General features: G+C 71.7%; 45 protein-coding genes and 1 riboswitch. Of the genes, 11 read left to right on the top strand and 34 right to left on the bottom strand.

Features of this window, described 5'->3' with window-relative positions; genetic code table 11:
* Positions 1–74: 74 nt before the first annotated feature.
* From ACFCV8_RS10380 to ACFCV8_RS10370, 3 genes are read right to left on the bottom strand one after another with little or no spacing between them, the layout of a single operon-like run.
* Positions 75–842 carry a DUF3710 domain-containing protein gene (locus tag ACFCV8_RS10380; protein ID WP_376684880.1) on the bottom strand — a complete coding sequence of 256 codons (768 nt, stop codon included), beginning with the start codon at positions 840–842 and terminating at the stop codon, positions 75–77.
* A 1-nt stretch (position 843) separates the two neighbouring features.
* Positions 844–1,377 carry a dUTP diphosphatase gene (gene dut / locus ACFCV8_RS10375; protein WP_376684879.1) on the bottom strand — a complete coding sequence of 178 codons (534 nt, stop codon included), beginning with the start codon at positions 1,375–1,377 and terminating at the stop codon, positions 844–846.
* Positions 1,377–1,961, bottom strand: coding sequence for a PaaI family thioesterase (locus tag ACFCV8_RS10370; RefSeq protein ID WP_376684878.1), 585 nt, complete (start codon positions 1,959–1,961; stop codon positions 1,377–1,379). Before ACFCV8_RS10370 ends, dut begins: the two co-directional genes overlap by 1 nt.
* Positions 1,962–2,018: 57 nt before the next feature.
* Here ACFCV8_RS10370 and ACFCV8_RS10365 point away from each other — a divergent pair, with 57 nt between their 5' ends.
* On the top strand, positions 2,019–2,474 hold the full coding sequence (locus ACFCV8_RS10365) for a DUF3093 domain-containing protein (RefSeq protein WP_376684877.1): 456 nt from the start codon (positions 2,019–2,021) through the stop codon (positions 2,472–2,474).
* Positions 2,475–2,493: 19 nt separating this feature from the next.
* Here the strand turns inward: ACFCV8_RS10365 and ACFCV8_RS10360 are convergent, their stop codons facing one another.
* From ACFCV8_RS10360 to ACFCV8_RS10345, 4 genes are all read right to left on the bottom strand, one after another.
* Entirely contained in the window at positions 2,494–3,513 is a 1,020-nt protein-coding gene (locus tag ACFCV8_RS10360) for a hypothetical protein (RefSeq protein ID WP_376684876.1), read from the bottom strand.
* Between the two features lie 12 nt (positions 3,514–3,525).
* Positions 3,526–3,822, bottom strand: coding sequence for a DUF4193 domain-containing protein (locus tag ACFCV8_RS10355; RefSeq protein WP_003965732.1), 297 nt, complete (start codon positions 3,820–3,822; stop codon positions 3,526–3,528).
* A gap of 406 nt (positions 3,823–4,228) precedes the next feature.
* Positions 4,229–5,458, bottom strand: coding sequence for a sensor histidine kinase (locus ACFCV8_RS10350; RefSeq protein WP_376684875.1), 1,230 nt, complete (start codon positions 5,456–5,458; stop codon positions 4,229–4,231).
* A 6-nt stretch (positions 5,459–5,464) separates the two neighbouring features.
* A complete protein-coding gene (locus tag ACFCV8_RS10345; RefSeq protein ID WP_376684874.1) occupies positions 5,465–6,118 on the bottom strand; it encodes a response regulator transcription factor in 654 nt (217 codons plus the stop codon).
* Positions 6,119–6,478: 360 nt separating this feature from the next.
* Here ACFCV8_RS10345 and ACFCV8_RS10340 point away from each other — a divergent pair, with 360 nt between their 5' ends.
* Positions 6,479–6,652, top strand: coding sequence for a hypothetical protein (locus tag ACFCV8_RS10340; protein WP_376684873.1), 174 nt, complete (start codon positions 6,479–6,481; stop codon positions 6,650–6,652).
* Positions 6,653–6,758: 106 nt separating this feature from the next.
* Here the strand turns inward: ACFCV8_RS10340 and ACFCV8_RS10335 are convergent, their stop codons facing one another.
* Together ACFCV8_RS10335 and ACFCV8_RS10330 are read right to left on the bottom strand one after the other, a co-directional pair.
* Positions 6,759–7,577 carry an inositol monophosphatase family protein gene (locus tag ACFCV8_RS10335; protein ID WP_376684872.1) on the bottom strand — a complete coding sequence of 273 codons (819 nt, stop codon included), beginning with the start codon at positions 7,575–7,577 and terminating at the stop codon, positions 6,759–6,761.
* Between the two features lie 35 nt (positions 7,578–7,612).
* Positions 7,613–8,740 carry a ferrochelatase gene (locus tag ACFCV8_RS10330; RefSeq protein WP_376684871.1) on the bottom strand — a complete coding sequence of 376 codons (1,128 nt, stop codon included), beginning with the start codon at positions 8,738–8,740 and terminating at the stop codon, positions 7,613–7,615.
* Positions 8,741–8,892: 152 nt separating this feature from the next.
* Between ACFCV8_RS10330 and ACFCV8_RS10325 the strand changes: the two genes are divergently transcribed.
* Together ACFCV8_RS10325 and ACFCV8_RS10320 are read left to right on the top strand one after the other, a co-directional pair.
* Positions 8,893–10,134 (top strand): MFS transporter, encoded by a 1,242-nt coding sequence (locus ACFCV8_RS10325; protein ID WP_376684870.1) that lies wholly within the window; start codon positions 8,893–8,895, stop codon positions 10,132–10,134.
* Positions 10,097–11,413, top strand: a complete 1,317-nt coding sequence (locus ACFCV8_RS10320) for a D-arabinono-1,4-lactone oxidase (protein ID WP_376684869.1) — start codon at positions 10,097–10,099, stop codon at positions 11,411–11,413. The genes ACFCV8_RS10325 and ACFCV8_RS10320 overlap by 38 nt, the downstream gene beginning before the upstream one ends.
* A 6-nt stretch (positions 11,414–11,419) precedes the next feature.
* On the opposite strand, the gene ACFCV8_RS10315 is transcribed toward ACFCV8_RS10320, so the two are convergent.
* Complete coding sequence (locus ACFCV8_RS10315) at positions 11,420–12,274, bottom strand: hypothetical protein (RefSeq protein WP_376684868.1); 855 nt, start codon at positions 12,272–12,274, stop codon at positions 11,420–11,422.
* Between the two features lie 497 nt (positions 12,275–12,771).
* On the opposite strand from ACFCV8_RS10315, the gene sepH reads away from it, so the two are divergent.
* Positions 12,772–13,836: a septation protein SepH gene (gene sepH / locus ACFCV8_RS10310; protein WP_376684867.1), complete on the top strand. Its 1,065-nt coding sequence runs from the start codon at positions 12,772–12,774 to the stop codon at positions 13,834–13,836.
* A 68-nt stretch (positions 13,837–13,904) separates the two neighbouring features.
* On the opposite strand, the gene ACFCV8_RS10305 is transcribed toward sepH, so the two are convergent.
* Positions 13,905–14,732, bottom strand: a complete 828-nt coding sequence (locus ACFCV8_RS10305; protein WP_376684866.1) for a sulfurtransferase — start codon at positions 14,730–14,732, stop codon at positions 13,905–13,907.
* Between the two features lie 232 nt (positions 14,733–14,964).
* On the opposite strand from ACFCV8_RS10305, the gene ACFCV8_RS10300 reads away from it, so the two are divergent.
* Entirely contained in the window at positions 14,965–15,750 is a 786-nt protein-coding gene (locus ACFCV8_RS10300; RefSeq protein WP_376684865.1) for a VOC family protein, read from the top strand.
* 187 nt (positions 15,751–15,937) lie between these two features.
* Here the strand turns inward: ACFCV8_RS10300 and ACFCV8_RS10295 are convergent, their stop codons facing one another.
* The 5 genes from ACFCV8_RS10295 to ACFCV8_RS10275 form a co-directional block, all read right to left on the bottom strand.
* Positions 15,938–16,804 (bottom strand): PaaX family transcriptional regulator C-terminal domain-containing protein, encoded by an 867-nt coding sequence (locus tag ACFCV8_RS10295; protein ID WP_376684884.1) that lies wholly within the window; start codon positions 16,802–16,804, stop codon positions 15,938–15,940.
* A 73-nt stretch (positions 16,805–16,877) separates the two neighbouring features.
* Positions 16,878–17,528 carry a thymidine kinase gene (locus tag ACFCV8_RS10290; RefSeq protein ID WP_376684864.1) on the bottom strand — a complete coding sequence of 217 codons (651 nt, stop codon included), beginning with the start codon at positions 17,526–17,528 and terminating at the stop codon, positions 16,878–16,880.
* Between the two features lie 50 nt (positions 17,529–17,578).
* Positions 17,579–18,766 (bottom strand): alkaline phosphatase family protein, encoded by a 1,188-nt coding sequence (locus ACFCV8_RS10285; protein WP_376684863.1) that lies wholly within the window; start codon positions 18,764–18,766, stop codon positions 17,579–17,581.
* Positions 18,766–19,362: a DUF5998 family protein gene (locus tag ACFCV8_RS10280; RefSeq protein WP_352273245.1), complete on the bottom strand. Its 597-nt coding sequence runs from the start codon at positions 19,360–19,362 to the stop codon at positions 18,766–18,768. Before ACFCV8_RS10280 ends, ACFCV8_RS10285 begins: the two co-directional genes overlap by 1 nt.
* Positions 19,363–19,435: 73 nt before the next feature.
* Positions 19,436–22,303, bottom strand: a complete 2,868-nt coding sequence (locus ACFCV8_RS10275) for a GNAT family N-acetyltransferase (RefSeq protein ID WP_376684862.1) — start codon at positions 22,301–22,303, stop codon at positions 19,436–19,438.
* Between the two features lie 173 nt (positions 22,304–22,476).
* Here ACFCV8_RS10275 and ACFCV8_RS10270 point away from each other — a divergent pair, with 173 nt between their 5' ends.
* Positions 22,477–22,758, top strand: a complete 282-nt coding sequence (locus ACFCV8_RS10270; protein WP_376684861.1) for an HPr family phosphocarrier protein — start codon at positions 22,477–22,479, stop codon at positions 22,756–22,758.
* A 170-nt stretch (positions 22,759–22,928) separates the two neighbouring features.
* Here ACFCV8_RS10270 and ACFCV8_RS10265 read toward each other — a convergent pair whose 3' ends face one another.
* From ACFCV8_RS10265 to ACFCV8_RS10250, 4 genes are all read right to left on the bottom strand, one after another.
* Complete coding sequence (locus ACFCV8_RS10265; protein WP_376684860.1) at positions 22,929–23,627, bottom strand: GntR family transcriptional regulator; 699 nt, start codon at positions 23,625–23,627, stop codon at positions 22,929–22,931.
* Between the two features lie 246 nt (positions 23,628–23,873).
* Positions 23,874–24,677: a M23 family metallopeptidase gene (locus ACFCV8_RS10260; protein WP_376684859.1), complete on the bottom strand. Its 804-nt coding sequence runs from the start codon at positions 24,675–24,677 to the stop codon at positions 23,874–23,876.
* A 13-nt stretch (positions 24,678–24,690) separates the two neighbouring features.
* Positions 24,691–24,856, bottom strand: a riboswitch (cyclic di-AMP (ydaO/yuaA leader).
* A gap of 259 nt (positions 24,857–25,115) precedes the next feature.
* Positions 25,116–26,498, bottom strand: coding sequence for a M16 family metallopeptidase (locus ACFCV8_RS10255; RefSeq protein ID WP_376684883.1), 1,383 nt, complete (start codon positions 26,496–26,498; stop codon positions 25,116–25,118).
* A 23-nt stretch (positions 26,499–26,521) separates the two neighbouring features.
* Positions 26,522–27,895: a M16 family metallopeptidase gene (locus ACFCV8_RS10250; protein WP_376684858.1), complete on the bottom strand. Its 1,374-nt coding sequence runs from the start codon at positions 27,893–27,895 to the stop codon at positions 26,522–26,524.
* 271 nt (positions 27,896–28,166) lie between these two features.
* Between ACFCV8_RS10250 and ACFCV8_RS10245 the strand changes: the two genes are divergently transcribed.
* Entirely contained in the window at positions 28,167–30,617 is a 2,451-nt protein-coding gene (locus ACFCV8_RS10245) for a DNA topoisomerase (ATP-hydrolyzing) subunit A (protein ID WP_376684857.1), read from the top strand.
* Between the two features lie 29 nt (positions 30,618–30,646).
* Here ACFCV8_RS10245 and ACFCV8_RS10240 read toward each other — a convergent pair whose 3' ends face one another.
* A complete protein-coding gene (locus ACFCV8_RS10240; RefSeq protein WP_376684856.1) occupies positions 30,647–31,762 on the bottom strand; it encodes a CobW family GTP-binding protein in 1,116 nt (371 codons plus the stop codon).
* Positions 31,763–31,783: 21 nt separating this feature from the next.
* Positions 31,784–32,944 (bottom strand): citrate synthase, encoded by a 1,161-nt coding sequence (locus ACFCV8_RS10235; protein WP_376684855.1) that lies wholly within the window; start codon positions 32,942–32,944, stop codon positions 31,784–31,786.
* A gap of 110 nt (positions 32,945–33,054) precedes the next feature.
* On the opposite strand from ACFCV8_RS10235, the gene ACFCV8_RS10230 reads away from it, so the two are divergent.
* Positions 33,055–34,374 (top strand): citrate/2-methylcitrate synthase, encoded by a 1,320-nt coding sequence (locus ACFCV8_RS10230; protein ID WP_376684854.1) that lies wholly within the window; start codon positions 33,055–33,057, stop codon positions 34,372–34,374.
* A gap of 56 nt (positions 34,375–34,430) precedes the next feature.
* Here ACFCV8_RS10230 and ACFCV8_RS10225 read toward each other — a convergent pair whose 3' ends face one another.
* The 5 genes from ACFCV8_RS10225 to ACFCV8_RS10205 form a co-directional block, all read right to left on the bottom strand.
* Entirely contained in the window at positions 34,431–36,023 is a 1,593-nt protein-coding gene (locus tag ACFCV8_RS10225) for a cation acetate symporter (protein WP_376684853.1), read from the bottom strand.
* On the bottom strand, positions 36,020–36,463 hold the full coding sequence (locus ACFCV8_RS10220) for a DUF485 domain-containing protein (protein WP_376684882.1): 444 nt from the start codon (positions 36,461–36,463) through the stop codon (positions 36,020–36,022). Before ACFCV8_RS10220 ends, ACFCV8_RS10225 begins: the two co-directional genes overlap by 4 nt.
* Positions 36,464–36,594: 131 nt before the next feature.
* Complete coding sequence (locus tag ACFCV8_RS10215; protein ID WP_376684852.1) at positions 36,595–37,272, bottom strand: response regulator; 678 nt, start codon at positions 37,270–37,272, stop codon at positions 36,595–36,597.
* Positions 37,269–38,462: a sensor histidine kinase gene (locus tag ACFCV8_RS10210; protein WP_376684881.1), complete on the bottom strand. Its 1,194-nt coding sequence runs from the start codon at positions 38,460–38,462 to the stop codon at positions 37,269–37,271. Before ACFCV8_RS10210 ends, ACFCV8_RS10215 begins: the two co-directional genes overlap by 4 nt.
* A gap of 207 nt (positions 38,463–38,669) precedes the next feature.
* Complete coding sequence (locus tag ACFCV8_RS10205) at positions 38,670–40,790, bottom strand: type IIA DNA topoisomerase subunit B (protein ID WP_376684851.1); 2,121 nt, start codon at positions 40,788–40,790, stop codon at positions 38,670–38,672.
* Positions 40,791–41,225: 435 nt separating this feature from the next.
* Between ACFCV8_RS10205 and ACFCV8_RS10200 the strand changes: the two genes are divergently transcribed.
* Positions 41,226–41,459 carry a hypothetical protein gene (locus tag ACFCV8_RS10200; protein WP_366296780.1) on the top strand — a complete coding sequence of 78 codons (234 nt, stop codon included), beginning with the start codon at positions 41,226–41,228 and terminating at the stop codon, positions 41,457–41,459.
* Between the two features lie 103 nt (positions 41,460–41,562).
* On the opposite strand, the gene ACFCV8_RS10195 is transcribed toward ACFCV8_RS10200, so the two are convergent.
* From ACFCV8_RS10195 to ACFCV8_RS10165, 7 genes are all read right to left on the bottom strand, one after another.
* Complete coding sequence (locus ACFCV8_RS10195; RefSeq protein WP_376684850.1) at positions 41,563–42,393, bottom strand: trypsin-like serine protease; 831 nt, start codon at positions 42,391–42,393, stop codon at positions 41,563–41,565.
* A gap of 132 nt (positions 42,394–42,525) precedes the next feature.
* Positions 42,526–44,073, bottom strand: a complete 1,548-nt coding sequence (locus ACFCV8_RS10190) for an RNA polymerase sigma factor (protein WP_376684849.1) — start codon at positions 44,071–44,073, stop codon at positions 42,526–42,528.
* 323 nt (positions 44,074–44,396) lie between these two features.
* A complete protein-coding gene (locus tag ACFCV8_RS10185) occupies positions 44,397–45,284 on the bottom strand; it encodes a FadR/GntR family transcriptional regulator (protein ID WP_376684848.1) in 888 nt (295 codons plus the stop codon).
* 125 nt (positions 45,285–45,409) lie between these two features.
* Positions 45,410–47,248: an ATP-binding cassette domain-containing protein gene (locus tag ACFCV8_RS10180; RefSeq protein ID WP_376684847.1), complete on the bottom strand. Its 1,839-nt coding sequence runs from the start codon at positions 47,246–47,248 to the stop codon at positions 45,410–45,412.
* A gap of 110 nt (positions 47,249–47,358) precedes the next feature.
* Complete coding sequence (locus tag ACFCV8_RS10175; protein ID WP_376684846.1) at positions 47,359–48,123, bottom strand: NUDIX domain-containing protein; 765 nt, start codon at positions 48,121–48,123, stop codon at positions 47,359–47,361.
* Positions 48,124–48,226: 103 nt separating this feature from the next.
* Positions 48,227–49,525, bottom strand: coding sequence for a DUF4192 domain-containing protein (locus ACFCV8_RS10170; protein WP_376684845.1), 1,299 nt, complete (start codon positions 49,523–49,525; stop codon positions 48,227–48,229).
* Positions 49,526–49,703: 178 nt separating this feature from the next.
* Positions 49,704–51,863 carry a RecQ family ATP-dependent DNA helicase gene (locus ACFCV8_RS10165; protein ID WP_376684844.1) on the bottom strand — a complete coding sequence of 720 codons (2,160 nt, stop codon included), beginning with the start codon at positions 51,861–51,863 and terminating at the stop codon, positions 49,704–49,706.
* A 367-nt stretch (positions 51,864–52,230) separates the two neighbouring features.
* Between ACFCV8_RS10165 and ACFCV8_RS10160 the strand changes: the two genes are divergently transcribed.
* The coding region (locus ACFCV8_RS10160; RefSeq protein ID WP_376684843.1) for a hypothetical protein at positions 52,231–52,904 on the top strand (674 nt) is incomplete at its 3' end.

The raw sequence follows: 52,904 nt of genomic DNA, 5'->3' as shown, positions 1-52,904 counted from the left end.
GGGGCCGCCCCCCTCGGAGAGGAGTGCGGCCCACCGGCCTTCGAAACCCGTGCCGGGCGCCCGCCCGTACCGGCTCAGCGCACCTCGGTGATCTCGGGTCCGCGCTGGAGCTGGCCCATGCCGCCGGAGAACCGCGAGTTCTCCTGGCTCTCCTGCTGGACGCCCTCGGGCACCATCTGCGCGTCGTCGGGCAGCTTCAGGACGATCGGGTCGCGGGGAGCCATCGGGCCCTCGCCGCGCACGACCACGGTGTCCCGGAAGATCGTCTCCAGCAGCCCGGCGGCCTCCGGCTGCACGGCGCCCTGGCCGGAGATCACCCCGCGCAGGAACCAGCGGGGCCCGTCGACCCCGACGAAGCGCACCAGCTGCACGCCGTTCGTCCCGTCCGGGAGCTGTACGGGGACCTGGGCGCGCAGCTCCCAGCCCAGCGGGCCCTCGACCTCGTCGATGATCCCGCCCTGCTGGGTGATGCCCGTGGCGATCTCCTCACGGACCTCGCCCCAGATGCCTTCCTTCTTCGGCGCCGCGAACGCCTGCAGCTGGATGGCGCTGTCGTGCAGCACGACCGTGGCGGCGACGATCGCGTCACCGGCCACCTCGACCCGCAGTTCCATGCCCTCGACACCGGGCACGAAGACGCCGCCCAGGTCGACCCGGCCCTCGCCGGGCTGGGAGACCTCGGAGATGTCCCACGGTCCGTCGGGCCTGGGCGCCGGCGGAAGATTCACCCGGCGTGCGCCGGCACCGTCGGCGTCATCGAGCTCGTCGACGACCTGCTCGGCCTCGCGCGCTTCGTCCGCCACGTCCTCGGCGGAACCACTCTTCTTGCGACGTCCGAACACGTCACTGTCCTTCCCGGTCGGGTACGACCGAAGCGTAGCTGTTCCCGCCCTGGGTAATCCCGCCCCTGACGCCATCGACATCAACGGATCCGTGTCCCCCGGTGGATCCGAAGCCCCCCTCGCCACGGGCCGAACCGGGCAGCTCCGCCACTTCGTGGAACCGCACCTTCTCGACCTGCTGGACGACCAGCTGGGCAATCCGGTCGAACCGGTCGAACCGCACGGGCTCGCGCGGGTCGAGGTTGATGACGATGACCTTGATCTCTCCACGGTACCCGGCATCGACCGTCCCGGGGGCATTCACCAGGGCGACTCCGCACCGCGCGGCGAGTCCGGAGCGCGGGTGCACGAACGCGGCGTACCCGTCGGGCAGCGCGATCGACACCCCGGTGGGCAGCACCGCCCGCTCGCCGGGGGCCAGCTCGACGGCCTCGGTGGTGACCAGGTCGGCCCCGGCGTCGCCCGGGTGCCCGTAGGCCGGGATCGGCACGTCCGGGTCGACCCGGCGGATCAGTACGTCGACGGGCCGGCGCATCAGGGGTTCACCTCGAAGGCGCGGGCCCGGCGGACCTGGTCCGGATCGGCCATCGCGGCCCGGATCTCGGCGGGGCGGCCGTTCTCGATGAAGTGGTCGACCTTGACCTCGATGAAGAGCGCCTCGGCCCGGACCGCCACGGGCCCGTCCGGGCCGCCGATCCGGCCGGTGGCGCGGGAGTAGATCTTCCGGCCGTGCACCGCGGTGATCTCGGCGTCCAGGTGCAGCACGGTGTCCACCGGCACCGGGCGGACGAAGTCGGTCTCCAGCCGCCCGGTCACCGCGATCACCCGCAGCAGCCAGTTCAGCGAGCCGAGGGTCTCGTCCAGCGCGGTGGTCAGGATGCCGCCGTGCGCCAGCCCCGGGGCACCCTGGTGGGCGGCCTGCACGGTGAACTCGGCGGTGACACCGACGCCCTCGCCGGCCCGCGCCTGGAGGTGCAGCCCGTGCCGCTGTCCGTCGCCGCAGCCGAAGCAGTGCTCGTAATGCGCGCCGAGGAGTTCCCCGGGGGCCGGGGCGTCGGGGTGCCGGACCGGTTTCACCGCGTCGGCCGGGGGCGTCAGGGCCTCAGATGTTCCACTCACAGGCGCAGACCTTACCCGCGCGGCCGTCCGCGGGCCGCACCGTGCCAAGCTTGGGGCATGCAGCCTTCCACCCCGCCTTTCGACGAACGACTGACCGCCCCGCGTTCCTGGTGGCTCATCGCCCTTCTGATCGGGATCGCCTGCGCGCTGATGCTGCTGCCGCTGGGCGGCCTGCCCCTGCTGGCCGGTCTGGTGGGCGGTACGGCCCTGTCGGCGGTCGCCGTCAGCTCCTACGGCTCCGCCAGGATCCGGGTCGTGTCGGGCGCGCTGGTGGCCGGGGACGCCCGCATTCCGGTGACGGCGCTCGGCGAGGCCGAGGTGCTGGAGGGCGAGGAGGCGCGCGCCTGGCGTACGTACAAGGCGGACACCCGCGCGTTCATGCTGCTGCGGAGCTACATCCCGACGGCGGTCCGGGTGCCGGTGACCGACCCGCAGGACCCGACGCCGTACGTCTATCTGTCGACGCGCGAGCCGCGGGCCCTGGCGGCAGCCCTCGAGGCCGGCCGCCCGTAGGACCGCGCAGGGCGCGGCGCTATGCCTCCCGTTCGCCCGGGGGGCTCTCCAGCCTGCGCAGCAGGCCCTTGTGCAGGCCGGGCTGCCGCTCCAGCGGGGGCAGCTCGGGAAGCCGGTCCCAGGGCACCTGGCGCCCGCGCAGGTCCTTCCTGATGCGCTCGGCGAGCTTCTTGGTGTCGCGCCGGTTCATCAGCGCGCCGACGGCGGCGCCGACCAGGAACGGGGCCAGGCTCGGCAGATCGCGCGCCATGCGCTTCATGATCTGCTGGCGCAGCTCGCGCTTCATCTGGCCGCCCAGCGCGGCGTTGACCGTCGTGGGCTGGGAGACGTCGATACCGCGCTCCTCCGTCCAGGACGTGAGGTAGGCGGTGGAGCGCCGGCCGAGGCCGCCCGGCGGGCGCAGCCCGTAGACCTCGTGCAGCTCGGCGACGAGCTTCATCTCGATCGCGGCGACGCCGGTGACCTCCGCCGCCAGCTCGGCGAGCATGGCGGGCGGTACGGGCATCATGGCCGCCGCGCCGATTCCGGCGCCGACGGTGGCGCTGGCCCTGCTCGCCCCCGCGACGAGCCGGTCGGCGAGCTCCTCCGGACCGAGTCCGGGGAACTGCCTGCGCAAGGTGGCGAGATCACGCACAGGGATGCGGGGAGCGTTGTCGATGATCAGGTCAGCGATCTGACCTATCGCCGCCTTGGCACTCTCCCCGCCCTTGCGTACGCCCCGTTTCACTGAACTCAGACGGCCTGCCCCGGTCACGGGCTCCGTCCTGTCGACCTGTCCGGCCCTGTCGGCCGTGTCGACCTCCGCGGCTGTCGCCGCTTCCTGCTCGGCCGCTGCCGCCGCTTCGACGGCTGCCGCGACCACCGCTTCGAGCGAGGCCGACCGGCCCCGCTCGCCGTCCCGCCCGCCCGGGGAGGGCGACAGGGCGGACCGCTCGACGGACGCTGCCGCGCCCTGTGCCGAGCCTGTGCCGCCCTGATACGCCTCCGACGACCGCTTGCGCCGGAAGCGCCGCTTCCGGGACGGTGTGTCGCCTGTCACGGTCTGCCGGACCTAGTCGCAGTCGCGGCAGATCGGCTGGCCGTTCTTCTCCCGTGCCAGCTGGCTCCTGTGGTGCACGAGGAAGCAGCTCATGCACGTGAACTCATCGGCCTGCTTGGGCAGGACCCGTACGGCCAGCTCCTCGTTGGACAGGTCCGCGCCGGGCAGCTCCAGTCCTTCGGCCGCGTCGAATTCGTCGACGTCGACGGCGGAGGCCGTCTTGTCGCTCCGACGAGCCTTGAGTTCTTCCAGGCTGTCCTGATCGACGTCGTCGTCGGTCTTGCGTGGGGTGTCGTAATCCGTTGCCATGTCGCTCTCCCCCTCTGGGTGTCTGCGGGTGTCTCAGCGCACGTAACGCGTGAGAGGTCGGACTTTGTGCCCGACCTGAGGCGGAGATTTTGCCTCACATCAAGGTCTGTTACTCAATCGACACCCAAGAGGACCGCTCGAGAGCGGCCGGCTTGGGTGGCGAAGGGGACCGTACACGGTCCCGGCGTCACGCTCCACGGGCGCCACCCCGTGTACTTCCCGTGATACTCGGCCCCGAAAACCCCGACTTTTACGGGCTTTCCCCTGGGGTCGGCGATCACGGAGCGTTGCTGGCGAGAAATTCGTTCTTGTGATCGATCACACACGGATCACCCGGGCCCAGGTCCCGAAAATTCCGCTCAAAGCGAACAATCCCGTCCGCCTTCGAATCGCTTCGCGCGACCTCTCACACCGGGAGTGAGACACGCATCACAAGGCCACCGCCCTCGCGGGGCTCCGCGATGATACGGCCGCCGTGGGCGCGCGCCACGGACCGCGCGATCGACAGGCCGAGCCCGACCCCCTTGTCGCTGCCCGTCCGCTCCGTACGCAGCCGCCTGAAGGGCTCGAAGAGGTTGTCGATCTCGTAGGCCGGCACCACGGGGCCGGTGTTCGAGACCACCAGCAGCGCCTGGCCGCCCGCGAGCTCGGTGGTGACCTCCACCCAGCCGTCCTCGGGGACGTTGTACCGCACGGCGTTCTGCACCAGGTTCAGCGCGATCCGCTCCAGCAGGACGCCGTTGCCCTGGACGACGGCGGGGGCCCGCTCGCCGCGGATCTCCACCCCGCGCTCCTCCGCCTCGCCGCGCGTCTGGTCGATCGCCCGGGAGGCGACCTCCGCGAGGTCGACCGGTTTGCGCTCGACGATCTGGTTGTCGCTGCGGGCCAGCAGCAGCAGACCCTCCACCAGCTGCTCGCTGCGCTCATTGGTGGCGAGCAGCGTCTTGCCCAGCTGTTTGAGCTCCGGCGGGGCCTGGGGGTCGGAGAGGTGGACCTCCAGCAGCGTGCGGTTGATCGCGAGCGGCGTGCGCAGCTCGTGCGAGGCATTGCCGACGAACCGCTGCTGGGCGGTGAAGGCCCGCTCCAGCCGGTCCAGCATCTCGTCGAAGGTGTCGGCCAGCTCCTTCAGCTCGTCGTCCGGGCCGTCCAGCTCGATCCGGCGGGAGAGATCCGTCCCGGCCACCCGGCGGGCGGTGCGGGTGATCCGGCCCAGCGGCGAGAGCACCCGCCCGGCCATCGCGTAGCCGAAGGCGAAGGCGATGACGCTCAGCCCCACCAGGGCCAGCAGCGAGCGGTTCAGGAGCGTGTCGAGCGCCTGCTGGCGCTGGTGGTTGACGCAGGAGTTCATCGCCGCGTTGAAGGCGTCCGGCGACGCCTTCTCCGGCAGGTTGCAGATCTTGCTGGTGACCTGCCCGTTGACGATCGTGAACGGCAGTTCACTGCCCACGTGCAGGGCCTGGGCGGCCAGCATGTAGATGATCGACAGCAGCAGGATGCCCGCGATCAGGAACATGCCGCCGTAGAGCAGCGTGAGCCGTATCCGGAGGGTCGGACGCAGCCAGTAGGGGGGCTCCTGCGGCTTGGGTTCCCAGGTGGGCTTCGGAGGCGTCGCGGGCGGCGCGGGGACGGCGGGCACCGGCCGTCAGATCCGGTATCCGGAGCCGGGCACGGTGACGATCACCGGCGGCTCGCCGAGTTTGCGGCGCAGTGTCATGACCGTCACCCGGACGACATTGGTGAACGGGTCGGTGTTCTCGTCCCAGGCCTTCTCCAGCAGCTGCTCGGCCGAGACGACCGCGCCCTCGCTGCGCATCAGGACCTCCAGCACGGCGAACTCCTTCGGCGCGAGCTGGACCTCGCTCTCGCCCCGGAAGACCTCGCGCCGGTTCGGGTCGAGGCGGATTCCGGCCCGCTCCAGGACGGGCGGCAGCGCCACCGTCGTACGGCGGCCGAGCGCCCGCACCCGTGCCGTGAGCTCGCTGAAGGCGAACGGCTTGGGCAGGTAGTCGTCGGCGCCCAGCTCCAGGCCCTCGACCCGGTCGCTGACATCGCCGGACGCGGTGAGCATCAGCACCCGGGTGGGGATGCCCAGCTCGACGACCCGGCGGCAGACGTCGTCGCCGTGGACCAGGGGGAGGTCGCGGTCCAGCACCACGACGTCGTAGTCGTTGACCTCGATGCGCTCCACGGCCGCCGCGCCGTCGTACACGACATCGACGGCCATGGCCTCGCGGCGCAATCCGGTGGCCACCGCATCGGCGAGCAGCTGCTCGTCCTCCACGACGAGTACGCGCACGGCGCTGTCCTTCCTTAGTGACTTCAGAACGTGACGAAAAACCCACGGTCCGTGTCCGGATCGCCCGCGGGCGGGGTCTGTGCGGCTCCATCCTGCCCGCAACACGCATAAACCGGCGGTAAGGCGACGCTGCCCCACCTGGGGCTCAAGGGAATTCAACGGATTTTCCGCCCAGTTGAGGTTTCTCGGGCCCAAGGCCCGGGGAGGACGAATGCACACCCGAGATCACGCCTTGAATGTGGCCGTGCCACAGGCCGCTCCGTCCCCGGAGAGCGCGTGATCACCCGCCCTACCGCCACCGCGCGGAGGGAAACCCCGGGCACACCCCCGTGCCACCGACCCACGATGAGGGGGCGCATTATGGACGCTTTCACCGCAGGTCTGCTGCAGCGGATCAGGACCACCGAGCACGACCTCACCCGGGCCCGCGAGACGGGCGACGACTTCCTCGCGGACGTCGAGCAGAGCGAACTGGACGACCTCCACCGCCTCGCCGCCGAACACGGTGTCGAGATCGGCGCCGGCAGCGTCTGAGCACATCGGTGGGCAGGGCCCCTGATGCCGTTCACCGGCGTCGGGGGCCCTGCCCGTGTGCGGGACCGCCCGGTCCGCGCCGGCCGTGTTCCGCCGGACGAAGGCGCTAGTCGTGCCAGGCGCCGTACTCCTCCAGGAGGGCCTGGAGCGGCTCGAAGACGCCAGGGGTGGCGGCGACCGTCAGGTCTCCGTCGGCAGGCAGGCCGGGGCGTCCGCCGGTGTACGCGCCCGCCTCGCGGGCGATGAGGTCGCCCGCCGCCAGGTCCCAGGGGTGCAGCCCTCGCTCGTAGTAGCCGTCGAGGCGCCCCGCGGCCACGTCGCAGAGGTCCACGGCGGCGGAACCGCTGCGCCGGATGTCGCGCAGCCGCGGGATGAGCCGCCGCGCCACGTCGGCCTGGTGCGTACGGACGTCGGTGACGTAGTTGAAGCCGGTCGAGACGAGCGCCTGGTCGAGCGGGGGCGCGGGGCGGCAGCGCAGCGCGGTGTCCTCGCCGTAGGTGCCGCCCGCGGCGTGGGCGCCGCCGCCGAGCACCGCCCAGTAGGTTTCACCTCGCATGGGGGCCTCCACGACACCCGCCACCCGTTCGCCCTCCCGCTCGACGGCGATGGAGACGGCCCAGGTGGGGAGGCCGTAGAGGTAGTTCACCGTGCCGTCCAGCGGGTCGATGACCCAACGGACGCCACTGCTCCCCTCGGTGGCGCCGCCTTCCTCGCCGACGAAGCCGTCGTGCGGGCGGCGCTCCCGCAGGAAGCCGGTGATCAGCTTCTCGGCGGCGATGTCCATCTCGGTGACGACGTCGATCGGGCTGGACTTGGTCGCGGCCACGCCCAGATCGGCCGGGCGGCGGTCACGGAGCAGCGCGCCCGCCCGGGCGGCGGCGTCCAGGGCGAGACCGAGCAGGGTGTCCGGGTCGTGTTCGATCACGGCTCTCCAGAGGTCGGTGGGTGTACGGCGGGCTCTTACGCGTACGGGCTGTCGGCGCCCGCGGCGGCCGTCCTGGCGGTACGGGCCGGGCAGCAGCCGACCGGGCAGAGGTCGTGGGACGGCCCCAGCTCGCCCAGCGCACACCGCTCCACGCGCTCCGCCCGCTCGGTGGCGGCGCGCTCCAGCACCAGCTCGCGCACGGCGGCCGCGAACCGCGGATCGGCGCCCACGGTCGCGGATCGGCGCACCGGCAGGCCCAGCTCGGCGGCCTTCGCGGTGGCCTCGGTGTCGAGGTCGTACAGCACTTCCATGTGGTCCGAGACGAAGCCGATGGGGGCCATCACCACGGCGGGCACCCCGTCCGCGTGCAGCGCCTCCAGGTGGTCGCAGATGTCGGGCTCCAGCCACGGGATGTGCGGGGCGCCGCTGCGCGACTGGTAGACGAGCCGCCAGGGGTACTCGACGCCGGTCTCCTCGCGCACCGCGTCGACGATCAGCCGGGCGACGTCGAGGTGCTCGGCGACGTAGGCGCCGCCGTCGCCGTGCGCCTCCACCGGACCGGAGGTGTCGGCGGCGGAGGTGGGGATGGAGTGCGTGGTGAAGGCGAGGTGCGCCCCGGCCCGTACGTCCTCGGGGAGGTCGGCCAGCGAGGCGAGGACGCCCTCCACCATGGGGGTCACGAACCCGGGGTGGTTGAAGTAGTGGCGGAGCTTGTCGACCCGCGGCACGGGCAGTCCCTCGGCCTCCAGCGCGGCCAGCGAGTCGGCGAGGTTCTCCCGGTACTGCCGGCAGCCGGAGTAGGAGGCGTAGGCGCTGGTGGCGAGGACCGCGATGCGGCGGTGCCCGGCGTTGGTCATCTCGCGCAGGGTGTCGGTCAGGTACGGCGCCCAGTTGCGGTTGCCCCAGTGGACCGGCAGATCCAGCCCGTGCTCGGCGAAGTCCTTGCGCAGGGCGTCCAGCAGGGCCCGGTTCTGGGCGTTGATCGGACTGACCCCGTCGAACAGGAAGTAGTGCTTGCCGACCTCCTTGAGCCGCTCCTCGGGAATACCCCGGCCCCGGGTCACGTTCGCGAGGAACGGAACCACGTCGTCCGGGCCTTCGGGACCACCGAAGGAAAGCAGCAGCAGGGCGTCGTAGGGGGCGGGATCGCGCAGATCGGACATGACGTCGATCCTGCCACTCCCGCCGGGCCGCCCCTCCACCGACATCTCCTCCCGGCCGCCCCCGACGCCTGGCCGATCCGCCCGACCGTAGGCTGTATCGGCTGAAAGCACGCTGTTTCGACGCCTATGACCACGCTGCCCCGGAGCACCTCTTGCCCAGTCCCTACCGCGCGATATTCGCCGTCCCCGGCACCAAGGAGTTCTCGGCGGCCGGATTCCTCGGCCGCATGCCGCTGTCCATGATGGGCATCGGCGTCGTGACGATGATTTCCCAGCTCACCGGGCGCTACGGACTGGCCGGGGCGCTGTCGGCGACGATGGCGATGTCGGCGGCGGTGCTCGGCCCGCTGATCTCCCGGCTCGTCGACCGGCACGGGCAGCGCCGCGTGCTGCGCCCCGCCAGCCTCGTCGCGCTGGCGGCGACGGCCGGACTGCTGGTCTGCGCGCAGCAGCGGCTGGCCGACTGGACCCTCTTCGTCTTCGCGACGGGCGTCGGCTCCATCCCCAGCGTCGGTTCGATGATCCGGGCCCGCTGGGCGGACATCTACCAGGGCTCGCCGCGGGATCTGCACACCGCGTACGCCTGGGAGTCGATCGTCGACGAGGCGTGCTTCATCGTCGGGCCGATCATCTCGATCGGCCTGTCCACCATCTGGTTCCCGGAGGCCGGGCCGCTCCTGGCTGCGGTGTTCCTGCTGGTCGGCGTCGTGTGGCTGACCTCGCAGCGGTCCACCGAGCCGGTCCCGCACCCGCGCAGGCAGCAGGGCGGCGGCTCCGCGCTGCGTTCCCCCGGGCTCCAGGTGCTCGTGGTGACCTTCGTGGCCACCGGGATGGTCTTCGGGGCCGTCGACGTGGTCACCGTGGCGTTCGCCGAGGAACAGGGCCACAAGGCCGCGGCGAGCCTGGTGCTGGCCGTGTACGCGCTGGGTTCGTGCCTGGCGGGAGCGGTCTTCGGGCTGCTCCATCTCAAGGGGCGGGCGAACATCCGGTGGCTGGTGGGCGTGTGCGCGATGGCCGTGAGTATGATCCCCCTCCAACTGGCCGGGAGCCTGCCGTTCCTGGCCGTGGCGCTCTTCGTCGCGGGCCTCGCCATCGCACCCACGATGGTCACCACCATGGCTCTCGTCGAGCAGCACGTACCGCGTTCCGAGCTGACCGAGGGCATGACCTGGACGAGCACCGGGCTGGCCGTCGGCGTGGCGCTCGGCTCCTCGGCCGCAGGCTGGGTGGTCGACGCCTCGGGGGCCGAGTCGGGGTACGTGGTGTCCCTCGTGGCGGGAGCGCTCGCGGCCGCGGTGGCGTTCCTGGGGTATCGCCGGCTCAGCGGGCCGGTTCCTAGGGAAGGGCACGCGGAAGATGACCGACGTACGGACGAAAGCGAACGCGTGGCGTAACTGGGCCGGGAATGTCACCGCCCGTCCGGTACGGGCCGTGTCCCCCGCATCCGTACCGGAGCTGGCCGAGGTCCTGCGCCGGGCCTCTCGGGACGGCCTGCGGGTGAAGCCGGTCGGCACCGGACACTCGTTCACCGCGGCGGCCGCCACCGACGGCGTGCTGATCCGCCCGGACCTGCTCACCGGCATCCGGAGCATCGACCGCGAGGCGATGACGGTGACCGTCGAGGCCGGTACCCCTCTGAAGCGGCTGAACGCCGCCCTGGCCCGGGAGGGCCTCTCGCTCACCAACATGGGCGACATCATGGAGCAGACGGTCGCGGGCGCCACCTCGACCGGCACCCACGGCACCGGCCGTGACTCGGCGTCCATATCCGCCCAGATCCGGGCCCTGGAGCTGGTCACCGCCGACGGCACGGTGCTGACCTGCTCGGAGCGGGAGAACGCCGACATCTTCGCCGTGGCCCGGATCGGGCTCGGCGCGCTGGGTGTCGTCACGGCGATCACCTTCGCCGTCGAGCCGGTCTTCCTGCTGACGGCCCGCGAGGAGCCGATGGGCTTCGACCGGATCATGAGCGACTTCGACGAGCTGGTCGCCGAGAACGAGCACTTCGAGTTCTACTGGTTCCCGCACACCGGGAACTGCAACACCAAGCGCAACAACCGCAGCGCGGGCCCCGCCGCCCCGCCCGGAAAGGTCAGCGGCTGGATCGAGGACGAGCTCCTCTCCAACGGGCTCTTCCAGGTGGCCTGCTCGCTCGGCCACGCGGTGCCCGCCACCGTCCCGTCGATCGCCAGGCTCTCCAGCCGCGCCCTGTCGGCCCGGACCTACACCGACATCCCGTACAAGGTCTTCACCAGCCCGCGCCGGGTCCGCTTCGTGGAGATGGAGTACGCGGTGCCGCGCGAGGCGGCCGTGGAGGCGCTGCGCGAGCTGAAGGCGATGGTGGAGCGCTCGCCGCTGCGGATCAGCTTCCCGGTGGAGGTCCGCACCGCCCCCGCCGACGACATCGCGCTCTCCACGGCCTCGGGCCGGGAGAGCGCGTACATCGCCGTCCACCTCTACCGGGGCACGCCGTACCAGGCGTACTTCACCGCGGTGGAGCGCATCATGACCGCCCACGCCGGGCGCCCGCACTGGGGGAAGGTGAACACCCGCGACGCCGAGTACCTGGCCGGGGTGTACCCGCGCTTCGGCGAGTTCACCGCGGTACGCGACCGGCTGGATCCGGACCGGCTCTTCGGCAACGACTACCTGCGCCGGGTCCTGGGCGAGTAGCGCCGTTCACCGTCCGGTGCCGGTGCCCGCCGCGGCGCCGTCGCCCTGGGCCGGGGCCTGGCCGCCCGCGGGGGCCGGGTCGGTGGTGGGGTCGCCGGAGGGCTCCGGGGCGGGCGCCGTCGCCGGGGACGACGGGTCCGTACCGCCGCCGGTGCCGCCGGACGGCGCGGGGTCGGGGGTCGGGCCGGTGGAGGGCAGGCCGCCCCCACCGGTGTCCGGGGTCCGGCTCGCGCCGCCCTGCGGGTCCGTGCCGGGCGCCGTGCCGCTCTCCCGGTGCGGTGTCCCTTCCCGGCCGGGGCTCGTGGACGGTGCCGGGGTGTCCGTACCGGCGCCCCGATCGCCGCCGCCGCGCACGACGGAGCCGACGGTCGTCCCGTGGCCACCGCTCAGATCGCCGCCGGAGAGCAGCTCGTACGTGGTGATCCCGGCCATGGTGAGGACGAAAACCATCGCCGCGCCGAGCGCCGAGCGCTTCCAGCCGCGCAGCCGGGTGCCGTGCGTGGTGGCCTCCGAGAACTCCCCGTCGGCCACGGGCAGCACCGCGGTGGCGTCCGCGGCCCCGGCAGGGCCCCGGGCCGGTGCCCCGCGCCCTCGCGTCCTCGTCGCACCCGTCCCGCGCGCCTGCACGGTCACGTCGCGGATCTGCTCCCCGGTACGCCGGAAGAAGTGCTGGAAGACCGAGCCGCCGCAGGTGGCGACGATGCTCATGACCCCGGCGCCGAGAATCGTTCCGTACACACCCAGCTGGGAGGCCGCCACCGCGGCCGCGACCGCCGCCACGGCGCTGCCCGCGACTTGCGGCAGGCTCAGATCAATGCGCCTTTCCTTGGGTTCTATGTCACTTTCCGGCTTCTGCACCATTTCCAGCCCTCTGTTGACATCTCTCCCACCATGCAACAGGAAGGGACATTTGAGCGAAGTGATTAGTTCCGCTTCCGGGGATTCTGTGAAGCAGGACACCCCTCGGCGATCCGCCGGGCCACCGCACCCCTCCAACTGCCGGACCTCGGGAGAACTTCGACGGCGCGGCGCTCCACCCTGATGGCCCGAATGGAGTACTGTGTCGAGCCCTGGGGCCGGACGTCCGTGCGGGCGTTCCGGATCTTCAAAAAGGGAGCCGAAGGAGGCACTCGATCCGGCGGCGCCGCGGCATCGCACGGGGACTGGCTACATGAGGTGACCATTGGTCACTTTCTGTTGCAGAATGGGTCACCGTGTCATACCGGCGGTCAAGGGCTCGCGCCCGGCACACCGGGCAACACGGCAATGTTGTGGCAGGCTGCACCCGGGCAGGCCACACTCGACTAGCGGAAGCAGCGACGCACGTGACGTCGGCAGGCACCACCCGGGAGGTCCCCATGCCCGAACTGCGTGTCGTGGCCGTCTCCAACGACGGCACACGACTGGTGCTCAAGGCTGCTGACAGCACGGAGTACACACTCCCGATCGACGAGCGGCTGCGGGCCGCCGTGCGCAACGACCGCGCGCGCCTCGGCCAGATCGAGATCGAGGTGGAGAGCCACCTCCGTCCCCGCGACATCCAGGCCCGGATACGAGCCGGCGCCTCCGCCGAGGAGGTCGCCCAGTTCGCCGGGATTCCGGTCGACCGTGTCCGCCGCTTCGAGGGCCCCGTGCTCGCGGAGCGCGCCTTCATGGCCGAGCGGGCCCGCAAGACCCCCGTACGCCGCCCCGGCGAGAACACCGGCCCCCAGCTCGGCGAGGCCGTGCAGGAACGGCTGCTGCTGCGGGGCGCCGACAAGGAGTCCGTGCAGTGGGACTCCTGGCGCCGGGACGACGGCACCTGGGAGGTCCTCCTGGTCTACCGGGTCGCGGGCGAGCCGCACTCGGCCAGCTGGACGTACGACGCGCCGCGCCGCCTGGTGCAGGCCGTGGACGACGAGGCGCGATCGCTGATCGGCGAGACCGACGACGTGGCCGCCCCGGAGCCCAGCTTCCCGTTCGTGCCCCGGATCGCCCGGCTGCCGCGCGACCGGCCGCTGGACCGTGCCCTGGACCGCCAGATCGAACGCCCCACGGCTCCGCCGCCCCCGCCGGAGCCGGAGGAGCACATCGCGTCGGTCTCGGCCGGTGAACGCGATTCGCTGACCAGCCTGCTGGAGGCGGTGCCGAGCTTCCGCGGCGACATGGTGGTACCGGAACGCCCCTCCCCGCCCGAGCCGCCCGCCATCGAGCCCGCCGTGCAGGAACCCGGGGCGGACGAACCGCCCGCGGCGGCCTCCGCCGGTGCCGGTTCCGCCTACGCCGACGTGCTGATGCCGAGGGCGGTGGCCGGTCACCGCGACCGGCTGACCGGGACGACGGACCGTCAGGCCGAGGCGGACGGCGTCCGGCCCGGCCGCCGGGCCGCCGTCCCGACCTGGGACGAGATCGTCTTCGGTACGCGCCGCAAGAAGCAGGACTGAGCAGGATTCACCACGGCATGAGGAGGGCCCGTACGCCATCGCGTGCGGGCCTTCCTGCCGATGCGCCGTTACTGGGGCTCGGGACCCGTGGCGACCGGGCGGGACTCGTCACCGGACCACTCGGACCAGGAGCCCGCGTACAGCGCGGCGGGCAGCCCCGCGACGGCCAGAGCCAGCACCTCATGGGCGCCGGAGACCCCGGACCCGCAGTAGACGCCGATCTCCTGCGCCCGGTCGGCGCCGAGCGCCCGGAAGCGCGCCGCCAGCTCCTCGGGGGGCAGGAAGCGGCCGTCGGCCCCGGTGTTCTCGGAGGTCGGCGCGGATACGGCGCCGGGGATGTGGCCGCCCACACGGTCGATCGGCTCCACGTCGCCCCGGTAGCGCTCGGCGGCCCGCGCGTCGAGCAGCAGGCCGGAACGGGCGAGCGCGGCGGCCCCGTCCGCGTCGAGCAGCGACAGCGCCCCGGGGGCGGGGCGGAAGTCGCCCTCGGCCGGAGCGGGGGTCTCCTTCTGCAGCTCGCCCGGCCAGGCGGCGAGGCCGCCGTCCAGGACCCGGACGTTCCCGTGCCCCGTCCAGCGCAGCAGCCACCAGGCGCGCGCCGCCGCCCAGCCCTGACCGCCGTCGTACACCACCACCGGGGTGTCCCGGGAGACGCCTGCCCGGCGCATGACCGCCCCGAACTCCTCCGTGTCGGGCAACGGGTGGCGGCCGCCGCGCCCGGGCGGACCGGCGAGTTCCGTGTCCAGGTCGACGAAGACCGCGCCGGGGATGTGCCCGGCCTCGTAGTCGGGCCGGCCGTGCGGGCCGCCCAGCTGCCAACGTACGTCCAGGAGCACCGGCGGACGTGGCCCCGCCGACTCGCTCACGTATTCGGATGCGGTGATGATGGGCTTCATGGGTGCCATCCTCGCGCAGGAGCCGCCCCGCCCGTAGCACCTTCGAAACGGTCGCACCGCGGCAATCCGGTCTCTCCGTGTCGAGTTCCGGAACAACGCGGCGCGGCCAGAACGCTTCGTGCGCCGGGTGGTGCCAACATCTGCACGGGGCGCACACATCCCGTGCCGCATGACGGCGCACCGGCCCCGTTGCCCCGTACGGCCACCCCGATGGTCCGAGGAAAGAGTGACGATGACCGAGGCTGCCGCTCCGCGTACGCCCGGAAGCCCGTGCTGGGTGAGCCTGCTCGTGCACGGCATGGGCACCACCCGGGACTTCTACGCCGACTTGTTCGGCTGGGAGTTCGTGCCGGGTCCGGACCAACTGGGCCCGTACGTCCGGGCGCTGATCGGCGGGAAGGTGGTGGCCGGGATCGGTCAGCTGCCGCCCGACCGGCATCTTCCGGTCGCCTGGACGACGTATCTGGCCAGCGACGACGTGGATCTCACCGCGGAGGCCGTCCGCTCCTGCGGGGGCACGGTCGCCGTGGGGCCGCTCGACGCCGGTGAGTCGGGCGAGGCGGGCCGGATGGCCATCGCCGCCGACCCGGGCGGCGCGGTCTTCGGGATCTGGCAGGCCGCGGCCCACCTCGGCACGGCGCTCGCCGGAACCCCCGGCACGCCGGTCTGGAACGAGCTGGTGACCCGGGAGACCTCGACGGTCTGCAAGTTCTACCAGACGGTCTTCGGCTACGAGGCGGAGGCGGAGGTCTCCGCCGACTTCGACTACCAGACGCTGTACCTGGACGGCCGCCCGGTGGCCTCGCTGCACGGGGTGGGCCATGCCCTGCCGCGTGACCGGGGCCCGCACTGGATGACCTACTTCGAGGTCGCCGACACCGACGAGGCCGCCCGGCGCGTGGTGGAGCTGGGCGGCCATGTGCTGCACCCGCCCCGGGAGGGTGCGGGAGGCCGGGTGGCGACGGTGACGGACCCGGAGGGGGCGGCCTTCACGATCGTGCGCTCGGCGGCCGGCTAGGCCCTGCCGGGCGGGTCGGTGACGGCCCCGGAGCGGCGGCCGGTGCGGTGCTTCGCAAAGCGCCGGAGCGTCGTCGTGGCGGAGCCGTGGGGACGTTTCGGCGACGCCGCGAGATGCCGCGCCGGACGCCGTGGCCCCGGTCATGACCTGCCGTGCACGGCCCGGGTGTGCTGTGCGGCGGGGCCGTTCAGCGGGCGCGGGCCCGTTCGACATGGCGGCGGGCGGGGCCGGCCAGCCGGGCGTGCAGCTCGTCGAAGAGCTCGGCGGCCTGCGTGCCGCTCCACTCCTCGGGCAGCAGCTCCCGGGCGACGCCGGGGTCGAGGTAGACGAGCCTGCGCCAGTCGGTGAGCAGTCCGATGTACGCCGTGAAGGCCTGGCGGTCCGTCACCGCGGTGCCGTCCGCGATCCGTTCGGCCACCGGACGGTGCGCGGCCAGGAACGCCACGTACAACCGTTGCAGGCGGGCGGTGTCCCACCAGGAGCGGACCTTCGTGGCGAGCTCTTTGGCGTCGCCCCCGGCGGCCGACAGGTAGTCGGCCCGGAAGAGATCGGCGTAGGCACGCAGTCCGTGCCTGGCCAGCATGGATTCCGCCTCGTCGTGCACATGGCCGGGGGCGATCCACACCCCGGCGGAAACGGAGCCGAAGCCGAGCCGGGTGAGCTGGGTGCGCAGGGTGTGCCGCCTGGCCCGCTCGGATTCGGGCACCGAGAAGACGACCAGCACCCAGCCCTCCTCGACGGTGGCCCGGCGGGCGGTGAAGATGCGCGGGTCGCCGTCGCTCAGGATGCGTTCGGTCTCCGGCGAGATCCGGTATCCGGCCGCCCCGGAGACCGTCTGGGCCTCGAGCAGTCCGGCCCGCTTCAGCCGGGAGACGCTGGAGCGTACGGTCGGTGCCTCGACGTCGAGGTCGGCGAGCAGCTGGATCAGCGAGGCCACCGACAGCCAGCCGTCGGTGTCGCGCGCGTACAGCCCGTAGACGGTCACGATCAGCTGTCTGGGCTGCACCTTGGCCAGCGGGCCCGGTCCGGACCCGGCTGCTTCTCCGCTCGCCATGTTCACGCCGCCATCCTAAGCAGCCCCGCGAGGCCGTGCGGGGGCGGCTCGGGGAGGGCGAGCGGGCTGCGGGTCAGACGGAGCCGATCGGCAGGACGTCCGGTGAGAGTGCGGCGGCGCGGGCGGTCGCGCTCGTGGTCCGGCGCTGGTGGTGGCGTCGGCACAGCACCTCGTAACCGACCTCACCGGCCTGCTGATTGACGTCTCCCACGACCACCTGGGCTCCTTCGACGACCATCTCGCCACCGACCGTCCGGGCGTTGTGCGTGGCCCTGGCGCCGCACCAGCAGAGCGCCTCGACCTGGAGCGTCTCGACCCGGTCGGCAAGCTCGATCAGCCGCTGCGAGCCGGGGAAGAGCTTGGTCCGGAAGTCGGTGGTGATACCGAACGCGAAGACGTCCATGCCGAGATCGTCGACGATGCGCGCGAGCTGGTCGATCTGGACGGGGGCCAGGAACTGCGCCTCGTCCGCGATCACGTAGTCCGCCCGGCCGCCCCGGCTTATCCGGTCGACGAGATGGGCGAACAGGTCCATGCCCTCGTCGGCCTCGACGGCCTCGGTGACCAGTCCCAGCCGCGAGGAGAGCTTGCCCTCCCCCGCCCGGTCGTCACGGGTGAAGATCACGCCTTGCAGGCCGCGTGCCGAGCGGTTGTGACCGATCTGAAGGGCCAGCGTGCTCTTTCCGCAGTCCATCGTTCCGGAGAAGAACACAAGCTCGGACATGAGAGGTCCAGCACCTTTCGGGCAGGGAGGGGACAGGTGGGAAAAGGAGGCTACGAGCGTACTTCGAGGAGCGGGACGAGCTGCTCGACGGGGGTCATCGAGCCGTGCACCCCGACCATCGCGGACTCGTTCGGCTCATTGACGGAGGCGGTGATGATCACGTCGTCGTGGGCCGCCGCGACGACGTCGCCGATCCGGCCGTGGACCCGCTCGTCGATCCTCGGGCCGAACCAGCCGGCCGCGATCGCCTCCTCGCGGCTCGCCACCCAGAACTGCTCGCCGAGCACGTCCCGCCAGACGGCGAGCACATCGCTCTCGGCCCCCGGGACCGCGTACACATGGCGGGCCCGGCCCTCCCCCGCGAGGAGGGCGACGCCCGCGCGCAGCTCCCAGTCCTCGTCGAAATCGATCCGGGACTGCTCGTCGAACGGGATGTCGACCATGCCGTGGTCCGCGGTGACGTACAGCGCGGAGCGGGGCGGGAGCTGCTCGGCCAGGCGGCGGGCCAGCCCGTCCACGTACATCAGCTGGCCGCGCCAGGCGTCGGAGTCGACGCCGAAGCGGTGACCCTTGCCGTCGACCTCGCTGTAGTACGTGTAGACGAGCGTCCGGTCGGCGGCGGCGAGCTGTGCGGCGGCGGTGTCCATGCGCTCCTCGCCGGAGAGCCGCCCCAGGAACGAGCCGCCGCTGAGCGCGACCTCGGTGAGCGGGGTCCGCTCGAAGTCGGGGGCGGAGACCTGGGCGGTACGCACGCCCGCGGCGTCGGCGAGCCGGAAGACGGTGGGGTACGGCTGCCAGGCCGCCGGGGAGACCCAGGGGCGCCAGCGGAGCTGGTTCATCAGCTCGCCGGTCTCCGGGTTGCGGGCGGAATAGCCGGGCAGGCCGTGCTCCCCGGGCGGCAGCCCGGTGCCCACGGAGGCCAGCGAGGTGGCCGTGGTGGCGGGGAAGCCCGCGGTGATCGGGCGGCCGGTGCCACCGCGCGAGGTGGGGAGCAGGGAGTGCAGGAAGGGCGCCTCGTCGGGGTGGGCCTTGATCTGCTCCCAGCCCAGGCCGTCGATCAGGAACACGCAGTTCCGGTCGGCGGGGGTGAGCTCGGGGATAGCGGCGGTGAAGCCGGGCACGCCCTGTCCGGCGACGAGCGTGGGCAGCAGATCGGCGAGCGACCCGCTGCCGTACTCCGGGACCGGGGCGCTGTCCACCGTGAGCGGATCGGGCTCCTGCCAGGCCGGCTGAGCCATCAGCGGCCGGTCGCCGCGGTCGCGGCCGTGGCCTCGGAGAGCGACTGGGCGAAGGCGAGGGTCTGACGCACGGTGTCGGGACCGTCGCCGGCCTCGCTGACCCGCAGGCTCAGGTCGTCGGCGGTGGTGTTGCCGGTGTAGCCGTGGTCGGCCTCGCAGTTGGGGTCGCCGCAGGCGGCGGGCTCCAGGTCGATCCGGGAGACCGCGCCCCAGCCGATGGTGAGGACGACCTCGCGGGGCAGCGTGCCCGGGACGTACTTCTCCGGGTTGGCCACGACGCGGCTGACCACGACGGACGAGATCCGGTCGAGCTTGACCGACTCGGTGGAGGTGGTGGCGTACGGGGTCGGGGAGCTGGTGTCCGCGTTCTGCTCGTCGGTGTGGCTGACGATGAAGCGGTTGTCCGTCAGGACGAGGACCGTGACGTGGCGGCGCACTTCGTTGGAGTCGAACGTGGTCTCCTGGTGCACCAGGTACGAGGCAACCGGCTCACCGCCCACGGCGGCCTCCACCGCCTCGGCCACGAGGGCCGGGTAGTAGCCACTGCGCTCGATCGCCGCGCGCAGCCCCTGGGTCGTCGTACCGGTCTTTGCCATGGGCACCATCCTACGGGGGCCCGATGACTGCCGGGGACGTTGTGCGGCAGGGCGGACCACGGCCGCGGCCGGGTCAGTAGTTGGGCAGGCGGCGGGGCCCGAGGTCGGTGCGGGCCGGGGGCGGCGAGAGGCGGACGCTCGCACCGAGGACGGTCAGTCCCTTGGTGGCGACCACCACGGGCTCCAGGGCGACGGAGACCACTTCGGGGTGGTCGTCGACCAGCCGGGAGACCCTCAGCAGCAGCTCCTCGAGCGCCGCGGTGTCCACCGGGGCGGCGCCGCGCCAGCCGAACAGCACCGGGGCGGCCCGGATGGACCGGATCAGCTCCGCGGCGTCACGGTCGGTGGCCGGGACGAGGCGGTGGGCGGTGTCACCGAGCAGCTCGGAGGGGGCTCCGGCGAGCCCGAAGGAGAGGACGGCACCGGCCGCCGGATCGATCGTGGCCCGTACGACGGTGTCGACGCCGCGCGGCGCCATGGACTGGACGACGGGCTGGAGTTCGGCGGGCCCGCCGAGCAGTTCGGTCAGTTCGCCGTAGGCCCTGCGCAGCGCGTCCTCGCCCGCGAGGTCGAGCCGGACGCCACCGAGGTCGGCGCGGTGGCGCAGGTGGGGCGCGGTCGTCTTGAGCGCCACGGGGTAGCCGAGCCGGGCGGCCGCGGCGACGGCCGCGTCCGGGTCGGGGGCCGGGAGCGTCGGCCGTACGGTGATGCCGTAGCGGCCCAGGAGGTCGCGGGCCTCCTCCGTACCGAGCTGCCGGCCGCGGGGGTCGGGTTCGGGGCCGAGGAGGGTGTCGATGAGATGGGCGGCGCCCGGCTCGTCAATGGTGTCGTCGAGGAATTCGGGCACCTTGCCGGGGACGGCGGCCTGCCGTCGCCACTGAGCGTAACGCACGGCCTCGGCCAGGGCCCGGACCGCCCGTTCGGCGGCGGGGTAGGCGGGGATGCGGCCGGGAGCGCCGGTCCCCTGCGGGGCTTGCGGGTCTTCTTCGACTCGCGGGTCCTGCGGGCCTTCCTGGACTCGCGTGGCCTGCGGGGCCGCCGGGGCAGGGTGCGCGGGCGGGCGGGCGACCGTGCCGCTGGCCGCGGCCAGGGCCTCCGCCAGTCCGCCGATCTCCACATGCACGACGGCCACCGGCTTCGCCGGTCCCGCGGCGGCGGCCGAGCGCAGCGCGTCCGCGAGCACCTCCCCGTCGCCCTCCTCCGCGCGGCCGTCCTCGCCGACCCAGGGAATCGCCGTCACGATCACGGCGTCGCAGTCGTCGTCGGCCAGCGCCTTCGCCAGGGCATTCCTGAAGTCCTGCGGAGTGGCGGCGGTGGTGAGGTCGAGAGGCAGCCGCGGGCGCAGCCCCTCGGCGAGGCAGGCGTCGTACGTGAGGAGGCCGAGCGATTCGGAGTTGCCGAGGATCACGACCCGGGGGCCTGCGGGCAGCGGCTGGTCGGCGAGGAGGAGGCCCGCGTCGACCATCTCCGTGACCGTGTCGACCCGGATCACGCCCGCCTGCCGCATGAGCGCCGAGACCGTGGCGTCCGGGATGCGCCGGGTCGGCACCGCGTGGCCGGGCGGGGTGGAGCCGCTGTGCCGGGCCCCCTTCACCACGACCACCGGTTTGACGGCCGCGGTGCGGCGCGCGAGACGGGTGAACTTGCGGGGGTTGCCGATCGATTCCAGGTACAGCAGGGCGACGTCGGTGTCGGGGTCCTCGTACCAGTACTGGAGGAAGTCGTTGCCGGAGATGTCGGCGCGGTTGCCCGCGGAGATGAAGGTGGACAGGCCCGCGCCGCGCCGGTAGAGGCCGGAGAGCAGGGCGATGCCGATCGCTCCGGACTGGGTGAAGAGGCCGATCCGGCCACGGGCGGGCGGTTCGGGGGCGAGCGAGGCGTTCAGCCGTACCGCTTCGGCGGTGTTGATGACGCCGAAGGCGTTCGGGCCGATGATCCGCATGCCGTACGAGCGGGCCTGCCGGACCAGTTCGCGCTGCCGGTCCCGGCCCTCGGCGCCCCATTCGGCGTATCCGGCGGAGAGCACGACCAGGCCCTGCACCCCGTGCTCGCCGCAGTCCGCGACGGCTTCCGGTACGCGGTCGGCGGGGACGGCGACGACCGCGAGGTCGACCGGCTCGCCGATCTCGCCGAGGGAGCGGTGGGCGGGGACGCCGTCGATCGTGGCCTGCTCGGCGGTAAAGGCACTGTTGACGGCGTACGCGCGGCCGGTGAAGCCGGCGCCGAGGACGTTGCGCAGGACGGTACGGCCGACGCCGCCGGGGGTCCGGCCGACGCCGATGACGGCGACGGAGCCGGGGGCCAGCAGACGCTGCACGGAGCGGGCCTCGGCCCGGTGCTCTCGGCCGCGCTGGACGGCGAGGGACTCGGCGGTCGGTTCGAGGTCCAGGGTGAGATGGACGGAGCCGTCCTCGAAGCTGCGCTGCTGGGTGTATCCGGCGTCCCGGAACACCTTGATCATCTTGGTGTTGGCCGGCAGCACCTCGGCGGCGAAGCGGCGGATGCCGCGCTCGCGGGCGACGGCCGCGATGTGTTCGAGCAGCGCCGAGGCCACGCCCCGGCCCTGGTGCGCGTCCTGGACCAGGAAGGCGACCTCGGCCTCGTCGGCGGGTGCGGAGGCGGGCCTGCCGCGCTCGTCGATCCGGTCGTAGCGGACGGTCGCGATGAACTCGCCGCCGACCGTGACCGCGAGCCCCACCCGGTCGACGTAGTCGTGGTGGGTGAAGCGGTGCACGTCCCGGTCGGACAGCCGGGGGTACGGGGCGAAGAACCGGTAGTACTTCGACTCGTCGGAGACCTGCTCGTAGAAGCTGACCAGCCGCTCGGCGTCGTCCGTGGTGATGGGCCTGATGCGCGCCGTGCCGCCGTCGCGGAGGACGACGTCCGCTTCCCAGTGGTCGGGGTAGGCGTGATGTGGACTCTGCTCCGGGGCGGGCTCCATGGGCAAAGCGTACGGCTCGGTCAGCGGTCGCGTACGTACCGGGGGCGGGGCAGTCTGAGAAGGCCGATCAAGGGATGTCCCGCACGTCACGGGCATTCCGGGACTCGGCCGGAGCACTGCGCACTGCATGCGAGAATGGTCTAGACAACTGTTGATTCGTGAAGGGCAGAACCATGGCTGAGCGCCGCGTCAACGTCGGTTGGGCCGAGGGCCTGCACGCCCGCCCCGCTTCCATCTTCGTCCGAGCCGCCACGGCGTCCGGCGTCCCCGTGACGATCGCCAGGACCGACGGCACGCCGGTGAACGCCGCGTCCATGCTCGCGGTCCTCGGCCTCGGCGCGCAGGGCGGCGAGGAGATCGTGCTCGCTTCCGAGGCGGACAACTCCGAAGCCGCTCTGGACCGTCTGGCGAAGCTGGTCGCCGAGGGGCTCGAGGAGCTTCCGGAGACCGTCTGAGGCGTTTTCACCGACGTTTTCAATGATGCTTTCAGCGAGAGAGCCGCGGCACCGTAAAAACGGATCCGCGGCTTTTTCGTGTCCGAGCGATTCCATCGGAATGTAATACGCCGCAAGAAATCACATCGACCGGCCGGGCCGAAGCACATCTCTTTTGTACGACACCGTTGTTAATTACGGGTACCAGCGGTGTTTACGGAATGTTGCGAGCCCCTCACCGGGCCTCCGGCACGGGGGCGCGGGGGTCCGGGACGCAGTCGGTGCGCGGCCGCGGCCCGCTCCGCGTGATGGGCGGCCAGCGCCCTGGCACGGTCGGCGTCGCCGCGCGCCACCGCGTCCACGATGGCCCCGCGCTCGGCCCAGGAATCCGCCGGACGGGCCGGCCGCTCGACCACGTACATCCAGGCGATCTTGTGCCGCAACTGGCCGAGCAGGGCGATCAGGCCGGGGCTGCCGGAGGCCTGCGCCAGCGTCTCGTGGAACCATCCGCCCAGTGGGCGCAGGTCCTCGGTCTCGCCCCGCAGTGCCCGGTCGCGGCCGAGGCGGACGAGGCCGCGCAGCACCTTGAGGTGGGCCTCGGTGCGGCGCTGCGCGGCGCGGGCGGCGCCCAGCGGCTCCAGCAGCGTCCGGGCCTCCAGGAGGTCGGCCGCCTCCAGGTCGGTGGGCTCGGCCACGCAGGCGCCCGCGTGTCTGCGGGTGACGACGAAGCCCTCGGGCTCCAGGGTGCGCAGCGCTTCACGGACCGGGACGCGGGAGACCCCGTACCGGCGGGCCAGCACCTCCTCCGTGAGACGGCTGCCGCGCGCGAAGACACCGGAGACGATGTCGTCACGGATCGCCGTGCTTACCGAATGCGCGGGAATGCGCATGCCCGAACCTCCGCCTCAGTACCCGCGAGAACGCGGTCGCCCGAAACCTGTTCCGTGACTCTATTGCAATGCGTCGGAATTTCCGATGCCGGGCAGGAATTCACGAATGACTTCCGGCCGCGGAAGGGCCCGGCGAAATCCGGGGGCGGTCCATCGAAGGGCTGCCGCCCACGCCGTGCGGCGGACATGCCGAAGGCCCCGGACACGGGGTCCGGGGCCTTCGGCGGATGCAGCGCGGAGCGCCCGTCAGACGGCGGCTCCGTGGGCGCGCAGATACGCGACCGGGTCCAGGTCGGAGCCGTACGACGGCGTCGTGCGGGCCTCGAAGTGGAGGTGCGGGCCGGTGGAGTTGCCGGTCGAGCCGGAGAGGCCGATCTGCTGCCCTTCGGCGACGCTCTGTCCGATCGAGACGCCGATGGAGGAGAGGTGGCCGTACTGCGTGTACGTGCCGTCCGTCATCCGGAGCACGATGTTGTTGCCGTACGCGCCGCCCCAGCCGGCCTCGACGACCGTACCGGCGCCCACGGCGACGACGGAGCTGCCGGACACCGCGTGGAAGTCGACGCCGGAGTGGCTGCCGGAGGACCAGAGCGAGCCGCCGGACTTGTAGCCGGTGGTGACGTACGAACCGGCGACGGGGAGGCGGAAAGCGCCCAGCCCGGTGCGCTCGGCGGACCGGGCGACGCGGGTCGTCCCGGCGCGGGACTCGGTCGCGCGCTCCGCCGCGACCCTGGCCTCGGCCTTCTTCTTGGCCTCGGCCCTGGCTTTCGCCTTGGCCTTGGCCTTGACCTTGGCCGCGGTGTCGGCCTGGTGCCGCTGTGCGTCGGCCTGGGCTCCGATCCGCTCGGCGAGGGTCTCGTCGATGGTGAGGACCTGGGTGAGGCCGGTGTCCTCGACGGCGGCGGACTCGGAGTCCGCGGCGACGGCGGGGGCGGCCAGACCGCCGATGACGCCGGTGGTGGCCAGGGTCGCGACGCCGACGGCCTTCGCGCCCCTGCGCGTCAGTCGGTTCGGGGCACGGTGCTTCCCGGTGGCACGGGTGAACGCCATGGAGTGGCTGATCCTTTCCTTCCTTCTCGCCTACCGGGTTAGCTGACGGGTTCGGAGCAGGAAGGTCTCCTACGGGCACCCCGGCCCCATGGGGCTCAGGCGTCCGATTCACCCCAGGGACTGCGTGGGTCCCCGGCTCCCCGGGCTCGCGCCGGACGGGGACTCGGCGATGACTGTCCGGTACGTCACGGATGCGGCATACGAGTGCGAACAGTCGAGCCGACGCTAAACGGGGTTGCTTTCATCCGCCAAACGGACAGGCCGTTTTGTAGCGCATCCCACAGGGCAGACGGGCAACCTCCCAACAGAACGGACAAAAGGGGCGACCCTCACGAGATCTCGCTCGTGCGGGTCGCCCCTTTGCCCCACTGTGCACCGATCGGCGCGGTCCGTGTTCGGTCTCACCGGTACCGACCGGCCAACCGGCCGTTCAGCCGGTCAGCCGGTGACCACCGACACCTCTCCGATGCCCAGGGCCCGGACGGGCTCCGCGATCCGGGCCGCATCGCCGACCAGGACCGTGACCAGCCGGTCGACCGGGAAGGCGTTGACGACCGCCGCGGTCGCCTCGACCGTGCCGGTCTCCGCGAGACGGGCGTACAGCTGCGCCTGGTAGTCGTCCGGCAGGTGCTGCTCGACCTGGTCGGCGAGGGTGCCCGCGACGGAGGCCGCCGTCTCGAACTTCAGCGGCGCGACGCCCACCAGGTTCTGCACCGCCGTCTCGCGCTCCTCGTCGGTGAGGCCCTCGGCCGCCAGCGTCCGCAGCACCGTCCACAGGTCCCTCAGCGCCGGTTCGGTGGACTCGGTGTCCACCGAACCGCTGATCGCCAGCATCGCGGCACCGGTGGCGCCCGACGCCGAGTCCGGAGCCGTCGAGCGCAGCACCTGGGCGAAGGCCCGCACGCCGTACGTGTAGCCCTTCTCCTCGCGCAGCACCCGGTCGAGCCGGGAGGTGAGCGTGCCGCCCAGGCAGTAGGTGCCGAGCACCTGGGCCGGCCACACGCTGTCGTGGCGGTCGGCGCCGATCCGGCCGATCAGCAGCTGGGTCTGCACCGCGCCGGGCCGGTCGACGATCACCACCCGGCCGGTGTCGTCGGCCGTGATCGGCGGTACGGGGCGGGACTCGGCGGCCTCGCCCGACCAGTCGCCCAGGGTGTCGGCGAGCAGGGCGTCCAGGTCGATGCCGGTGAGGTCGCCGACGACCACGGCGGTCGCGGTCGACGGCCGGACGTGGGCCTCGAAGAAGGCGCGCACGGCGGCCGCGTCGATCCGCCCCACCGTCTCCTCGGTGCCCTGGCGCGGACGCGACATCCGCGCCTCGGCCGGGAAGAGCTCCTTGGAGAGCTGCTTGGCGGCGCGCCGGGCCGGGTTGGCCTGCTCGTGCGGGATCTCGTCGAGCCGGTTGCGCACCAGCCGCTCGACCTCGCTGTCGGCGAAGGCGGGCGCCCGCAGCGCCTCGGCGACCAGCCCGAGCGCCTTGGCCAGCCGGGAGGCCGGGACTTCCAGGGAGACCCGGACGCCGGGGTGGTCGGCGTGTGCGTCGAGCGTGGCGCCGCAGCGCTCCAGCTCGGCGGCGAACTCCTCCGCGGTGCGCTTGTCGGTGCCCTCTGACAGCGCCCGCGACATGATCGTGGCCACGCCGTCGAGGCCCTCGGGCTCGGCGTCCAGCGGGGCGTCGAGGAAGATCTCGACCGCCACGACCTGCTGGCCGGGACGGTGGCAGCGGAGCACCGTGAGGCCATTGGGCAGGGCGCCGCGCTCCGGGGCGGGGAAGGCCCAGGGACGAGCGGTGCCGGGGGCCGGCTGCGGGTGGAACTGCATCGAAACTCCAGTCGCGGCGTCGGTCACTTGCCCGCTCCTTCCTGCGCGTCGGTGTCGTCGGCGTCGGTCGCGTCGGCGTCCGCGGACTCGGCCGCCTCGACCGGCTCGTAGACCAGCACCGCGCGGTTGTCGGGGCGCAGCCGGGCCTTGGCGATCGCCTGGACCTCCTCCGCGGTGACGTCGAGCACCCGGTGCACGGCGGTCAGGGCGAGCTGCGGGTCACCGAACAGCACCGCGAACCGGCAGAGTTCGTCGGCGCGCCCGGCGACCGTACCGAGCCGGTCCAGCCATTCGCGCTCCAACTGGGCCTGCGCTCGCTCCATTTCCTCGGGCGTCGGGCCCTCGGCGGCGAACCGGGCGAGCTCCTCGTCGACCGCGGCCTCGATCTCGGGAACCTCCACACCGCCGGACGTCTTCACGTCCAGCCAGCCGAGCGAGGGTGCCCCGGCCAGCCGCAGCAGCCCGAAACCGGCCGCCACCGCCGTACGGTCGCGCCGGACCAGGCGGTTGTGGAGCCGCGAGGACTCGCCGCCGCCGAGCACGGTCAGCGCGAGGTCCGCCGCGTCGCACTCGCGGGTGCCGTCGTGCGGCAGCCGGTAGGCGGCCATCAGGGCCCGCGCCGGGACCTCCTCGCGCACCTCCTCGCGAAGCTGCTCGCCGATGATCTCCGGGAGCGCTCCGTCACGCGGCGGCTGCTTGCCGTCGTGGGACGGGATGGAGCCGAAGTACTTCTCGACCCAGGCGAGGGTCTGCTCGGGGTCGATGTCGCCGACCACCGAGAGCACCGCGTTGTTCGGCGCGTAGTAGGTCCGGAAGAAGGTGCGCGCGTCCTCCAGGGTCGCGGCGTCCAGGTCGGCCATCGAGCCGATCGGGGTGTGGTGGTACGGGTGGCCCTCGGGGTAGGACAGCGCCGTGAGCTTCTCGAACGCCGTGCCGTAGGGGACGTTGTCGTAGCGCTGGCGGCGCTCGTTCTTGACGACGTCGCGCTGGTTCTCCATGGACTCTTCGTCGAGCGCGGCGAGCAGCGAGCCCATGCGGTCCGCCTCCAGCCACAGAGCCAGCTCCAGCTGGTGCGTGGGCATGGTCTCGAAGTAGTTGGTGCGCTCGAAGCTGGTGGTGCCGTTGAGCGAGCCGCCGGCGCCCTGCACCAGCTCGAAGTGGCCGTTCCCCTTGACCTGGCCGGAGCCCTGGAACATCAGGTGCTCGAAGAGGTGCGCCAGGCCGGTGCGCCCCTTGACCTCGTGGCGCGAGCCGACGTCGTACCAGAGGCAGACCGCGGCGACCGGGGTCAGATGGTCCTCGGAGAGCACCACGCGCAGGCCGTTGGCCAGGCGGTGCTCGGTCGCTGTCAAGCCGCCGGAGCCGGCCTGAGCGGTGGCCGTGTGACCCATGGGCATGTACGTCCCTTCGATCGCGATACTGGATTTCCTGCGAGACCTGCCACTTTAAGCAAGCGGACGGACACCTGGCGAAGTTCCCGTTCCGGGGAAGTTCGCGTGAAAGAGGGGCGCATCCCCCGCGTGGCGGGGCGGAAAACCGTTCCGGCTCGGTCCTCGTACGCCCTTTGGGACGGGTCGAGGTCGGGGTTGTCAGTGCGGCGGTCCACAATGGTCCGCGTCAGAACCTGAGGTTGCCCGAAACAGAATCCGTGAAGGAGTCGCAGCAGCGATGGCCCGCCGCAGCACGAAGACCCCGCCGCCGGACGACTTCGAGGAGAAGATCCTCGACATCGACGTCGTCGACGAAATGCAGGGCTCCTTCCTCGAGTACGCGTACTCCGTGATCTACTCGCGGGCCCTGCCCGACGCCCGCGACGGCATGAAGCCGGTGCACCGCCGCATCGTGTACCAGATGAACGAGATGGGCCTGCGCCCCGACCGCGGCTTCGTGAAGTGCGCCCGCGTCGTCGGCGAGGTCATGGGCAAGCTGCACCCGCACGGCGACGCGTCGATCTACGACGCGCTGGTCCGTCTGGCGCAGCCGTTCTCGATGCGGCTCCCCCTGGTCGACGGCCACGGGAACTTCGGCTCGCTCGGGAACGACGACCCGCCCGCCGCCATGCGGTACACCGAGTGCCGGATGGCCGACGCGACGTCCCTGATGACGGAGTCGATCGACGAGGACACCGTCAATTTCCAGTCGAATTACGACGGCCAGGAGTCGGAGCCGTCCGTTCTTCCCGCCGCGTACCCGAACCTGCTGGTCAACGGGTCGTCCGGGATCGCGGTCGGCATGGCGACCAACATGCCGCCGCACAACCTGGGCGAGGTCGTCGCCGCCGCCCGCCACCTGATCAAGCACCCGGGCGCCGACCTGGAGACCCTGATGCGGTTCGTGCCGGGGCCCGACCTGCCCACCGGTGGCCGGATCGTGGGTCTGGGCGGCATCAAGGACGCGTACGCCCGCGGGCGCGGCACGTTCAAGATCCGCGCGACGGTCTCCGTGGAGAACGTGACGGCCCGCCGCAAGGGTCTGGTCGTCACGGAACTGCCCTTCGCCGTCGGCCCGGAGAAGGTGATCGCCAAGATCAAGGACCTGGTCTCGGCGAAGAAGCTCCAGGGCATCGCGGACGTGAAGGACCTGACCGACCGCGAGCACGGCCTGCGTCTGGTCATCGAGGTGAAGAACGGCTTCGTGCCGGAGGCCGTCCTGGAGCAGCTCTACCGGCTCACGCCGATGGAGGAGTCCTTCGGCATCAACAACGTGGCGCTGGTCGACGGGCAGCCGCTCACGCTGGGGCTCAAGGAGCTCCTGGAGGTCTATCTCGACCACCGCTTCGAGGTGGTGCGCCGACGCAGCGAGTTCCGCCGGGGCAAGCGCCGCGACCGGCTGCATCTGGTCCAGGGTCTGCTCGTCGCGCTGATCGACATCGACGAGGTCATCCGGATCATCCGGTCCAGCGACAATTCGGCGCAGGCCAAGGAGCGGCTCGTCGCGCACTTCTCGCTGAGCGAGACGCAGACGCAGTACATCCTGGACACCCCGCTGCGTCGGCTGACCCGGTTCGACCGGATCGAGCTGGAGAGCGAGCGGGACCGGCTCAACAGCGAGATCGACGAGCTGACCACGATCCTCGAATCGGACAGCGCGCTGCGCAAGCTCGTCTCCAACGAACTGGCCGCGGTCGCCAAGAAGTTCGCCACCGAGCGGCGTACGGTGCTGCTGGAGTCGGCCGGTGCCCAGGTCGCCTCGGTGCCGCTGGAGGTCGCGGACGACCCGTGCCGGGTGCTGCTCTCCTCGACCGGCCTGCTGGCCCGTACGGCCAACGACGAGCCGGTGGTGTTCGCCGAGGACGCCAAGCGCGCCAAGCACGACGTGATCGTCTCGGCCGTACCGGCGACGGCTCGCGGCGACGTGGGCGTGGTGACGTCCACGGGCCGGCTGCTGCGGCTCGCGGTGATCGATCTGCCCCAGCTGCCGGACACCCACGCGGCGCCCAACCTGTCGGGCGGGGCGATGGTCGCCGAGTTCCTCACGCTGGAGGGCGACGAGTCGGTCGTCTGCCTCAGCACGCTCGACGAGTCCTCCCCCGGGCTGGCGATCGGCACTCTTCAGGGCGTCGTCAAGCGCGTGGTGCCCGACTATCCGGCCAACAAGGACGAGCTGGAGGTCATCGCCCTCAAGGAGGGCGACCGGATCGTCGGCGCCGTCGAACTGCGTACCGGCGAGGAGGACCTGGTCTTCATCACGTCCGACGCCCAGCTGCTGCGCTATCCCGCGGCGCAGGTGCGGCCGCAGGGCAGGCCCGCGGGGGGTATGGCGGGGGTCAAGCTCGTGGCGGACGCGGAGGTGATCTCGTTCACCGCGGTGGACCCGGCGGCGGACGCGATGGTGTTCACGGTCGCCGGCTCGCACGGTCTGCTGGACGACTCGATGCTGACCTGCAAGCTCACCCCGTTCGACCAGTACCCGCGCAAGGGGCGGGCCACCGGCGGGGTGCGCTGTCAGCGGTTCCTCAAGGGCGAGGACGGTCTGGTGTTCGCCTGGGCGGGCGCCACGCCGGCCCGCGCCGCGCAGCAGAACGGCACGCCGAGCGAGCTGCCTGCACCCGACCCCCGGCGCGACGGTTCGGGCACGCCGCTGGTCAAGCCGGTCGCGGTGGTCGCCGGACCGGTGTAGCCGTCCGGTCCCGGCGGCGGTGCGCGGCCCTACGCGTCGTCGTCGCCGGGCTGTCGTACGTACCGCAGGACGCCCCACATGCTTCGCTCGTGTGCGGCGTCCTGCGTCGTTTCCGGCGCCGCCTCCCCGCTCTCCCGGCAGTCGGCGAGTTCCTTGCCCAGGGCCTCGGGGTCGATGCCCGAGCCGATGAGCACCAGCTGGGTGGTGCGCGGCTCGCCGCGCTTCCAGGGCCGCGGCTCGAACCGCAGGAACCTGCCGACCGCGTGCAGGGCGTACTTGTTGGCCCGGTCGCCGCCACCGAAGTCGACGAAGCCCTTGATCCGGTAGAGGCCCCGCGGCCGGGAGTCGAGGAAATCCATCAGGCGCCGCGGGTTCATCGCCGCGTCCGCGGTGAAAGACACGCTGTCGTACGCGGTGTGGAGGTGGCGGTCGTGTCCGTCGCCGCCCGCCTCCTCCCGCTCCGCCAGCAGCAGGTCCTCGAAGCTGAGCTGACGCGTCTTCTCCTCGCCGTCCGGGCGCAGCGCCGGGTCGAAGAGCAGCTCGGGGTCGATCCGGCCGTACGTCGCGCAGACGACGGCCGCGGCGCCACCGGCCCGGGCGCCGGCGGCGGCGACGGCGTCCCTCAGCCGGGCCTGCTCCTCGCTCCCGATCCGGTCGGTCTTGTTGAGTACGACGAGATCGGCGACGGCGAGATGGCGGTCGAGCTCCGGATGGCGGGCCCGGGTGGCGTCGAACTCCGCGGCGTCGACGACCTCCACCAGTCCCCCGTACACGATGTGCGGATTCTCGCTGGCCAGGAGCATCCGTACGAGCTCCTGCGGCTCGGCCAGCCCACTGGCCTCGATGACGATCACGTCGAGGCGTGCGGCGGGCCCGGTCAGTGTCTCCAGGAAGGTGTCGAGCTCGCTCGCGTCGACCGCGCAGCACAGGCAGCCGTTGCCCAGCGACACCGTGGAGCCGACCTGTCCGGAGACCGTCATGGCGTCAATCTCGATGGCGCCGAAGTCGTTGACGATCACGCCGATCCGGTTGCCGGAGCGGTTGCGGAGCAGGTGGTTGAGCAGGGTCGTCTTGCCCGATCCCAGGAACCCCGCGAGGACGACGACCGGGATCTGCTGCTTGCGGGGCGGGGACGACGGGTTCAACGGGGACCTCTTTCGGGGGCCTCAGAGTGCGGGGACCGGCTGTGGCGGGCGCGTACCGACGTAGCGGGCCGCCGGGCGGATGATCTTGGAGTCCTCCGCCTGTTCCAGGATATTGGCGCTCCAGCCGACCGCCCTCGCCACGCAGAACGTCGGGGTGAACATCTCGCGCGGCAGCCCGCACAGCTCCATGACGACTCCGGCGTAGAACTCGACGTTGGTGTGCAGCTCCCGGCCGGGTTTGAGCTCGGCGAGGATCGTCTCGACCCGGCGCTCGACCTCGACGGCGAAGTCGACGAGCGGGCCGCCGAACTCCTGGGCGATGCCCCGCAGCATGCGTGAGCGGGGGTCCTCGGTGCGGTAGACGGGGTGCCCGAAGCCCATGATGCGTTCGCCGGCGAGCACGCGGTCGCGGATCCAGCCGTCGATCCGGTCGGGAGTGCCGATGGCGTCCAGGGTGTCGAGGGCCCTGCTCGGTGCCCCGCCGTGCAGCGGTCCCGAAAGCGCTCCGACGGCCGCCACCAGGCATGCGGCCACATCGGCGCCGGTGGAGGCGACGACCCGGCCGGTGAACGTCGAGGCGTTGAAACCGTGGTCGACGGTGGAGATCAGGTACTGCTCCACGGCCCTGGCGCGGGCCTCGTCCGGCACCGAGCCGGTGAGCATGTACAGGTAGTTGGCCGCGTGCGGCAGATCGTCGCGCGGCTCCACGGGTTCGAGGCCCCGGCCGATGCGGTAGAGGGCGGTGAGCACGGTGGGGACGGCGGCGCAGAGCGCCAGCGCGTCGGCCCGGCGCCGGTCGGCGTCGATGTCGTACACCGGCCGGAAACCGGCCGAGGCGCCGAGCAGCGAGAGGGCGGTACGCAGACCGGCCAGTGGCCCACCGGCGGCGCCGGCGCGGGCCAGGGCGGGCAGCATCTCCCCCACCTCGGCGGGCAGCCGGCGCAATGCGGCGGTGCGGGCGGCGAACGCGGCGCGGGTCCCGGCATCGGGCAGCGTGCCCTCGGACATCAGGTACCAGACGTCCTCGAAACCACGGGTCTGCGCCAGCTCGATCGCGGAGTACTGCCGGTAGTGATAGAAGCCCTCACGCCCCCGGACGTCCCCGAGGGCGGTGTCGGTGACGACGACGCCCGCGAGTCCGCGGGGTACGTCGAGCGGGGTTCCGCTGGTCGTGGTCGGCATTTTTCCTCCATGCGTGTTCTGGCAGGGCTCTTCGAGATTGATTTCGACCATCCATGATTGACTTAAATTCTGTCAATGTTGATTGAATCAATATTGATAGAGTTGACGACATGAAGGATCAAGCAGCGTCCGGCGAAAGTCCGGAGGCGGCGGCCGGGCAGCGTCTCAGTACCCGTGAAGCAGCCGAACGGCTCGGAGTGAAGCCGGAGACGCTGTACGCGTACGTCAGCCGGGGCCAGCTGAGCAGCAGACGCGCTCCGGGCGGGCGCGGGAGCACGTTCGACGCCGCGGAGATCGACGCACTGGCCCGGCGTACGAACCGCAGGACCACCTCCCCCGCCACCGGCGACCCCGCCTTCCGCACGGGCATCACGCTGATCGAGAACGACCGCTACTACTTCCGCGGCGTCGACGCGACCGAGCTGGCCCGGCACTACTCCTACGAAGAGGTCGCCGACTGGCTCTGGACCGGTGAGCTACGACCCGGCGTACGCTTCGCCGCGTCGGCCGAGGCACGTGCCGCGGCGCGCCGGGCGGTCGAGGCACTGCCCGCGCACAGTGGCTCGACGGACCGGCTGCGGGTGGCCGTGGTCGCCGCGGCGACCACGGATCCGCTCCGCTTCGACCTCTCGCGGGATTCGGTGCTCGCCGCCGCGCGCGGTCTCGTCCCGACCCTGGTCGACGCTCTGCCCGTGGTCCCGGGCGGGCCGCAGGGCGCCGGGGCGGCCGGAGAACCCCGGACGGGAACGAGCGGCCCCGGGCTGGCCCGGCGGATCTGGCCGAAACTCACCGCACGGCCCGCCGATGAACCGGCTGTCGCAGCCCTGGACACCGCACTCGTCCTGCTGATCGACCACGACCTCGCGGCGTCGACGCTGGCCGCCAGGGTCGCGGCATCCGCCCACGCCCATCCGTACGCGGTGGTCTCCGCGGGCCTCGGGGTCCTGGAAGGGCCACTGCACGGGGCCGCGAGCGGGCTGGCCCACCGGATGCTGACCGAGGTCCTGGACCGGGGCTCCGCGGCCCCGGTGGTCGCGGACCACCTCCGCGCCGGACGCCGAGTGCCCGGGCTCGGCCACCGGCTCTACGCCGCGGAAGACCCGCGGGCGCGGGCGCTGTTCGCCCTGCTGGACCGGGTCCCGCAGGCCGCTGCCGCGCTCGCGGCGGCCCGGGACGTGGTCGCCACGACCGCCCGGCACGCTCCCCTGCACGCCAATGTCGACCTGGCGCTGGCCGTGCTCTCGGTCTCCTGCGGCATGTCCGCGGAGGCGGGTGAGACGGTTTTCGCGGTGTCCCGCACGGCCGGCTGGGTCGCCCACGCACTGGAGGAGTACGGGGAACGGCCGCTGCGGATCCGCCCCAGCGGGCAGTACACCGGCCCCCGCCCACCGCAACCACTACCCGCCGCGGCGGGCGGGGCGCCGCGTTGACCGGCGCGTGGTGACGGACGGGCAAGGGCCTTCGGCGAGGTCGGCCGAGCGCGGGGCTACACCGCGCCCGCCCCGGTCAGCGCGCGGACCTCGGTCTCCGCGTGCTTGGCCTCGTCGGGCGGATCGGCGGAAGTGACCGTTCCGACCCAGCCGGCCAGGAAACCCAGCGGGATGGAGACCAGCCCGGGGTTCTCCAGCGGGAAGAGCTGGAAGTCGGCCCCCGGGAAGAGTGAGGCGGGGCTGCCGGACACCACCGGGGAGAACACCACGAGCAGGACGGCCGGGATCAACCCGCCGTAGACCGCCCAGACCGCGCCCCGGGTGGTGAAGCTCCGCCAGAACAGGGAGTACAACAGCACCGGAAGGTTGGCCGAGGCGGCGACGGCGAAGGCCAGACCCACCAGGAACGCCACGTTCAGTCCCTGGGCGAGCAGGCCGAGGGCGATGGCGACGACCCCGATCCCGGCCGCGGCCACCCGGGCCACGACGACCTCGCTGTGCTGCTTGGCGCCGGGGCGACGGAATGAGGCGTAGAGGTCATGGGCCACCGAGGCGGACGAGGCGAGGGTGATCCCCGCGACGACCGCGAGGATGGTCGCGAAGGCGACCGCGGCGACGACGGCGAACAGGATCGCGCCCCCGGTGGAACCCTCCCCGCCGCCGAGTTCCAGGGCCAGCAGCGGAACGGCCGTGTTGCCCGCCGCGTTTGAGGCCCGTACGTCGGCGGAGCCGACCAGGGCGGCCGCACCGAACCCGAGCGCGATCGTCATCAGGTAGAAGCTGCCGATGAGCCCGATCGACCACACGACCGAGCGGCGCGCCGCACTGGCGGTCGGCACGGTGTAGAAGCGCGACAGGATGTGCGGCAGCCCGGCCGTACCGAGGACCAGCGCCAGCCCCAGGCTGATGAAGTCGATGCGCGCGGTCCACGTGCCGCCGTACAGGAGCCCCGGCGAGAGGAACCGGCTTCCGTGCCCGCTCCGTCCGGCGGCGGAGTCGAGCACGGCGTTGAAGTCGCCGTGGAAGCGGACCAGGACGAGGACCGTCAGCACGACCGCCCCGGCCATCAGCAGCACGGCCTTGACGATCTGGATCCAGGTGGTGGCGCGCATGCCGCCGAAGGACACGTAGATGACCATGAGCGCCCCGACCCCGATGACGGTCCAGGAGCGGGCGGCGCCGCTCGTACCGCCGAGGAGCAGCGCCACGAGACTGCCCGCGCCCACCATCTGCGCCACGAGATAGAGCACCGAGACCGTGACGGAGGACGTGCCCACCGCGATCCGGACCGGACGCTCGGCCATCCGCGCCGCCACCACGTCGGCGAGCGTGAACCGGCCGCAGTTGCGTACGAGTTCGGCGACCAGGAACAGGACAACGAGCCAGGCGACGAAGAAGCCGACCGAGTAGAGCATGCCGTCGTAGCCGAAGAGGGCGATCAGACCGGAGATACCGAGGAACGAAGCGGCCGACATGTAGTCGCCCGCGATGGCGAATCCGTTCTCCATGGGGGAGAAGAGCCGCCCGCCCGCATAGAACTCCTCCGCAGAACCATGACGGTTGCGGCTCACCCAGGTGGTGATGGCGAGCGTCACCACGATGAAGACGCTGAACAGGACGAGCGCCAGGGTCTGGTGGGTGCCGTTCACCGTGCGGCCCCCCGCGTCATCTCCTGCGTCTGCCAGCGCAGATCGAGCGCCGCCCGGTCCCTGCGCAGCCGCGCGTGACGGGCATACGCCCAGGTGAGCAGGAAGGTCGTGAGGAACTGAGCGAGCCCTGCAAGCATCGCGACATTGACCGCCCCGGCCACCGGACGGTCCATCAGCCCCGGCACCGCGACCGCGGCGACGACATAGACGAGGTACCAGAGGAAGAAGGCGAGGGTCGCCGGAACGACGAACCGCCGGTACCGACGGCGCACTTCCCGGAACGCCTCGCTGCGCTGCACCTCCAGATAGATCTCGGCCGCGCTGAGTCCGTGCCGCGGGTCCGCGGACCCGGGCGCCCCGGCAGGGGCGAGGCCCCCCGCGCCGTCCGGCTCGGCCCACCCGGAGGCCAACGCGTCGTACCACGGGTCGTCGAGACGCATCGCTGCGGCCTCACGCCCTGCTTCCTTCTCCACGGAACAACTCCCCTAGTCCACGGACCACTTCGGCCGTGTACCCAAGAATGTGCGGATCGGGAAGGACGCGGACGCGTCATTTGCCGGACTTCACCACTTCAGGTGATATCCGAGCCGGGTGGCTGTGCGAGGCCCCGAACGTACGCGTAACGAACCGCCTTCGCCCGGTCGCGCACCCCGGTCTTGGCGAAGAGGTTGTTGATGTGACTCTTCACCGTGGCCTGCGAAATGCACAGTCTGCGAGCGATCTCCGGGTTGGACAGACCTTCCGCGATCAGCGTCAGCACCTCCAGTTCGCGCGGCGTCAGCCCGTCGGGCAGCTGCTGCTCGGGCACCGGCGGGGGTGGTGGCGGGATCTCGGTCACACGCTCCAGCAGTCGGCGCTGCACGCTGGGCGACAGCCCGGCCTCACCGGACAGCACGGCCTGGACGGCCTTCACGATCTCCTCGCCGCCCGCGTCCTTGGTCAGGTAGCCGCGGGCCCCGGCCCGCAGGGCGGGGAAGAGCGAGTCGTCGTCCTCGAACGTGGTGAGTACCACCACCTGGGTGCCCGGGTAGTCCCTGCGGATCCGCCGCGTCGCCTCCGCCCCGTCGCACCGGGGCATCCTCAAATCCATCAGCACGACGTCCGGCGACAGCTCCGCCACGAGCGACAAGGCCTCCTCACCGTCCTTCGCCGCCCCCACCACCTCGATCCCGGGCAACAGCCCCAGCAGCATCACGATCCCTTCGCGGACCACCGACTGATCGTCGGCGACCACGACCCGCGCGTTCACTCGGGCACCCGCAGACACACCATGAAACCCTCCTGATCCGGACCCGCCTCCAGCGTCCCGCCCATCAGCTCGGCCCGTTCCCTCATCCCCAGCAGACCGTATCCGGAGCCGCTGACGCACAGCTCGCCATCAGGTCTTTCTCCACCCGAATCCCTGATTTCCAGGACGACTTCGCCCGGCAGATACTCCAGCCGCATGCACACCTCGGCCCCCGGCGCGTGCTTGCGCACATTGGTCATGGCCTCCTGCGCCACTCTCCGGACCGTCTGTGACGTCTCGGCGGTCAGCCTTCGACGCTCGCCCTCCACACAGACCCGAGCCGGTTCGACGGCCACCAGCTGCCGCAGGAAATCCTCCACCGGAGAGACCTCCCCCCGGAGCGCGGAGAGCGCCTGGCGGGTCTCCACGAGCCCCTCGCGGGCCATGGAACGTGCGGCCACGACCCGGTCCAGCACCTGGTCCCGGAACTCCCCCGTGGGTTCCCGCTCGATCAGCAGTCGCGCCGCCTCCAGATGCACCAGCTGGGCGGAGAGGCTGTGGGCGAGCACATCGTGGATCTCCCGCGCGATCCTGGCCCGTTCGTCCAGCGCGGCCCTCCCGGCCTCCGCCTCACGGGCCGCACGTTCCTGTGCGAGGAGTCTCTGCGCGTTTCCCCGCGCCTCGGCGTCGAGCCGGAGCACATAGCCCGCCAGCGCGAGACCCGCTGTGGACATGGCGGTGGCGAGCCGGCCGTCGGTACTCATGAGGGCATACCCGCCGAGTGCCACGGTCATGGCCGGAAGACCCGCCGTGAGCGGCAGCCGCTCCAGCGCGGCGACGGCGCTGCCGCACCAGAGGATCAGTGCGGGCAGGTCCGCCCCGGCCCGTTGCGCACCGAAGGCCGCCAGCATCAGCAGGGCCAGCAGTCCGAGCGACGGCCACAGCCGGTGCTCGAGGCTGGTTCGGAAGTACGCCCACGCGGTGAACGCACACCCGGTCACGCCCACCAGCCCGAGCACCACCTCCCAGGGCCCGAACCGTCCGCCGCTGAACGTGCCCCAGAGCATGGCGGTGGCCAGCGCCGCCCGGACCGACCAGGTGATCGCCCTGCGCGGCAGGGCGTGACTCGTCCCCGACAGGGCTTCCCGGGTCGGCCAGCCGGTCCAGGCCGCGATCCTCGCGCGCGGTCCTTCCGGTCCTGGCCCGGGCATCGCCCCGCCCGGTGAACCGGCGTGCGGCAAGACGCCGACGATCCCTGCCATGGTGGCCTCCGAGGTGCGGAAGGGTGGAACGCCTTCGACGCTACGGAAACGGCCGAACCACGACATCGGCCCAGGGGTTGATCACGGGTGGAGAAGCCGTCTCCACCCGCGGGTGGAGACGGCCTCATGCGGAGACGACAGCTCCGGATTCCTGGCTCAGACGTCGATGCGCGAGCGGTCCAGGGTGGCGGCGGAGCTGGTGATGAACTCCTTGCGGGGAGCCACCTCATTGCCCATCAGCAGATCGAAGACCTGCTCGGCCGCGTCCAGGTCACCGATGTTGATCCTCCGCAAGGTGCGGTGACGCGGGTCCATCGTGGTCTCCGCCAGCTGGTCCGCGTCCATCTCGCCCAGCCCCTTGTAACGCTGGATCGAGTCCTTGTACCGGATGTTCTTCCGCTGGAGCTCCAGCAGCCGCTGGCGCAGTTCGTTGTCCGAGTACGTGTAGATGTACTTGTCCTGGCCCTTCTTCGGCTGGACGAGCTCGATCCGGTGGAGCGGGGGCACCGCGGCAAAGACGCGCCCCGCCTCGACCATGGGCCGCATGTACCGCTGGAACAGGGTCAGCAGCAGGACCCGGATGTGCGCGCCGTCGACATCCGCGTCCACCAGCAGGACGATCTTCCCGTACCTGGCGGCGTCGATGTCGAAGGTCCGGCCCGACCCGGCTCCTATGACCTGGATGATCGCACCGCACTCTGCGTTCTTCAGCATGTCCGAGACGGAAGCCTTCTGAACGTTGAGGATCTTCCCCCGGATCGGCAGCAGGGCCTGGAACTCACTGTTCCGGGCGAGCTTCGCCGTACCGAGCGCGGAGTCTCCCTCGACGATGAAGAGTTCGCTGCGGTCCACGTCGTCGCTGCGGCAGTCGGCGAGCTTGGCCGGCAGCGAGGAGGACTCCAGCGCTGTCTTGCGACGCTGCGCGTCCTTGTGCTGACGGGCCGCGATACGGGTCCGCGCGGCCGCGACCGCCTTGTCCAGCACCGCCCTGGCCTGGGCCTTCGCGTCACGCTTCGTCGAGGTCAGGAACGCCTTGAGTTCCTTGGACACGACATTGGCGACGATGCGGTTGGCCGCCGAGGTGCCGAGGACCTCCTTGGTCTGGCCCTCGAACTGCGGCTCGGCCAGTCGCACGGTGACCACCGCGGTGAGGCCCTCCAAGGCGTCGTCCTTGACGATGTCGTCCTCGGCGACGCGGAGCAGCTTGGCGGAGCGCAGCGCCTCATTGACCGTCTTGGTCACGGAGCGCTCGAATCCGGTCACATGTGTGCCGCCCTTGGGGGTGGCGATGATGTTGACGAAGGACTTGACGTTGGTGTCGTACCCGGTGCCCCAGCGCATCGCGACATCGACGGCGAGCTCGCGCGTGACCTCGGTCGCCGTCATGTGGCCGCGCTCGTCGAGCACCGGCACGGTCTCCTTGAACGTGCCCTGCCCGCTCAGACGCAGAACGTCGCAGACCGCCTTGTCCTGGGCCAGGTACTCGCAGAACTCGCTGATCCCGCCGTCGAACCGGAAGGTGTCCTCGGTGCGCCCCTCGTCGTCCAGGCCGCGTTCGTCACGGACGACGATCGTGAGCCCGGGAACGAGGAAGGCCGTCTGGCGGGCCCGCTGGTGAAGCGTCTCCAGGTTGAGCTTGGCGTCCTTGAGGAAGATCTGCCGGTCCGCCCAGTAGCGCACCCTGGTGCCGGTGCGCGCCTTCGGCACCCGCTTGCCCTTGAGGAGGCCGTTGGCCGGGTCGAACGGGCTGTCCGGCCCCGATTCGGTGAAGATCCCCGGGACACCGCGCCGGAAACTGATCGAATGCGTGGCACTGTTGCGGTCGACCTCGACGTCGAGCCGGGCGGAGAGCGCATTGACGACCGAGGCGCCGACGCCGTGCAGACCGCCCGAAGCGGCGTACGAGCCACCGCCGAACTTTCCGCCGGCGTGCAGCTTGGTCATCACGACCTCGATGCCGGACAGGCCTGTCTTGGGCTCGACATCGACCGGGATGCCCCGTCCGTTGTCCCGGACCTCCACGGAACTGTCGTCGTGGAGGATGACCTCGATGCGATCGCAGTAGCCGCCGAGGGCTTCGTCGACGGCGTTGTCGATGATCTCCCAGAGGCAGTGCATGAGGCCACGGCTGTCGGTGGACCCGATGTACATCCCGGGGCGCTTGCGAACTGCTTCGAGCCCCTCGAGTACGAGCAGATGCCGCGCGGTGTAGTTGGAGCCGTCTTGGTCTGCTCCGGTCAGCAGCGCAGTGGACGGCACGGACGTATCGGCGGTCACGCGGTTCGCTCCTCGCTGAATTTCAAATGGGGCCCAGTGGGTAACGGGCTCGGCTTCGGTCGCCGCTGAGAGGGTACCGAGGCCTGGTAGAGCGGTTGTAACGCCACCCTTCATCACCCCTCACACTAGTCCAGCCTCGCATACACGTTCGATGCCTTGCGGGAGTGACGCGAACATCACGTTCCCTTCCAGGCATGAACCATTTAGGCTCCGGGCACGTCCTCATGAACGAACCGGCAAGCCAGCCGGGAGGGCACCACCAAGACAAGCAACGCGAAACCGTAGCGCTACGCAATACGGCACATTCGCCGCGAACCGGCAACAGACAGCCATCTTGAGAAGAATTTTCGAAGAAAAGCCACGAGCGGGAACGTTTTCGGCCTGGTTGGATGTTGACCCTGGTACGACAGCTCGTCGAGCTAGAGAAGAGGCGACGTGACTACTGTTCTGACCCCCGCGAGCCCGCTGACCGCAGCAGACCGCTGTGACCGTTGCGGCGCCCAGGCATATCTGCGCGTCGTCCTGATCAGCGGCGGTGAACTGCTCTTCTGCGCCCACCACGGTCGCAAGTTCGAGCCGGAACTCAAGAAGATCGCCGCGGAAATACAGGATGAGACGGACCGGCTCACGGCCGTGCAGGCCCAGGCCGCCGAAGAGGAACGGCACTGACACCTCGCATCCACGACGAGCGCGGGCCAGGTCCCGGACCGGCCGACGGGCGGCACCCCCATTGGGGGCGCCGCCCGTTCTCGTTTCCTGGCGGGAATGCCGGTCAGCCGGTTTTCGGCATCCAGCCGATGGCGGCGGAGACCCGTGTGTACACGCCGGGGTATCCCACGCGCGCGCAGCCGTTCCCCCAGGAGACCAGCCCGATGAGCCGTCCACGGGCCACCAGCGGCCCGCCGCTGTCGCCCTGGCACGCGTCGTACCCGCCCAGCAGTTCGCCCGCGCACAGCATCGAGGAGGCGTCGTACGCACCGTTCCTGCCGCCCGGGTAAGCCTGCTGGCACGTGGCGTCCGACAGTACGTGCACCTTCGCGGACCGCAGCGACGTCGCGTAGTCGCCGCCTCCCGTCGTGTCACCCCACCCGTAGACCATCGCTTCCGTACCCGAGGCGTACGCCGCGTCACCGGATTCGGCCATCGGGATCACGTTCTTCGCGGGAAGCGCGTCGGCGAGGGTGAGCACGGCCAGGTCGCCCGCGTTCGTGGCGGGGTCGAAGCCGGGGTTCGTCCACGTCTCCTGCACAGCCGTCTCCTGCCCCCCGGTTCCCCGCAGGGCGTCACGGCCTGAAATGACCCGAAGGTCGTGCACACTGCCGACATCGACGCCGAGCGCCTCCCGGCTGAGGCAGTGCGCGGCGGTCAACACCTTCTTCGGCGCCACCACGACACCGCCGCAGAACTGACCGGCGCGCGCGTCACCGAAGCGATCGCGGCTGGACAGCGCCACCGCCCACGGACTGTCCTTGACGTGCGCCGGCTGACCGCCGACGACTATGCCGTCCTCGGCGGCCCTCGCGGGCGAACCGAGAGATATCAGGGCCGTGGCAGCGACCAGGGCGAGCACCCCGGGCAGAGCACGGAAAACGGTACGGGACATGCGTACTCCTGACTCTGTGGTGAACCGTTCCCACTCAGAGTCGTCCCGTCCGACGTCGGCCGCACGTGCTGATAGGCCGAGGGCCCGGCTCCCCCACGGGGATCCGGGCCCTCGGGCCATGCGCTCCGCGACCTAGTCGAGATAGTCGCGCAGCACCTGCGAACGCGACGGGTGGCGCAGCTTCGACATGGTCTTCGACTCGATCTGACGGATACGCTCACGCGTCACTCCGTAGACCTTGCCGATCTCGTCGAGGGTCTTCGGCTGGCCGTCGGTGAGGCCGAACCGCATCGAGACCACGCCCGCCTCACGCTCGGAGAGCGTGTCGAGCACCGAGTGCAGCTGCTCCTGGAGGAGCGTGAAGCTGACCGCGTCGGCCGGGACGACCGCCTCGGAGTCCTCGATCAGGTCACCGAACTCGCTGTCCCCGTCCTCACCCAGCGGGGTGTGGAGGGAGATCGGCTCACGACCGTACTTCTGGACCTCGATGACCTTCTCGGGGGTCATGTCGAGCTCCTTGGCCAGCTCCTCCGGCGTGGGCTCGCGACCCAGGTCCTGGAGCATCTGGCGCTGCACACGGGCGAGCTTGTTGATGACCTCCACCATGTGCACCGGGATACGGATGGTGCGGGCCTGGTCGGCCATGGCGCGGGTGATCGCCTGACGGATCCACCAGGTGGCGTACGTGGAGAACTTGTAGCCCTTGGTGTAGTCGAACTTCTCGACCGCGCGGATCAGACCGAGGTTGCCTTCCTGGATGAGGTCCAGGAAGAGCATGCCGCGGCCGGTGTAGCGCTTGGCCAGCGACACCACGAGACGGAGGTTGGCCTCCAGCAGGTGGTTCTTGGCGCGGCGCCCGTCCTCGGCAATGATCTCCAGCTCGCGCTTGAGCTTCGGGGCGAGCTTGTCGCTGTTCGCCAGCTTGTCCTCGGCGAACAGACCGGCCTCGATGCGCTTGGCGAGCTCGACCTCCTGCTCGGCATTGAGGAGGGGGACCTTGCCGATCTGCTTGAGGTAGTCCTTGACCGGGTCGGCGGTGGCACCGGCGACGGCGACCTGCTGCGCGGGCGCGTCGTCCTCGTCGTCGTCGGAGAGGACGAAGCCCTTGTTCTCGCCCTCGCCCTCCTCTTCCTCGCCCTTGCCGACCTTTACTTCCTCGATCGCCTCGTCGCCGTCGAGGAGCTCGTCGTCCTGCTTTCCGGACTTCTTCGCTGCTGTCTTCTTGGCCGCCGTCTTCTTCGCGGCGGTCTTCTTGGCAGCCGTCTTCTTGGCTGCCGTCTTCTTCGCAGGGCCGGCCGTGGCAGCGTCGTCGGCCACCACGTTCGTGGCCTCTGCCGACGGGGCGGCAGTGGCCGCGACAGTCCTGGTCACGGTGGTCTTGGCCGCGACAGTCTTGGTGGCGGTGCGCTTGACCGGGCTCTTCGCTGCGACGCTCTTGCGGGCACGTTTGGACGGCTCCGCGGCACTGACCATCAGCGTCACACCCTCTTCCTCGAGGATCTGATTGAGGCTGCGCAGAACATTCTTCCACTGGGTTGGCGGAATCTGGTCAGCCTCGAAGGCCCGACGCACGTCATCGCCGGCGATCTGCCCATCAGCCTTTCCCCGCTCGATGAGCGCCATCACAGACTCGGACTCGGCGATCTCCGGCGGGAGCGTACGGGATGTGCTGGCCGACACGAACAACCTCTCGGAACGATGGAAACGGCTTCCGGCCCGGCCCCGAAAAGGGCTTGAGCCGACGACCGCCGGGCTGGGAATGTACCGGCGGCGCGGGTTTGGCCTCAGAACTCCACAGCGCACTGAATGGCTGCTGTATTCCTTCCGCGGCGGTCACCTCTTAAGTCATCGCACTGCTTCGAGGAGTGTTACGCCCAATCCGCGTGGCCCGAGTCACACCTCATTTGCGACGAACGCGACCAAGGGAGCAAAACCCCACGACTGTGCCGCCGGACCGCGGCGACCCGGCGGCACGCGACTCGCGTACCCCGGCCGTGCGGTACTCAGTGTTCGCGGGGCGCGGGCACCACACGCTCCACCTCGGGGTGAACGACGAGCAGTTGCCGCATGGCCGATTCGGCACCCGCGGCGTCGCCGGACGCGAGGGCCTCGACGATCCGGGTGTGGTGGCCGAGGGAGGCCTCACCGGGTCGGTCACAGCCCGTGACCGGTCCGCCGGACACCTGGAGCGCGGCGGAAACGATGCCCGAGAGGTGCTCCAGCATGCGGTTGCCCGCGGCCTGGATGAGCAGGGCGTGGAACTCCGTGTCGGCCCGGGAGCAGGTGATCATGTCGCCCTGCGCGACCGCATGCCCCATGATCTCCACCATGTCACTGAGGCGCTGCCGGATGTCCTCGCAGCCGTGCTCCGCGGCGAGACGGGCAGCCAGGGGCTCGATCGTCCACCGGAGCTCGCCGAGCTCGCGCCGCTGGTCCTCGCGCTGAGGACCGAAGGCGCGCCATTCGATGATGTCGGGGTCCAGCAGGTTCCAGTCGCTGACGGGGCGGACCCGGGTGCCTACGTTGGGCCGGGCGCTGACCAGGCCCTTGGCCTCGAGAACGCGCAGCGATTCGCGTACGACGGTGCGGGAGACCTCGAAGCGCTGGCCGATCTCCTCCGGCACGAGAGGCCGGTCGGCACCCAGGTCGCCCGAAACGATCATCTGTCCCAGCTGCTGAACGAGTTGCCCGTGGAGGCCTCGGCCCCGGCTGGCCGAGCCCCGGCGGCCGACCCGGCCGAGCTCTGCTTCGGGGCCGTCCCAGGAACGGGCGGCGGCACGCTCGCCGGCCGGCGCCTCCGCGTACGGGTAGCGGTCGAGTTCACCCGGGCCGGCGAGGCCGGAATCGGCGGAGCGGGCGGCGGTCATCATGGTGTGCGCAAGGGTACTCACGCATCCTTTGTCGGCGCAGCTCACTCGGCTCTTGAGGTCTTTGGTGAAAAGCACACGAAAGGGTGATCGCCGCCATCACCTCAATTGACGTTTTACCCGCATAAATCGGGCGCAGCTGTGGAGGGTTACGAGGGACGGCCGGACCCTGCGACCTTCTGAGACCTCCAACGGGCCCTCCACTGAAGGCCGGTGAGGAGATAGGCGAGGGCCAGGGCCGACAGCGACAACGTCAGCGCCACCCCCACCGGATGCGCCACCACCCCCAGGACGGCCGCCGTCCACCGGTCCGTCTCCTGCGGCCAGCGCGGCCACATCAGTTCGCGCAGCCCGGCCGGAAGCCCCGAGGCGGGACGGGATCCAGGCGCCATCAGCAGTTGCCGGACGAGCGGGACCACGAGTACGGGTACGGCAAGTACGGCAGCGACACCGGCCGTTGCCACCCGGAAGACTCCGGCGGCCAGCAGTCCGGCCCAGGCGCAGCCGATGGTCATCGCCACCCAACTCACGCCGAGGAATGCCGCGTTGGAAGGAAAGCGCATCCACTCGTGGCCGTACACAAGACCCACGGCTTCACCGGAGAGCAGCATGGCCGCCAGGGCCAGCGCCGCCGCGGCGCCGGCGGTGACCGCCAGTTTCGCCAGCAGCAGCCCCAGGCGACGTGGGACGGCGCCACGGACCGCGACCAGGGCGGGGTAGCGGAACTCGTCGCCGTACGAAAGGGCGCCGAGCAGCCCGGCACCTACCGCGGCGGGCGGCAGCGGCAGCAGTGACGGCCAGGCCGCCAGCACCTTCGGAAGCGGGACGTGACCGGTGCGGGCGAGAAGCACCGAGAGAACGACGGAGGCGACCAGCACTGTGCCCGCGATCAGCGCTGTCGTCCGGACCCCGAGCAGGCGGCGCAGCTCGTAGCGGAGCGGGTGCAGCGGGCCGCGGACCAGATCGCGCCGGGCGGTCGGCAGTCCTGGCGCTCTCGGCCGTGCGGCCGGCCGCACGGCGTGTGGCCCGGCGCCACCGGCAGCCCCGGCGACGCGCTCGAGGACTCGCGGCGCAGCAAGGCCCTGCGGGCCCTCGTCGCCCCCGCGCGCCCGGGAACCGGCATCGCCCACCTCGTCGGCCAGCCGGTGCACCGGGAGCCCGTTCCGGAACGCGATGTCCCCGATCTCCGCGCAGCTGGAGCCGTACACCGCGAGGTGACCGCCGTCCTCGGACACCACCTCGACCGAGCGCCGGGCCGCCCTGGCCTCACGGCTGACGGCCGCTGCGAGACGGGCCGCGTGCGGACTGCGGACCGCGACCCGGGGGCGCAGCCGGGTGCGGGAGAAGTCGTCGGCGGCCTGGTCCGCGACGAGGCGGCCGCCCTCGATGGAGACCACCCGGTCGGCGGCCCGTGCGGCTTCCCTGGGGTCCGCGGTGGTGTAGAGCACGGCTGCGCCCCGGTTCGCGTGAGCCCGCAGCAGTCCGTGCAGCCAGCGGCCCTCGCGCGGGTCGAGGCCCTCCGTCGGATCGTCGAGGACGAGTGTGTGGGGGCCGCCGAGCAACGCCGAGGCGAGGGCGAGCCGACGGTCCATGCCGAGCGAGAGGGTGCCGATGCGCCGGTCCCCGAGCCCGGTGAGGCCGACGAGCTCGAGTACTTCGTCGGCCCTGGCCGCGGGCACGCCCGCGGCGGCGGCGAGCATCCTGAGTTGCCCGCGGGCGGTCCGGGCGGGATGGCCCGGTACGTCCCCGAGCAGCACCCCCACCTCGCGCGCGGGGTGAGGAATCCGGTGCAGCGGCCTGCCCCGGAAGTAGGCGACCCCCCGCCCCGGATCGAGTTCGAGCATGAGGCGGAGAGCCGTGGTCTTGCCCGAGCCGGGGGCTCCCAGCAACGCCGTGACGCGCCCCGGCCGGGCTTCGAAGGTGAGGTTGTCCACGGCGGCCGGAAGACCGCGGCGTGGGGCGCTGGTGATTCCGATGGCCTGGAGCATCGCTTCTCTCGCGGTAGGTGAGACCGCTCGGCGGCAGGACGGTACCGCAGAAAGATAACGCGACATATCCGACTTTTCGCGCAGCACCCGTGCCGTGGTGTTCCGCTCGGTCAGACCTCGGGCCTCAGCATCGGAGGGTTGAGCACGGTGGCCGCACCGGCCCGGAAGAGCTGGGCCGGGCGCCCGCCCTGACGCGTGGTCGTCCCACCGGTGGGCACCAGGAAACCGGGAGTGCCGGTGACCTTGCGGTGGAAGTTGCGCGGGTCGAGGACCACACCCCACACCGCTTCGTACACCCTCCGCAGCTCGCCGACCGTGAACTCCGGAGGGCAGAAGGCGGTGGCCAGCGAGGAGTACTCGATCTTGGATCGGGCTCGCTCGACCCCGTCGGCGAGAATCCGCGCGTGATCGAACGCCAGCGGAGCCTGGCCCTCGTCGTCGTGAACGAAGCTTCCCTCCGACCCGAGCAGGTCGTCGACCAGCGACCATCGCGCGCTGTGCGCGTCGCCGCCCGCCCTCGGAGCAGGAAGATCGGGGGCCAGGGCGAGATGGGCGACGCTGACGACCCGCATCCGGGGATCGCGGCCGGGGTCGCCGTAGGTGGCAAGCTGTTCGAGGTGGGCGCCGTTCCCGATCGCCGGGGCGACCGGGTCCTGGGCGCACAGGCCGGTCTCCTCGACGAGCTCACGCGCCGCCGCGGCACCGAGGTCCTCATCGGCTCTGACGAATCCGCCGGGCAGCGCCCAGCGCCCCTGGAACGGTGACTCACCACGGCGTACCACGAGCGCGCAGAGCGCATGGCGGCGCACTGTGAGCACGACCAGGTCGACGGTGACAGCGAAGGGCGGGAAGGTCGACGGGTCGTAGGGCGGCATGCGGTGATCATAGTCGTCTCCCTGACGATAAGCACTCCCTTCGCCGTTCTCTTCGGGGAAGTCTTCGCCGACGGCGCCCCGCCGGGACGGAACCGCTCGTGGATCACCTTTTGTCGCCCGGCGCGCGCCGCCCGGGGGCGGCTTGCCCGGACCGGCGCCGGGCGGTCGCCGATTCGGGACGGGTGGAGCCGGACGGGGCCCGCTTGCGGCGCGCGGCCGTCGGCCGCGCCGCACGGAGCTTTGTGCTCCGTTCCGGCCCGTGCACGCGCCGCCGCTTCCGGGCCTCGCGCTCCCCCCGCAGACAGCGGCGCAATGTCTCCGGGTCCAGGCCCTGGTTGCACGCCTCGTGCAGGAGCTGGGCGAAGGTGTATCCGGGATCCAGCCGCAGGGCGAGCCCCAGCGCGACCCGTGCGGCCGGTTCGTCGCCCGTCGACCAGGAGACCCAGCCGACCAGGGTCAGCGGCGCCACGGCATGCTCCTCGTACGGCGTCACGCAGCGGCGGGACAGCGCACGCCACAGCCGTAACGCCGCATCGGCCTGCGGGCCTTCCATCCATTCCGCGACCCGGTCCCGGGTCTCCCGGTCCTGGAGGCCGAGAATCATCGCGGCGGCTTCGTCGGAGCCGACCAGCCGGTCGTCGTTGAGGTCGGAGACAGAGGGCGTCGCGGCCGGGACCTCACCGAAACGCTCGACGAGCCGCCGGGCCAGGTCCAGGGTGTCCCGGGCCACTTCCTCGCGCCCCTCCTCGTCGAGGAGCCTGGGCAGCAACTCGGCTCCCGCCATGTCGAGTGCCCGTTGCTGGCCCGGCACTGCGGAGGTCTTCAGCGGTGCGAGCCGCGCCTCCATCTCCCGTAGCGATCCACGCACTTGGATACCCGCGTACGTGGCGGCGGCCGCCATCACCGACGTGCCGGGCATGGCCAGTTGATTGCCCTCCGCCGGGCAACAGCGCTCGTCCGGACAGCAGTAGGACCAGTAGCGGCCGTCGGAGATGCAGAGGGCTTCGAGCACCGGCACGTCCAACGCGCCGCAGGCCCTGCGCAGATGCTGGGCGAGCGGTCGCAACCGCTCCATGAGCCGGCCGCCGGACTCGCCTTCGGCGGGATCCTGGCAGAGGAAGACGACGATCGCGTCCGGACGCTCCCCACGCCGCTCGCTGCCCTTGATCAAGCACTCCGCCAGCTGCTCGGAGACGGGCTCCCACTCCTGGGGCGATTGCGGGATGCCGAGCCGGAGGCGGCCGCCGAAGCGGCCCCGGCCGCCGTGCAGGGCGACCATGACCACGCTGTCGTTCGGGTGGAACCCCATGAGGTAGGGAAGGGCGTCGGCAAGCTCGGCGGGGCCGCGCAGGGTGATCTGCCGCGCGTCGGCCGGGCCGGTGGATTCGTGGTGCTGGTTCATGGCACGACCGTCCCGCGTACGGCCGGATTCCGCGACCCCTGTGGATAACTCTGTCCACAGGGGTCTGGGGGGTGTTCGCCAGGTGACGTGGTCGTCGGGTTTCATGGGAGGGACGACCGTCGTCGGCGGGCGCGGAGGCCGTGGTGGAGGGCCGGGCACGCCGCTTTCGCGTGCCGGGTCAGCCCGCCGCGGCGAGGACAAGGGGCAGAACCTGCCCGCTGCCCGCCCGCCTGAGCAGTCGGGCGACGACCGCGAGGGTCCAGCCGGAGTCGGTGGCGTCGTCCACGAGCAGTACGGGACCGGGGGTGCGGGCCAGGGTGTCGGCCAGTTCCTCCGGGACGGCGAAGGCGCCGGAGAGTCCCTTGAGGCGCTGGGCGGAGTTGCTGCGCCGGGCCGCGTGCACGCCGTCGGGTCCGGTGTACGTCAGGGCGCCGAGGAAGGGTAGGCGGCCGACCTCGGCGATCCCCCGCGCGAGGGAACCGACCAATTGCGGGCGGGTCAGGGACGGCACGGCAACGACTCCCACCGGCCGGGCGGCGGCATCCGGAGCGCTCGCCGCCCAGCCCCCCGGGGAACGGGCCCAGTCGGCGAGGACCGCCACCGCGGCCCGCAGCACGTCGTCCGGTACCGGTCCGTCCGGCGTGCTCGCGGCCAGGAGCGGGCGGAGCCGGTTGCCCCAGCCGATGTCGGAGAGCCGCCCCAGGGCACGCCCGGTGGAGCACTGCTCCTGGGCCGGAATGCGGCCCTTGAGCTCGATGCCCAGCGCAGGCATTCCCGTCGGCCACATGCGGCGCGGCTCGATCTCCACCCCGGGGCGGTCCAGTTCCTTCGTCGCGCCCGTCAGTGCCTCGGTCGACACGGTGGTATCGGCCCAGGCTCCCGCGCAATTGTCACAGCGGCCGCACGGGACCGCCCCCTCGTCGTCCAGCTGGCGGCGCAGGTACTCCATCCGGCACCCGGAGGTATTCGCGTAGTCGCGCATGGCCTGCTGCTCGGCCGCCCGCTGCCGCGCCACCCAGGCATAGCGCTCGGCGTCGTAGACCCACTCGGCGCCGGTGGCCGTCCAGCCGCCCTTGACGCGCTTGACCGCACCGTCGACGTCCAGCACCTTCAGCATCGACTCCAGGCGGGTGCGCCGAAGGTCCACCACGGCTTCCAGGGCCGGCACGGACAGCGGCCGCCCCGCCCCGGCCAGGGCCGAAAGAGTCTGGCGGACCTGCGCCTCGGGCGGAAAGGCCGTATCGGCGAAATAGCGCCAGATGGCCTCGTCCTCCTTGCCCGGAAGCAGCAGCACATCGGCGTGCGCCACCCCGCGCCCGGCACGGCCCACCTGCTGGTAGTAGGCGATCGGCGAGGACGGCGAGCCGAGGTGGACCACGAAGCCGAGGTCCGGCTTGTCGAAGCCCATGCCCAGGGCCGATGTCGCGACCAGCGCCTTGACCCGGTTCTCCTGCAGGTCCGTCTCGGCCTGGAGCCGGTCGGCGTTCTCCGTCCTTCCGGTGTACGAGGCGACGTCGAAGCCGCGCTGCCGCAGATACGCGGTGGCCTCTTCGGCGGCGGCGACGGTGAGGGCGTAGATGATCCCGGAGCCCGGCAGCTCGTCCAGGTGTTCCGCGAGCCAGGCCAGCCGGTGCGGGGCGTCCGGCAGCCGGACGACGCCCAGCCGCAGGCTCTCCCGGTCGAGCGGGCCCCGCAGCACCAGGGCCTCACCGGCGCCCGTGCCCAGCTGCTCGGCCACATCGGCGGTGACCCGCGCGTTGGCCGTCGCCGTGGTGGCCAGCACCGGGACGCCGGGCGCGAGCTCGGCGAGCATCGACCGCAGCCTGCGGTAGTCGGGCCGGAAGTCGTGTCCCCAGTCGGAGATGCAGTGCGCCTCGTCCACCACCAACAGGCCGGTCGTGGCGGCGAGCCTGGGCAGCACCTGGTCCCGGAAGTCCACGGAGTTGAGGCGCTCCGGGCTCACGAGCAGGACATCGGTCTCGCCGCGGTCGACCTCCTGGTAGATGGCATCCCATTCCTCCGGGTTGGCCGAATTGATGGTGCGCGCCCGGATACCGGCGCGCGCGGCGGACTCGACCTGGTTGCGCATCAGCGCCAGCAGCGGCGAAACGATCACCGTGGGGCCCGAGCCGCGTCGGCGCAGCAGCGCGGTGGCCACGAAGTACACCGCCGACTTGCCCCATCCCGTGCGCTGCACGACCAGCGCCCGGCGGCGCTCCTCCACCAGGGCCGACACCGCCTGCCACTGGTCCTCCCGCAACCGCGCCGGGCCCCCTGGATCACCGACGAGCTCGGCGAGGATGGCATCGGCTTCGGCGCGGAGCTCCAGGTTGTCCATGCCTCCATGCAACCCGATGGCTCGGACAATCGGCGAATCCGCCCCGTGTCGCGGGCGCGGTCTCCCGGGCGGTCGCCGTGACGGCCGGGGCGGCCCGGCCGTCCGGGGCGGACGGGATGTTTCCGCTGGTCCCCCGGCGTTCGGGCGGGACGGGAGGCATCGGCCGGGCCGGACGTGGGCAGGGATATCAGAGTCATTCCGGCGCATTCCCGTCAGCCGCGCCAATTGCTCGTTGCCGCCCGCCGGTGCGCCGGGAAGAATTGGAATCGCTCCCCGCACCGTCCCTTCCGCGGCCCGGAAGGGCCGTGCCGCGGTGCGCCCTCACTCGACCCGCCCGCACCGTGGGCGCGTACGCGAAGGGAGGATCGTGACCTTCGGATTCGCTCCGTCCGCCGCCACCTCGATATCGGCGTCCGCCACTCCGGCCAACCGTCTCGCCAGGACGCTCGAACCGGCCGAGTGGGCGGAGGCGGGCATACCGCTGCTGCGCAGTCCCCGCGAGGTCGTCACCGGCCTGCACTCCCGGCACGGCCCCACCCCCGCGACCGCCGTGGTGGCCGTGCTCGACCACGAGGAGCGCGTCAGGGCCAGTGCCTCGTTCACGCGCCGGGCCACGGCGGCGGACGGCTGGGAGTTCCGCAACGCGCTGCTGGCGCATCTGCGCCGGGTCGTCCCGCACGACCTCCGCCTCCGTACCCCCGTCCGTACGGCGGTGCTCCTCTACTGCCGTGAGGGGGACGAGCGCTGGACGGAGGAGGACGGGGCGTGGATGTGGGGTCTGCGTGACGCCTGCACACTGCACGGGCTGCGGTGCGGGGCGTACATCACGCTGACCCGGAACGGCTGGCGGGTGCTCGGTGAGGGCCGGGGCGGGCGACGCCCCGACGCCCTGTCGCGGCCCGCCGCCCTCGGCGACGCCTCGCCCGGCCAGGAGCCGGCTCCGCTGCGTACCGGCGGGGGGGGGGGGGGCCGGCCGCGGGCCCCCGCCGCGCCCGGCTGCAGACGGCCCGCGCCGGCCGGGAACAGGGCGGACCGGCCCAC

The sequence above is a fragment of the Streptomyces sp. NPDC056347 genome (assembly GCF_042262625.1).
GTDB lineage: Bacteria > Actinomycetota > Actinomycetes > Streptomycetales > Streptomycetaceae > Streptomyces.
Note: the sequence above shows the minus strand (reverse complement) of the source record. Positions and strands in the feature narration are given on the sequence as shown.

Excerpts from the sequence above, each read along its gene's own strand:
- dut (WP_376684879.1), bottom strand. The coding sequence starts at position 1,377 with ATGCGCCGGCCCGTCGACGTACTGATCCGCCGGGTCGACCCGGACGTG.
- ACFCV8_RS10365 (WP_376684877.1), top strand. The coding sequence starts at position 2,019 with ATGCAGCCTTCCACCCCGCCTTTCGACGAACGACTGACCGCCCCGCGT.
- ACFCV8_RS10355 (WP_003965732.1), bottom strand. The coding sequence starts at position 3,822 with ATGGCAACGGATTACGACACCCCACGCAAGACCGACGACGACGTCGAT.
- ACFCV8_RS10340 (WP_376684873.1), top strand. The coding sequence starts at position 6,479 with ATGGACGCTTTCACCGCAGGTCTGCTGCAGCGGATCAGGACCACCGAG.
- ACFCV8_RS10330 (WP_376684871.1), bottom strand. The coding sequence starts at position 8,740 with ATGTCCGATCTGCGCGATCCCGCCCCCTACGACGCCCTGCTGCTGCTT.
- ACFCV8_RS10320 (WP_376684869.1), top strand. The coding sequence starts at position 10,097 with ATGACCGACGTACGGACGAAAGCGAACGCGTGGCGTAACTGGGCCGGG.
- ACFCV8_RS10315 (WP_376684868.1), bottom strand. The coding sequence starts at position 12,274 with ATGGTGCAGAAGCCGGAAAGTGACATAGAACCCAAGGAAAGGCGCATT.
- sepH (WP_376684867.1), top strand. The coding sequence starts at position 12,772 with ATGCCCGAACTGCGTGTCGTGGCCGTCTCCAACGACGGCACACGACTG.
- ACFCV8_RS10305 (WP_376684866.1), bottom strand. The coding sequence starts at position 14,732 with ATGAAGCCCATCATCACCGCATCCGAATACGTGAGCGAGTCGGCGGGG.
- ACFCV8_RS10300 (WP_376684865.1), top strand. The coding sequence starts at position 14,965 with ATGACCGAGGCTGCCGCTCCGCGTACGCCCGGAAGCCCGTGCTGGGTG.
- ACFCV8_RS10295 (WP_376684884.1), bottom strand. The coding sequence starts at position 16,804 with ATGGCGAGCGGAGAAGCAGCCGGGTCCGGACCGGGCCCGCTGGCCAAG.
- ACFCV8_RS10290 (WP_376684864.1), bottom strand. The coding sequence starts at position 17,528 with ATGTCCGAGCTTGTGTTCTTCTCCGGAACGATGGACTGCGGAAAGAGC.
- ACFCV8_RS10285 (WP_376684863.1), bottom strand. The coding sequence starts at position 18,766 with ATGGCTCAGCCGGCCTGGCAGGAGCCCGATCCGCTCACGGTGGACAGC.
- ACFCV8_RS10280 (WP_352273245.1), bottom strand. The coding sequence starts at position 19,362 with ATGGCAAAGACCGGTACGACGACCCAGGGGCTGCGCGCGGCGATCGAG.
- ACFCV8_RS10275 (WP_376684862.1), bottom strand. The coding sequence starts at position 22,303 with ATGGAGCCCGCCCCGGAGCAGAGTCCACATCACGCCTACCCCGACCAC.
- ACFCV8_RS10270 (WP_376684861.1), top strand. The coding sequence starts at position 22,477 with ATGGCTGAGCGCCGCGTCAACGTCGGTTGGGCCGAGGGCCTGCACGCC.
- ACFCV8_RS10265 (WP_376684860.1), bottom strand. The coding sequence starts at position 23,627 with ATGCGCATTCCCGCGCATTCGGTAAGCACGGCGATCCGTGACGACATC.
- ACFCV8_RS10260 (WP_376684859.1), bottom strand. The coding sequence starts at position 24,677 with ATGGCGTTCACCCGTGCCACCGGGAAGCACCGTGCCCCGAACCGACTG.
- ACFCV8_RS10255 (WP_376684883.1), bottom strand. The coding sequence starts at position 26,498 with ATGCAGTTCCACCCGCAGCCGGCCCCCGGCACCGCTCGTCCCTGGGCC.
- ACFCV8_RS10250 (WP_376684858.1), bottom strand. The coding sequence starts at position 27,895 with ATGCCCATGGGTCACACGGCCACCGCTCAGGCCGGCTCCGGCGGCTTG.
- ACFCV8_RS10245 (WP_376684857.1), top strand. The coding sequence starts at position 28,167 with ATGGCCCGCCGCAGCACGAAGACCCCGCCGCCGGACGACTTCGAGGAG.
- ACFCV8_RS10235 (WP_376684855.1), bottom strand. The coding sequence starts at position 32,944 with ATGCCGACCACGACCAGCGGAACCCCGCTCGACGTACCCCGCGGACTC.
- ACFCV8_RS10230 (WP_376684854.1), top strand. The coding sequence starts at position 33,055 with ATGAAGGATCAAGCAGCGTCCGGCGAAAGTCCGGAGGCGGCGGCCGGG.
- ACFCV8_RS10220 (WP_376684882.1), bottom strand. The coding sequence starts at position 36,463 with ATGCGTCTCGACGACCCGTGGTACGACGCGTTGGCCTCCGGGTGGGCC.
- ACFCV8_RS10210 (WP_376684881.1), bottom strand. The coding sequence starts at position 38,462 with ATGCCCGGGCCAGGACCGGAAGGACCGCGCGCGAGGATCGCGGCCTGG.
- ACFCV8_RS10195 (WP_376684850.1), bottom strand. The coding sequence starts at position 42,393 with ATGTCCCGTACCGTTTTCCGTGCTCTGCCCGGGGTGCTCGCCCTGGTC.
- ACFCV8_RS10180 (WP_376684847.1), bottom strand. The coding sequence starts at position 47,248 with ATGCTCCAGGCCATCGGAATCACCAGCGCCCCACGCCGCGGTCTTCCG.
- ACFCV8_RS10175 (WP_376684846.1), bottom strand. The coding sequence starts at position 48,123 with ATGCCGCCCTACGACCCGTCGACCTTCCCGCCCTTCGCTGTCACCGTC.
- ACFCV8_RS10170 (WP_376684845.1), bottom strand. The coding sequence starts at position 49,525 with ATGAACCAGCACCACGAATCCACCGGCCCGGCCGACGCGCGGCAGATC.
- ACFCV8_RS10165 (WP_376684844.1), bottom strand. The coding sequence starts at position 51,863 with ATGGACAACCTGGAGCTCCGCGCCGAAGCCGATGCCATCCTCGCCGAG.